Origin of the sequence: Nocardioides allogilvus (assembly GCF_003047285.1) — a bacterium.
Lineage (GTDB): Bacteria > Actinomycetota > Actinomycetes > Propionibacteriales > Nocardioidaceae > Nocardioides > Nocardioides allogilvus.
Genome location: NZ_PZYX01000019.1, coordinates 1 through 42,056 on the forward strand (window position 1 = coordinate 1; position 42,056 = coordinate 42,056).

34 protein-coding genes and 1 pseudogene are annotated in these 42,056 nt (G+C 65.4%); 7 read left to right on the top strand and 28 right to left on the bottom strand.

Translation table 11 applies throughout. The features are described 5' to 3' along the window. Nucleotides 1-70 precede the first annotated feature (70 nt). From C9J87_RS18705 to C9J87_RS18750, 10 genes are all read right to left on the bottom strand, one after another. On the bottom strand, nt 71-589 hold the full coding sequence (locus C9J87_RS18705; RefSeq protein WP_107706300.1) for an MOSC domain-containing protein: 519 nt from the start codon (nt 587-589) through the stop codon (nt 71-73). Nucleotides 590-667: 78 nt separating this feature from the next. Beyond that, complete coding sequence (locus C9J87_RS18710; protein WP_198016932.1) at nt 668-997, bottom strand: DMT family transporter; 330 nt, start codon at nt 995-997, stop codon at nt 668-670. Between the two features lie 508 nt (nt 998-1,505). Further along, nucleotides 1,506-2,687: a sugar ABC transporter substrate-binding protein gene (locus C9J87_RS18715; protein ID WP_107706301.1), complete on the bottom strand. Its 1,182-nt coding sequence runs from the start codon at nt 2,685-2,687 to the stop codon at nt 1,506-1,508. Between the two features lie 803 nt (nt 2,688-3,490). Next, nucleotides 3,491-3,985 (bottom strand): (2Fe-2S)-binding protein, encoded by a 495-nt coding sequence (locus tag C9J87_RS18720; protein ID WP_036489985.1) that lies wholly within the window; start codon nt 3,983-3,985, stop codon nt 3,491-3,493. Next, the gene (locus tag C9J87_RS18725; protein WP_198016931.1) at nt 3,982-4,869 is read right to left on the bottom strand and encodes an FAD binding domain-containing protein; all 888 of its coding nucleotides are present in this window, start codon (nt 4,867-4,869) and stop codon (nt 3,982-3,984) included. Before C9J87_RS18725 ends, C9J87_RS18720 begins: the two co-directional genes overlap by 4 nt. 177 nt (nt 4,870-5,046) lie before the next feature. Then, on the bottom strand, nt 5,047-6,297 hold the full coding sequence (locus tag C9J87_RS18730; protein ID WP_010831411.1) for a PucR family transcriptional regulator: 1,251 nt from the start codon (nt 6,295-6,297) through the stop codon (nt 5,047-5,049). A gap of 70 nt (nt 6,298-6,367) precedes the next feature. Then, entirely contained in the window at nt 6,368-7,111 is a 744-nt protein-coding gene (locus C9J87_RS18735; RefSeq protein WP_010831410.1) for a DsbA family oxidoreductase, read from the bottom strand. 2 nt (nt 7,112-7,113) lie between these two features. Then, entirely contained in the window at nt 7,114-8,190 is a 1,077-nt protein-coding gene (locus C9J87_RS18740) for an ABC transporter permease (RefSeq protein WP_036489983.1), read from the bottom strand. After that, nucleotides 8,187-9,791 carry a sugar ABC transporter ATP-binding protein gene (locus C9J87_RS18745; RefSeq protein ID WP_010831408.1) on the bottom strand — a complete coding sequence of 535 codons (1,605 nt, stop codon included), beginning with the start codon at nt 9,789-9,791 and terminating at the stop codon, nt 8,187-8,189. Before C9J87_RS18745 ends, C9J87_RS18740 begins: the two co-directional genes overlap by 4 nt. Nucleotides 9,792-9,965: 174 nt before the next feature. Next, nucleotides 9,966-12,338 carry a xanthine dehydrogenase family protein molybdopterin-binding subunit gene (locus C9J87_RS18750; RefSeq protein ID WP_036489981.1) on the bottom strand — a complete coding sequence of 791 codons (2,373 nt, stop codon included), beginning with the start codon at nt 12,336-12,338 and terminating at the stop codon, nt 9,966-9,968. A gap of 229 nt (nt 12,339-12,567) precedes the next feature. Between C9J87_RS18750 and C9J87_RS18755 the strand changes: the two genes are divergently transcribed. Both C9J87_RS18755 and C9J87_RS18760 read left to right on the top strand, forming a co-directional pair. Then, nucleotides 12,568-13,638, top strand: coding sequence for an alpha/beta hydrolase family protein (locus tag C9J87_RS18755; protein ID WP_010831406.1), 1,071 nt, complete (start codon nt 12,568-12,570; stop codon nt 13,636-13,638). A 93-nt stretch (nt 13,639-13,731) separates the two neighbouring features. Next, on the top strand, nt 13,732-14,082 hold the full coding sequence (locus C9J87_RS18760) for a cupin domain-containing protein (protein WP_010831405.1): 351 nt from the start codon (nt 13,732-13,734) through the stop codon (nt 14,080-14,082). Between the two features lie 615 nt (nt 14,083-14,697). Here the strand turns inward: C9J87_RS18760 and C9J87_RS18765 are convergent. The 12 genes from C9J87_RS18765 to C9J87_RS18815 form a co-directional block, all read right to left on the bottom strand. Beyond that, nucleotides 14,698-15,540, bottom strand: coding sequence for a carbon-nitrogen family hydrolase (locus C9J87_RS18765; protein WP_084622752.1), 843 nt, complete (start codon nt 15,538-15,540; stop codon nt 14,698-14,700). Beyond that, the gene (locus tag C9J87_RS18770) at nt 15,537-17,942 is read right to left on the bottom strand and encodes a xanthine dehydrogenase family protein molybdopterin-binding subunit (RefSeq protein ID WP_010831403.1); all 2,406 of its coding nucleotides are present in this window, start codon (nt 17,940-17,942) and stop codon (nt 15,537-15,539) included. The genes C9J87_RS18765 and C9J87_RS18770 overlap by 4 nt, the downstream gene beginning before the upstream one ends. Then, nucleotides 17,939-18,448, bottom strand: a complete 510-nt coding sequence (locus tag C9J87_RS18775) for a (2Fe-2S)-binding protein (protein ID WP_010831402.1) — start codon at nt 18,446-18,448, stop codon at nt 17,939-17,941. The genes C9J87_RS18770 and C9J87_RS18775 overlap by 4 nt, the downstream gene beginning before the upstream one ends. A gap of 1 nt (nt 18,449) precedes the next feature. Beyond that, entirely contained in the window at nt 18,450-19,301 is an 852-nt protein-coding gene (locus C9J87_RS18780) for an FAD binding domain-containing protein (RefSeq protein ID WP_010831401.1), read from the bottom strand. 34 nt (nt 19,302-19,335) lie between these two features. Then, nucleotides 19,336-20,085: an SRPBCC family protein gene (locus C9J87_RS18785; protein ID WP_198016930.1), complete on the bottom strand. Its 750-nt coding sequence runs from the start codon at nt 20,083-20,085 to the stop codon at nt 19,336-19,338. A 51-nt stretch (nt 20,086-20,136) separates the two neighbouring features. Beyond that, nucleotides 20,137-21,321, bottom strand: a complete 1,185-nt coding sequence (locus tag C9J87_RS18790; RefSeq protein WP_010831399.1) for an FAD binding domain-containing protein — start codon at nt 21,319-21,321, stop codon at nt 20,137-20,139. A 31-nt stretch (nt 21,322-21,352) separates the two neighbouring features. Continuing rightward, a complete protein-coding gene (locus C9J87_RS18795) occupies nt 21,353-22,279 on the bottom strand; it encodes a cyclase family protein (RefSeq protein ID WP_010831398.1) in 927 nt (308 codons plus the stop codon). Next, complete coding sequence (locus C9J87_RS18800; RefSeq protein ID WP_036489979.1) at nt 22,279-22,578, bottom strand: Dabb family protein; 300 nt, start codon at nt 22,576-22,578, stop codon at nt 22,279-22,281. The genes C9J87_RS18795 and C9J87_RS18800 overlap by 1 nt, the downstream gene beginning before the upstream one ends. Before the next feature lie 174 nt (nt 22,579-22,752). Then, the gene (locus C9J87_RS18805; RefSeq protein ID WP_010831396.1) at nt 22,753-23,979 is read right to left on the bottom strand and encodes a PucR family transcriptional regulator; all 1,227 of its coding nucleotides are present in this window, start codon (nt 23,977-23,979) and stop codon (nt 22,753-22,755) included. 129 nt (nt 23,980-24,108) lie between these two features. Then, nucleotides 24,109-25,284 carry a sugar ABC transporter substrate-binding protein gene (locus tag C9J87_RS18810; RefSeq protein WP_084622750.1) on the bottom strand — a complete coding sequence of 392 codons (1,176 nt, stop codon included), beginning with the start codon at nt 25,282-25,284 and terminating at the stop codon, nt 24,109-24,111. A gap of 511 nt (nt 25,285-25,795) precedes the next feature. Beyond that, nucleotides 25,796-25,960: a hypothetical protein gene (locus tag C9J87_RS19805; RefSeq protein WP_156887124.1), complete on the bottom strand. Its 165-nt coding sequence runs from the start codon at nt 25,958-25,960 to the stop codon at nt 25,796-25,798. A 231-nt stretch (nt 25,961-26,191) separates the two neighbouring features. Next, nucleotides 26,192-27,505 carry a flavin monoamine oxidase family protein gene (locus C9J87_RS18815; protein WP_010831394.1) on the bottom strand — a complete coding sequence of 438 codons (1,314 nt, stop codon included), beginning with the start codon at nt 27,503-27,505 and terminating at the stop codon, nt 26,192-26,194. Nucleotides 27,506-27,808: 303 nt separating this feature from the next. Here C9J87_RS18815 and C9J87_RS20605 point away from each other — a divergent pair, with 303 nt between their 5' ends. The 4 genes and pseudogenes from C9J87_RS20605 (at nt 27,809) to C9J87_RS18835 (ending at nt 33,085) form a co-directional block, all read left to right on the top strand. Beyond that, nucleotides 27,809-28,111: a luciferase domain-containing protein gene (locus C9J87_RS20605; protein ID WP_408635573.1), complete on the top strand. Its 303-nt coding sequence runs from the start codon at nt 27,809-27,811 to the stop codon at nt 28,109-28,111. A 131-nt stretch (nt 28,112-28,242) separates the two neighbouring features. After that, nucleotides 28,243-28,670, top strand: a pseudogene (locus tag C9J87_RS18825) (molybdenum cofactor biosynthesis protein MoaE). A gap of 217 nt (nt 28,671-28,887) precedes the next feature. Continuing rightward, complete coding sequence (locus C9J87_RS18830; RefSeq protein ID WP_198016929.1) at nt 28,888-31,005, top strand: oxidoreductase; 2,118 nt, start codon at nt 28,888-28,890, stop codon at nt 31,003-31,005. A 688-nt stretch (nt 31,006-31,693) separates the two neighbouring features. Beyond that, nucleotides 31,694-33,085, top strand: coding sequence for an NAD(P)/FAD-dependent oxidoreductase (locus C9J87_RS18835; RefSeq protein WP_010831390.1), 1,392 nt, complete (start codon nt 31,694-31,696; stop codon nt 33,083-33,085). 336 nt (nt 33,086-33,421) lie between these two features. On the opposite strand, the gene C9J87_RS19810 is transcribed toward C9J87_RS18835, so the two are convergent. The 3 genes from C9J87_RS19810 to gabT form a co-directional block, all read right to left on the bottom strand. Then, nucleotides 33,422-33,592 carry a hypothetical protein gene (locus C9J87_RS19810; protein ID WP_156887123.1) on the bottom strand — a complete coding sequence of 57 codons (171 nt, stop codon included), beginning with the start codon at nt 33,590-33,592 and terminating at the stop codon, nt 33,422-33,424. Next, nucleotides 33,589-35,058 (bottom strand): NAD-dependent succinate-semialdehyde dehydrogenase, encoded by a 1,470-nt coding sequence (locus tag C9J87_RS18840; protein ID WP_232211560.1) that lies wholly within the window; start codon nt 35,056-35,058, stop codon nt 33,589-33,591. Before C9J87_RS18840 ends, C9J87_RS19810 begins: the two co-directional genes overlap by 4 nt. A gap of 91 nt (nt 35,059-35,149) precedes the next feature. Beyond that, complete coding sequence (gabT, locus tag C9J87_RS18845; RefSeq protein WP_036491904.1) at nt 35,150-36,466, bottom strand: 4-aminobutyrate--2-oxoglutarate transaminase; 1,317 nt, start codon at nt 36,464-36,466, stop codon at nt 35,150-35,152. 117 nt (nt 36,467-36,583) lie between these two features. Here gabT and C9J87_RS18850 point away from each other — a divergent pair, with 117 nt between their 5' ends. After that, on the top strand, nt 36,584-37,480 hold the full coding sequence (locus C9J87_RS18850) for a LysR family transcriptional regulator (protein WP_010831387.1): 897 nt from the start codon (nt 36,584-36,586) through the stop codon (nt 37,478-37,480). A gap of 40 nt (nt 37,481-37,520) precedes the next feature. Here C9J87_RS18850 and C9J87_RS18855 read toward each other — a convergent pair whose 3' ends face one another. From C9J87_RS18855 to C9J87_RS18865, 3 genes are all read right to left on the bottom strand, one after another. Then, nucleotides 37,521-37,955, bottom strand: coding sequence for a GlcG/HbpS family heme-binding protein (locus C9J87_RS18855; protein ID WP_036489974.1), 435 nt, complete (start codon nt 37,953-37,955; stop codon nt 37,521-37,523). Between the two features lie 139 nt (nt 37,956-38,094). After that, a complete protein-coding gene (locus C9J87_RS18860; protein ID WP_107706302.1) occupies nt 38,095-40,260 on the bottom strand; it encodes an oxidoreductase in 2,166 nt (721 codons plus the stop codon). Between the two features lie 148 nt (nt 40,261-40,408). Next, nucleotides 40,409-41,758 carry an NAD(P)H-binding protein gene (locus tag C9J87_RS18865; RefSeq protein WP_084622748.1) on the bottom strand — a complete coding sequence of 450 codons (1,350 nt, stop codon included), beginning with the start codon at nt 41,756-41,758 and terminating at the stop codon, nt 40,409-40,411. Nucleotides 41,759-42,056 lie beyond the last annotated feature (298 nt).

The following is a 42,056-nucleotide window of genomic DNA, read 5'->3' on the forward strand; positions in this document are numbered from 1 at the left end:
GACTCGAAGGATCGCGCGGTGGCCGCGTCTGCGTTTGGCGTACACGCCGGTGACGAACTCAGCGACCGCGCTACACCACTATCGGGGACTCAACTCCGTCCACCTGTCGGCCGTCGAGCTCAAACCCCAGCGATCTCAACGAGGCTGACGAAACGATGGTGACAGGGTGGACGTCCCCACCTGCGCCGGGCTCAGCGCAGCGAACCAGTCGCAGGTTACGCCCGGCCAACTCGGAGAACCATGCGTCCCATGGCCCCGGAGTCCACCTACCATCGACCTTGCGCTCGTCGAATTGGAACGGGCGAACAGGACCTGCAGGGCGCACTTCGGCTTCGCAATGGACGACCGTTCGCCTACCGATTCGGAACGTGTTGGCGAGCGGGTCGTAGGTGGTCCAGTAGTCGAGAAAGATGGGGTCTTTAGGCACCGAGTACAGGCGTTCGTCGACGTCGACTAGGAAGAACTCGCGGTTACCGACGATCCCTGACGCTGTCACCTGGATGTGCTCGACTTCGCGGAGGGCGAATCCCTTCGTCGCAGTCGTGTACAGCTGTGCGACCGTTCCGACCCATTCGGGCTTCGTAACCACAGTGTCTCCCGATTCAACAGCGGGTATCGACTCGCCGTCGACGTGTCGTTCCCGGACCTGATCGCTATGCGCCGCCGATCAACCGTGGCGCGCACCCAGCTCGAGGGCAAGCACACCGGCGACTATGAGGGCCATGCCCAGAACCTGAGCACTCGTGAGGCGTTCACCCAAGAAGGTTGCGCCGATCGCAGCGATGGCGACAATGCCTGTCGCGGACCACAATGCGTACACGACAGCGACGTCCAAACCGCGCTGGAGCACCAAGGAGAGCAGGAAGAACGACAGCCCGTAACCGCCCAGAACGACAAGGCTTGGCAGGAGTCTGCTGAAGCCCTCGGATGCTCGCAACGACAGGGTGGCCATCACCTCCACAGCGATTGCCAGTCCTAGCAGCAGGTAGGTCACCATTTGTCTCCGCCTTGCGCCATGTCACTCCTGGGAACGGTCCGACGGTAGGGCGCATCCCTACCGGCGTCTGCGTGCCACGTGTCGGAAACCGTCAGCCGGTTTATCGCTTTCCGGCAACGACCCCGGCGGGTCGCTCATGGACTGTCGCCTGCTGCGCGGTGCCAGTCGCCGATACGGTCCAAGTCGGGGTCGTAGGAGAGCGGTGCCGAACCGTCACGCCTTGAATCGCCCGGGTTTGCGATCTCCGTCGATACCCAGCGGGGCAGCCCATCGCTGTTGGAAAGCAAAGGGCAGCGGCGGGGTCGCCGTCAATCGCGCCGGTCAGACGCTCGACGACACCGGGTCGACCGACGGTAACCATCAGATCCGAATGGTGAACCGAGCCATTGACGACCGGTAGCGCTCGCGAGAACTGTCCCCGGGCGCACACAAGGGTGCGAGACGCCAGCGAAGTAGTCAACTGTCCAGCGGGGGACGCCGCCGTGGGACGTCCCCCGCGCGAGCAATGTCAGGAAACGCCCCACATCGCCTTGTAGACGGGCTTGTAATCGATGTCGACCGACCATGCCTGGCCCTCGGACGGCAATCCGTTCTCGGCATCGAAGACTGCGATGCCGACCCCCGACGGGCCCTGGTCCTCGCCTGCCAACAGGCGGTTGATCATGTCGGCAGCAGCCCAGGTCTCATACCCCATGTCGTAGGCGAAGCCAGCGTCCTGGCCCTGACCCTTGCGGATGAGCTCCACGTTGGCCGGGAAGCCACTACCTGCGATGACAGCCAGCGAGTCATTGCGACCAGAGGCCATGACCGCTGCGGATCCACCCGTAGTCATCAGGTCGTCGTAGGAAAGTGCCATGCCGTTGGCGTTCGGGTTGCGCAGCAGCGCGGTCTCGATCTTCTCCTGGAGCGCGGGCCCGAAGTCAGCAATCTGCGCCTTGACCTCGGTGACCTTGCACGCCGGGCACTGTTCCTCCATGGCAGCCGCGAACCCCTCGTGGATGGCGTTGGTCACGACCAGCTCGGGCACGCTGACCTCGATCACATCGGCATCCTCGCCGAGCTGCGCCAGTAGCCACGTCGCCTGCGACTCCCCCATGGCCTTTGCCCAGTCAATGAACGTGCCTTGGCTGAAGGCGAGCGTGTCGGCGAAGTAGGACTCGGCCTGAGGATCCACATCCGTGCAGTCTGCGGCCTCTTGGGAGACCACGGGGATGCCCGCCTTCTTGGCTTCGGCCAGTGCGGTCTCGGCGAGGGGGCAGTCGATCGAGTAGAGCCAGATGACGTCTGCCTTCTGTGAGATGGCCTGCCGGATGCCCTCCTGGTATTCGGCCGGCTCGTACTTGCCGTCGTAGACCGTCAAGTCCCATTCGAGCAGTTCAGCCACCTCACGCGCGGCCTCGACCTGCTTGGTACCTGTGGGCGACTGCACGCCGGAGTTGACGATCGCAATTCGGGCTCCGCGCTGAGCGTCGGGACCCTCCGCGGGCGGCTCGGCGTAGCTCCCCTGTCCGTAGAACTCCGATTCCAGTGCTTCTGCAGCGTTCTGCGCGACGTCGTCGCCACCACCGCCACCGCCACCGGCTGCTGGCGTATCGGACTCGGTGCTGCATGCCGCTCCGGCGGCCAGTACGACGAGCGCCACTGAGGCGCCGGCGAGCCGGCGCACCGGCCTGTTGAATGTCGAACGCATCTTTCCTCTTTCGAGTGCATACAAGGCACGGGGTCAAAACCCGTCTGGAGGTGCGCGACCCCCACGCCGAGTGCGGGCCGTCGTCGCTGAAGAACTGCTGCGACCCATGAGTCGCCGTGATGGGCCTGGGCCCATCCCTAGGCGACTACCCGCGTCGCATACGTCCTGGTGCTCGGTGGCCACTGCGGAATCTGCGGGGACCTCCGCCACTGTGTCGTCGGGGCCTCGTGAGCCCGTTCGACGTTGTCAACCGTGAGTGGAAACATCTTGAGATTCAGGCGGACGCGACTGTTCCCTGAATCTGGCGAATCGGGCTTACCGCTGTGCGCCTTCCAACAAACGCAGCGTGGCGACCTGCGAACCTAGATCGCCTGTGCCTTCGAGTAGTCCATGGTCGGGGTCGGCGCGGGCTAGACAGGTCGATGGCGTGCCCAGGCGACGGCGCGGCTTCGTGCCCGCTGCTCGTTTTGTGCTCAAGCGACCGTGCCGTCTCACCGGCGAATGCCGACATGCTGCCGACGGATGCAGACCTCGAGTCGGGTCCCAGTGGTGAAGCGGTCGAGGGCTGGGACCGCTGCCTGCACACCGGCGTGGATGCGCCAGAGGACGTCCGCTTATCAAGCGCGTTCGATCATGCCGAACAGCCGGACGGCACCGGGGGCTGCGGCCACTCCGTGCCCGAGCAAAGGGCTCGGTCTGCGATCCCGCGTGTCGGGGGGACGTCAGATGGCGGGGAGGGTCACGCCACTTCTCACGCTGCGGGACGGCCGAGGCCGCATTCACGACCGGTCAGGTCTGACAGATCACGACTGAGATTCCGCATCGGGATCGGCCAGCTCGGCGGCCTCGTCGAGCGCCTGTCGGGCCGCCTCGACGATTTGCTGGTACCCAGTGCAGCGACACAGATTGCCCGAGATCGCCTCGCGAATCTCGTCGTCGCTCAGACGCCGCGCCTCGTTGTAGATCGGCAGGAGGGTCATCAGCATCCCGGGCGTGCAGAAGCCGCACTGGAGGCCGTGGCAAGCGGTGAATGCCTCTTGGAGTCCGTGCAACTTCTGATCACACGCGAGCCCTTCGACCGTGGTCAGTCGCCGGCTGTCGGATTGCACCGCAAGCATGGTGCAGGAGCGCACAGGCTCGCCATCCAGGAGCACGGTACAGCTGCCGCAAACGCCGTGCTCGCAGCCCACGTTGGTGCCCGTCAGCCCCAGCTCGTGCCGCAAGAAGTCCGACAGGAGCATCCGGGGCTCGACGTCACGCTCATAACCTTCACCGTTGACGGTCACACGAGTCTTCATGCGGATCTCCTATCGGTTCCGGCGTGGTCAAGCTCGAACGCTTGGCGTAGAGCGCGACGAAGAGATTCCGCGACGACGGCGCGCCGATACTCCTTCGTCCCATGAACATTGCTCTCAGGGGTCAGGTGTCGTTCTGCGCGGGCAACCGCGTCCGACACGGCCGACTCGTCGACTACACGGTCGAGCAAGGCCTCACCGAGCCCCTCAGCCGAGGTGGGACCAGGGCCGGCCGCGATCAGACCCGCGCGCACTCGCGTGCAGCGTCCCTGTTCGTCCACGCGGGCGCTGACCGCAGCCCCGCCGATGGCGTAGTCACCCTTACGCCGCGCGAACTCCGAGAACCCCCACCTGGTGGAATCGTCGTGCACGGGGAGCTCCACACCCGTCAGGAGCTCGCCGTGGTTGAGAGCAGTCTGGAAGTGGGAACCGAAGAAGTCCTGGCACGGGATGCGTCGCTCCCCATCGCGAGACCGGGCGACGATGGTGGCTTCAGTCGCGAGAAGCACCGCCGGGAACTCGGCCGCGCTGTCGCTGTGGGCGACGGCTCCACCGAACGTACCTCGGTTGCGGACCTGTGAGTGGGCGACCCAACCTGCAGCAGCTGAGAGCAGTGGAGCGTCCTGTTTCATGATGGGCAACTTCTGGATCTCTGCGTGTCGAGTGAGCGCCCCGATGTGCAACACGTCGCCGGCTCGACGGACGTCCCGCAGCTCGGAGAGTCGGGAGATGTCGACCAACACGGTCGGGCTGGCAAATCGCAGGCTGAGCAGCGGAATGAGGCTCTGCCCGCCCGCAATGAACTTTGCATCTTCGTCCGTGCTGACGAGATCGATGGCGTGGTCCACCGAGGTGGCGACCACGTACTCGAACGGCGGTGGCTTCACGGGCATCCCTCTCGTGGAACGTCGACTGGTCCCAACGCTGGTGCGCGTCCTGGTACGACGCCTTGTTCCGACTGTGCGAGCAGTCTGGTCACAGTGACGCAACATGCCCACTACGCAGTCGGGCAAAGGTTGGCGCCCTCTTGGTCGACACCTGACAAGAGCCGCCCGGCCAACGACCTACGGCGCTGCGGCCTCGGGATCTGGCCCTAGGCCCGCGTCCGCGTGCACCTCGAGATCGCGTAGGTCAGCACTGGACACCTGGCTCAGAACGTCAGCGAGGCGTAGTGCCACAGCCAACTCGTCCCGCCGAGCACCTATGGTCACCCCGAGCCGGGCTTCGATCGAACGGAGGCGATAGGCAACTGTGCGCTCGTGGACGTGGATGGCCTGTGCCGTGGAGGCCGCGTTCTGTCCGGACCGGAAGTAGGCCCGTAGCGTGGACTTCAGCAATTCTCCGCGCGGATCTTCCTCGTCATGGAGCGGGCCCAACTCACGCGCCACGAAGTCCTGGACGGCTTGGCGGTCCTTGAGCATCAGGGCCTCCAGCGCGACATCGCCGTAGTTGACCACACCCGCGCCCCGGAGCCTGCCGACTCTGTAAGCCTGCCACGCCTGCCGGTGACTCAACCGGAATCCCTCGACTCCATGTGCCACCTCGCCCAAGGCAAGGTGGGTTTCGCGCATCGCTCGTGCCGCCTCTGGCCGCTCCTCGAGGACACGCTTCAAGGTGGACGAACCCAGCCAGCCCAAGTACGTCCCGGACGTGCCGCTCACGGTCAGGTGCCTCGCGTCCAAGCTGACTGCCAGCGCGCGGATGTTGGCTTCGGGCGAGCGTCCCCACGCGACAACCGCCAGATGCTCTGCGCGGAGGCTGTAGCCGAGCTGTTGGACGTCGGCCGGCATGCCGCGCAGGATGTCGCTGACGACGGCTCGCCGCTTTCTGTCCTGACTCCTGAAGAAGTAGGCGTTGTGCTCGGCCTGGTACGCGGCAATGACGGCTTCCGTCACCTTGTTGTTCCAGCCGTATTGGTAGTCCGATGCCTGCCTGAGGACAGCCATGCGCCGCTCGTCCGAGTCGACCACGCGCAGGGTCTCCTCAAGAATGACGTCCCACAGAATCGATTGGCCCACCCGATAGGTGCGCAGCAACGAGTGCAGATCAATTCCAGCCTGGGCGGCTATGCGGGCTTCCTGAAGCGCAGCATCGGAGGGACGGTCGGGTGGCCGCCGCCCGCCAGCCAAGCCGTCGACGATGCTCGTGACGGCTGAGACGACGCTGGAGCGCTCGGCTTCGTTGTACACCGGGTCGTCCTTCTCGTAGATCTCAGGGACCTCTTGTGCGGACGTCCTCTCGATCGCCGAGACAAGTTCGGGGATACGCGCGCGGACCGCGTTCGCCACGACCTGCAGGTCGGTCTCGATCGTCATGAATCAATCCTAGGCGCGTCCTCGATTGGCGTCCCAGAGCAGTGAAACCCATCGAGCAGCGCGCACCGGCTCACGGTGCCACGACGGCATCGAGGGCCGCGTCCGCCCAAGATTCGTCGTACTGCTCGAAGCGGGGGAATCCCTCGCCCGGACGCGCCGTCCAGTGGTAACGCACCCCGGGATTGTGCTCCGCGTAGCGGTCCTTGACGAAGATGTGAGGACTGCCCTGCACCGGCAGCGCCGCCGCGGTGTGCCACTGGGAGAAGACCTCCCCGTAACCCCGCCCCTGCTCAAGAGCCGATTCGAGTGCGGGCAGGTAGAGCGAGGGACACCCCTCAGCAGCCGTAAGGATCTCGGAGTGCACACTGATCGGTCGGCCATGAATGTAGAACGCCTGACGCAGAGCATGGTCCAGCTCGTCACTGGCACGGAGGCCGCCAACACTGAGGGCCTTCGCAGCCTGGACGGAAGCCATGGCTGGCATCGTGGAAACCACGTACTGCCAGTCGGGGGCGGTCCAAGGCTGCCAACCGAGAGCCGGCACCAGTCCGGCGATGGCAGTTACCTCGACATCGATGATCCCCTTCGGCGTGCCGCGCTTGTTGAAGAGCTCGAGCGGGAATGCACGGTGGTCGATGAGAATGTCGATGTCTCGATGTAGCACCCGAGACCGCAAGGTGTGCAGGGCAAGGCTCGCCCAAGGACAGCCGATGTCCGACCAGACGGTGATGACGCCATCGGTGGTGTTGACCAGCGCTGGGTCCTGGAAGGGGTCCCCCAGGTGCTCGGCAGCGCGATCGGTTCCGGCCGTCACGATCAGGTGGTCCGTCGGCGGTACAGCACGGAGGCCAGAGCGACGCCGGCGATGAGAGCACCACCGTTCACATAATCGTTCACGTAGGGCTCGACGCCGGCCAGGCTCAGCCCGTTGTTGAGCACAGCGAGGAAGTAGACAGCGATGATGGTGCCCCACACGTTGAACCGCCCCGGCCGAACCGATGCAGCGCTGAGGAAGGCAGCTGCGAAGGCGGGCAAGAGGAACGTCACTCCAACGTTGGGAGACGCGCCACCCGCCCGCGAGACGTAGAGAAGCCCTCCCAGGGCGCACAGAAGCGCCCCGACGACGAATGTCGCCGCACGCAGCCCGTCGGTCCGCAGACCGACCAGCTTCGCCGCCTCCATGTTCGACCCGACCGCGTAGATCTGGCGGCCGAGGGAAGTGTGATTCAGGACGAAGTAGGTGATCGCTGCAATCACGAGGAGGGTGACGAAGATGACCGGAACGCCGGCGACAAGGCCCGTTCCGAAGTTTGTCATCGCCTGCGGGATGTCGCTCGCTGGGGCCAGGCCGCCAGTGCGTTGCAGGATGATGCCTGCCAGGATCGTCGACATCCCCAGGGTGGTGATGACGCCATTGACATGGAGGCGAGTGACGATCAATGCGTTTGCCCCGCCGACCACCAGACCGATCGCGAGAGCAAGCGCCACGGCCACCAGCACGCTACCGTTGGATGACACTGACGCGGCCACCATGATCGCCGACAGCCCGGCGATGTTGCCGACCGAGAGGTCGAACTCTTGGCAGAGCAGCGGGAGCAGCGCTCCCAGCGAGATGACTCCGATGACGGCCTGGCTGGCGAGCAGGATCCGCATGTTGGCCACCGTGGGGAACGTGGATGAAGTCTCCGACCAGAAGCAGAAGAACAGGGCAATCACACCCAGGAGAACCAAGAGAGCATAGGCCTCCAGGAAACCTGCGAAACGTGCCTTGCCTGTGCGGGATCGGACCGCCTTTCGCCTCTGCTCTGCCTCGGCGGCGTCGACAGGAGCAGGCGACGTCGCCGCGTCCGAGGCCGCGACGGGCCCGTTGGTGGTGTCTTGGGTGTGACTCATAGTGCCTTCTCCTGTGCGTACACGATGTCGTTGAGGATGTCCTCGGTCAGAGGCCCGCCGACGCTGTCGACGATCTCGCCGCCGCTGATGACCACGGCGCGTTGAGCCAGCGCTGCCAGCTCCCCGAAATCTGAGGAGACCACCAGGACGGCCGTACCGGCCGACGCTGCGGCGCGCACGAGTTCGTGGATCTCGTTGCGAGCGCCGATGTCGACGCCCTGCGTCGGCTCGTCGAGCAGCAAGACGTCTGGACGACGTTGCAGCCACCTCGCCAGGATGACCTTCTGCTGGTTTCCGCCCGAGAGGGCTGTCAACGGCGCAATGGTGCTGGGCGCGCGGACCCCGAACTCCTGGATCAGCCGGTTGGCCGCCTTGCGCTCCCGCGAGGGCCGGATCCATCCCGCCCGGGAATGTTCACTGAGCGATGTGATCGACAGGTTCTCAGCGATGCTGAGTTCCGGCAGTGCAGCTTCGCGCAGGCGGTTCTCGGGGACGAAGGCCACGCCTCGCTTCATCGCGGTCCGCATGTCGGATGACGGCACCGTGCCCGATCGCACCGTGACTTCGAAGTCATCCCGAGGAACGGCGCCGAAGATCTGCTTCAGCAGGCGCGAGCGACCCGAGCCGAGTAGGCCGGCGATGCCGACGATCTCGCCGGCTCGTAGCAGCAGCGATTCGCCCTCCAGACCGCTCGCCGTACGACGACTCAACGTGAGCGCCGTCTCTCGGAAACCCGCCGCATGGGAAAGGTGGACCCTGCTCGCAATCGCATCGTTGGCACGCCGCGAACCTCCGGCATGCGTCCCAGACGTCGATCCGGTGATGCCGGCCACGAGGGTGTCGTGGCTGATCTCGGTGCCGATGAGGCGTGAGGCGACGTTGCCGTTGCGGAGTACCGTCACCTCATCGGTGATGGCGGTGACCTCTTCGAGCCGGTGCGACACGTAGATGATCGTCTGACCGTCGGCGGCGTACCGTCGCAGCGCGGTGAGCAGCACGTCAACCTCGTGCTTCGGCAGGCTGGCCGTCGGCTCGTCCAGAACGAGCACGCCGCGCTCGTCGGTGTCGTCCTGGTCCTGCAGCGCCCTGGCGATCGCCACCATCATCTGAGCTGCAGGGGACAGTCGAACCAGATGAGTGTCGGCGGCTACGTCGATCTCGAACCGGTCGAGCACCTGCCTGGCCCGCGCCTTCTGAGCACTCCAGTTGATGGACCTGACGGCTGTCGACTCGAAGCCGCGCCCCAGCGCCAGGTTTTCGGCGACCGTGAGGTCCGGGAAGGTCGAGTTCTGCTGGTGGACGAAGTGCAGTCCGGATGCCTTTGCCCGCGCCGGCGTGTGAGACCGCGCATCGATCCAATCGCCCTTCAGCGCCAGCTTGCCCTCGTCTGGCGTGACGACGCCCGCCAGCATCTTGATCAACGTGGACTTTCCAGACCCGTTGCCGCCCATCAGACCGTGGATGGCACCGGTCGTCACCTCCAGGGACACTCCGTCGAGGGCGCGGGTGGCGCCGTAGGTCTTGCTGACGTCCTGCACGGCGAGCGCAACCTTCCTCGCCTGCTCGGCCCGGGTTGGCTCCGTCGCTGTCTGCTCGTTCATTGGTGCTCCTGGTGGTGGCTGCTCTGCGCACGGTCCGTGCTTGGTCCGGCCATCGGTGCCGTCCCGGCCTCCCGGACCGAGAAGACACGCAACTGTGGATCTTCGGGAGCGAGTGCGGCTATTCGATTCCGGACAATGCGAGAGCACCGTTTGACGTGTTCAGAGTGTCTTGACTCACATCGGCCCGGCTTCGTCGTTGCGCGCGATCGATTGCGACCTCCGCCAGAGCGTCTCGGGTGGGACTGGCACCTTGATCGTGCGAACCCCCTCGCCGAAGGCATCGTCGATGGCACCCGCTACGGCCGCGCCGACAGCAATGAGGCCCACCTCTCCCAAGCCCTTGGCGCCGAACGGGTTGTTCGGCGTAGGCGCGTCCTCGGTCATGAAGAAGTCGACATCGGGCACATCCAGCGAGGTCGGCAGGAGGTAGTCCATGAACGAGGTCGCCAACGGTTGACCGGATTCGTCGTAGAGGAACTCCTCATACAGCGCACCGCCGATGCCTTGCGCTGCCGCACCGATCACCTGGCCACGGGTGGTCATCGGGTTGATGGCTCGTCCAGCCTCCGTGCTGGTGAGGAAACGCCTCAATGTGTGACCCCCGGTAGCCGGGTCGATCTCGATCTGAACCAGGGTGACGCCGTAGGGATAGTTCATGTGCTCGTCCAGATAGACGGCCTGCGCGCCAAGACCCGGTTCGTCATTGGCCAATCTGGCGGACCACCCGTCCCATCGCTCGGCAATCTGCCCCAGGCTCAAGCCCTCCTGCTCGAGCCCGGACACCACGATGCGACCGTCGATCAGGATCAGGTCGTCGACATTTGCCTCCAGCATCTCACTGGCGAGCCTCTTGGCCTTGGCCAGCGTGTCGAGGGCAGCCTGTCGCGCCGCTCCCCCGGCCAGGACCGTCGAGCGACTCGACCAGGAACCGACCCCCTCTGGCACGAGCTCGGTGTCGCCATGGATGACGTCGATGAGCTCGGGATCGACCTGGAGCTCCTCGGCCACGATCTGCGCCAACACCGTCTCGATGCCCTGCCCGACAGATGATGCGCCTGTCCGAACTCGGATCCGTCCCGACGCATCCACGTCGATGGCGCTCGTCTCGTACAGCCCGAGGCCGGCCTTGTCCATCAGCATGCCGATGCCGTTGCCCACAAGGCGTCCCTGTGCTCGGAGCTCCGCAGCCTCCCGCTGCCACTCGTCGAAGCCTGCTGATTCGAGCGCCTTGTCCAAGTGGTCGACCACATCACCCGAGTCGAAGTGGTAGGGCTCGAAGCAGATGTCCATGCCCGGGACGAACGGGAGGTCGGCTTCGGTCAGCAGGTTGCGCCGCCGGATCTCCACCTGCGAGATGCCGATCTGTTCGGCCGCGAGGTCGAGGAGTCGTTCGCGAGCGAAGGTCCCTTCGTACCTGCCTGGCGCACGGTAGGCGGACAGCGGAGTCTTGTTCGACACCACGACGTGAAGGAGGCCGTCGTACGCCGGCACTCGGTAGGGGCCCGGGACCATCCCGACGGTGATGTCGCTGACGAGCGGCTCCGCCTGCCGGATGAACGCTCCGTGGTTGTGCCAGATCTCGTCCTTCAATGCCAGCAGAACCCCATTGGCGTCGAACGCGGCCGCCATCTCATGCACCTGCTCGCGAGCGTGCGCGTTCGCCACCATGTGCTCGAGCCGGTCCTCGGTCCACTTGACTGGACGCCCTAAGCGCATCGCCGCCCAGCCGACCATGATGTATTCGGGGAACACTCCGCCCTTGACGCCGAAGTTCCCTCCGATGTCGACGTGCTTCATCCGGAGATCCGCGAGCGGCAGTTCGAGGACCTGCGCGATGAGGCGCTGGCAGTCGTGCGTGTGGACCGGGCCCCACATGAACAGTTGCTTGCGTCCGCGGTCCGGCTCAGCGATGCAGCCTCTCGTCTCCATGGGGACCCCGGAGTGACGCCCGACCACGTATCGGCCCTCGACGACATGGGCTGCCTTCTTGAAGGCGCTGGCAACATCGCCGTACGCCTTGACGATCCGCACGGCCTCGTTGGACTGTCCCTCGAAGAGTGGTTCGGCCTCATCGGTGAGCGCGTACTGAGGGTCGAGCACCGGGGGAAGGAGGTCGTAGGTCACTTCCACCAGTCCAGCGGCGTCCTCGGCCAGGTAGGGCGTGTCAGCGATGACCGCGGCAACGGGCTGCCCGACGTATCGGACGCGGTCGGCTGCAAAGACCGGGTGCAGGTAGTCATCGATCTGTGGATAGACCTCGTGGTAGCCGATCTGTTCGAGCGGCACCTCAGCATCGATGTCGTCGGCGGTGATGACGAGCCGGACTCCTGGAGACCGTCGCGCGGCGGATGCATCCACGGAGACCACTCGCGCGTGCGCCTCCGATGAGCGCACCACGCTCATGTACAGCTGTCCATGGATGTCGACGTCGTCCACGAAACGTGCATCGCCCCGCAGGAGCCGCGCGTCTTCACGACGACGCACGGGCTGCCCCACGTATCGCTTGGCTGAAGGGCCGAGGCCGCCGGAAGCGCCGGGTCTACTCACTGCTCGTCCTCACTTCTGTGCGATGTACCGAGAGTCGAAGTGTCACCAGCCACCACGCGTTGCGCTGCTCGCAGGCGGGAGAAGCGCACCCGCACATTGGGCAGAACATGTACATGCGCGGGCCTCTTGCTAGGTGAGCAGCAAAGAGATGCCTAGGTTTCGCGGAACATGTAGACGGACGACGGGCGCGAAGTGGGGAAGATGCTGGCTCCCGACCTATGGAGAAGAGATGACGACCGAGACCCCGCATGTCCCGACGGCAGAAGAAGAGATGCTGAACTGGGGCCGCCTACTGATGGACGGTCTGCCGTTCGCTGACCTCCTGGCCGCCCAGCGTCGGGATGCTGCTACGTCGTGGTTCGACTTCTGGATGGCGAAGGCGGACGAGTACGAGGCCATGGGTGACACGGCCCTTGAGGACGGAAACGACCTCACGGCTGGCTACTGGTTCTGGGTCGGATCGATGGCTGCGCAGTACGCGCAATTTCTCTGGTTCGACGAGCGCCGTCCGAAGGGCCAGCTCCGCAAGGCAGGGCTCTACCACCGAGCCGCCCCCCTGCTCGACCCTCCGGCTGAACGGGTAGACCTCCCCATCGACGACACCGTCATCATCGGCTACCTGCGCCGGCCCAAGGGAGCCGACGGGCCAGTCCCGTGCGCGGTGCTGCTCGGCGGCCTCGAGAGCACCAAGGAGGAGAGCTACATGTTCGAGAATCTCCTGCTCGAGCGAGGCGTTGCCACGTTCACGTTCGACGGCCCGGGCCAGGGTGAGATGTTCGAAGACGTGGCGCTTGCCGGCGACTACCACCGCTACACCTCGCGAGTGGTCGACTACCTCGAGACCCTTGACCTGACAATCGACAGGGACCGGATTGGAGTACTCGGCCGCAGCCTGGGTGGACATTACGCGCTGCGTGCTGCCGCGATGGACGACCGCTTCCGCGCGTGCGTCACCTGGGGTGGTTTCGTCCAGATGGACGACTGGGACTTCGAGTACCCCATGACCAAGCTCAGCTGGCAGTACGTCACCAAGTCGCCCGATCTGGCCACTGCGCAGGTGCGGGTCCGGGACGCCATCGACGTGCGACCGGTGCTGGCCGGACTCAAGGTCCCCACCTACGTCTTGCATGGCGCCAAGGACGAGACGCCCATCACGGAGCTGGACGTCCTTCAGGAGTACGCGGTCAACGCTGACATCACGATCGATCTCGAGCCTGAGGGCGACCACTGCTGCCACAACCTTGGCCCTGCCCCGCGCCTCCGCATGGCGGACTGGCTGGCGAACCAGCTTCGCCCCTAGACCGGCTCCGCGCGGCGTACGCGACAGCAGCGCCGCGCGGGCCACACCACACCCATCACGGCAGCCACACGGCTGCAGAACGGTAGGAACGCTATGGATGAGATCAAGGCCGTCGAGTCAGGGACCGTCGAACTGGAGACGTGGCAGCCCGACGGGGTCACCATTCACGAAGGAGACCCCAAGGGGCGGGGATTCACCCTCTTCGAGAACTACGAGGGAGGGGCCCGGGCGACCGGGGTCTTCGAGTGTGAGCCGTCCAAGACCACCTACACGCTCGAGTTCAACGAGATCATCTACGTCCTGGAGGGCGAGGTCACGATCGAGCTCGAGAATGGCTCGCGCGTGGACCTCAAGGCGGGGATGCAGGCGTTCCTTCCTGCCGGACACGTCTCGACGTGGACCTTCCACACCAAGTTCCGGGAGGTCTGGGTACTCGCCGACTGACATCGCACATCTCAGGCTCGCTCTCCGCCCCGGTCGTCGCTGACGACCGGGGCGGAGGTCATCTCAGGTCTGGCCCGATTGATCTACGCGGTCAGCTGAGCGACGACGCCCGCTAAGTCGTACCGTGCACCCAGTAGCCGGCATCCCCCGCTCGGCTGCGTCGACAAGGCACGGTCTGGTGGAAGATCAACCTCGTGCACTACCGCCGGTGCCACATGCACGGCGTCAGCGGTTCATCCCCCGTCCCGAATTTGCCGCGGCCACTCTCTGGGTCACACGAAACGAGTACCACGAGGATGAGTCCTGCGGGACGCGCAGCTCGATGGGTCAGCTGAGTCCAGGTCGCGCCGATTGCTCTGTGATGAGCGGTGATGATCATCGCGTCCGGTAGCGCGTCCGATGTCGTCTAGCGCCGTCAGAGAAGATCGTTCTGGCACCTCGGCCGCGGCGCACATGTTGGCTGAGCCAATTGCGCGCGGCTCGGGAGTGGGACCCGACGAGGTCCGAGCACTGAAGAGCGCCTGCCGGCCCGCCGATACCGCTCGACGCAGGTCATGGCGGCCCGCCGTTGTCGAGCTACAGCCACCCTCGCCGTCCGGCGTGGTGCGAGAACGTCTAGATTCTGCGGTCGGCCAGGACAGGAAAGTCCGCTCTGACGGAAACGACGAGGTTTAGGTCGATGTCGGCCAACAGGGCGTCCTCACCGCTCCCAAGCTCGGCGACGACTTCACCCGTCGGGGCGACGATCTGGGAGTGACCTCCCATCTCCACTCCGCTGTGAGTGCCGGCGGTGTTGCACTGGAGCACCCAGGCTTGGTTCTCGAGCGCTCGAGCCCGACCAAGGAGCCGCCAGTGCTCCACCCTGGGCATCGGCCATGCCGCCGGAAGGAGGATCACGTCGGCGCCAAGGTCGCTCAGCCTACGGAAGAGCTCCGGGAACCGGAGGTCGTAGCAGGTCGCCAAACCGATCCGACTTGCTCCGGCGTCGTGCACCAGTTCGGTGACGGCGAGGTCTGTGCCGGCTTCCAACAGGCGAGGTTCACCGTCGCCGAAGCCGAAGCGGTGGATCTTCCGGTACGTCTTGTGGACGGTGCCCTCTGGAGAGAGGAGCACAGAGGTGTTCCAGAGCCCGCGCCCCTCGGCACCCGGATCGGCGCCCGCTTCCGCTCGCTCGATGATGGATCCCGCATGGAGCCAGACACCGACCTCGCGCGCAACCGAGGCCATCCGCGCGACGGTTGGCCCGTTCATGAGTTCGGCCGTCGCCTCCCACGATGTGGACGCGAAGCCGCCGTGCGCCCAGAGCTCCGGGAGCACCACCAGGTCCGCGGGTCCGAGTTCACGGATCCATCGGCTGACTCGCTCGACCCGATCGGACAGCGCTTCGTCGTCGCCATAGGAGACTTGGAGCAGAGCAACGCGCAGGCGATTCGTGTGCGCACCGTTCACGCCAGTCACGGACCTTCTGCCGAGCCGGTCGCCGCCTTCGCGCCAGACATGGCACCGAGGACCTTCTCAGGCGTCAGAGGCAGGTCGCGCAGCACCACACCAAATGGCGACAAAGCATCGTTGACAGCGTTCAAGACTGCAGCCGGAGCCGCAATCAGGCCCGACTCTCCCATCCCCTTGACCCCCGAGGCGGAGTGCGAGGAGGGCGTCTCGAGGTGGTGGATCTCGAACGGTGGCGCAACGTCCATGGTCGGCAGTCCGTAGTCGAGGAACGTGGTGGTGAGAATCTGGCCCGACTCGTCGTAGGAGAGCTCCTCGAACACCGATGCACCGATGCCTTGCAGGACTCCGCCGCGGATCTGTCCCTCGACGATGTTGGGATTGATGACCGTTCCACAGTCCTCGACCGAGAAGATCTTCTCGAAACGCACGAACCCAGTCTCGGCATCCAGCTCCACCAGGATTGCGTGACCGCCGTTGCTGAACATCGCCTGTGACGGATCGTAGGCCTGCGTGGCCTCGAGGGTCGGCTCGAAGTCCTCGGGCCAGGAGTCGAGGTCGAAGTAGATCGCGGTGGCCACGTCAGCGATCGACAACGAAGCATCTGCGACGCCCTTGACCGACGCGAGCCCGTCCACCAGCTCGATGTCATCTGTCGACGCCTCGAGCATGTGCGCGGCTACCTGCCGCACCTTCTCCCTGACGACGTCAGCTGCTCGTGCTACGGCGCCACCTGCAACGACCGCGCCGCGGCTCCCGATGGTGCCGGAGCCGTAGGCGTGAGAGGTCGACCGCGCCGTCTGGACGCTGACGTCCTCCACCTTGATACCCAGGGTGTCGGCTGCCATCTGTGCCATCGTCGTGGCGAGTCCCTGACCCTGGGCCGACAAACCGATCGTCACGTTGGCGGTCCCGTTGGGGTTCAACCGAACTGTGGCGGTGTCGTGGTAGACGTCGCCGAGGCCGTGCTCGAGGCTGGTCGCCGTGCTCTCACCGCTGCTCTCGACGAAGCAGCTGAGGCCCAACCCGATGTAGCGCCCCTGCTCGCGCAGCTCGGCCTGTCGACGCAGGAAGGCCGGGTAGTCGACCATCTCCTCAAGGGCGTCGATCGTCTGCAGCCAACTTCCCTCCTGGTAGACGATGCCCTGCGGGTTGGTCCACGGGAACTCGCGCACGACGTTGTGTCGACGGAAGTCGAAGGGCGACAATCCCAGCGCACGAGCGGCATCGTCCGCGAGGCACTCGCGGGCGAACGTCCCCGCCATGTAGCCCACGCCGCGGTAGGCGCCGACTGGCGTCTTGTTGGTGGCCGCGGCCTTGTAGGTGTACTCCGCAGCCGGTACGTCGTAGATGCCGGTGGGGGTCATCACCGCGGCGCACCACGGCTCCACGGCCATGGACCACGGTGGCAGGTGGTATGCCCCGCCGTCGCCGAGCGCGTGTGTGCGGACTCCGGTGATCTTGCCGTCGGCGTCGAGCGCATAGGCGATGTCGACGTACTGCTCGTGGGCGTGGGCGCCGGCGATGAGGTTCTCTCGACGGTCCTCGATCCACTTCACAGGCCTGCCGACTTCCCTCGCCAGGAGCGGCAACAACATCTCTTCGGGATAGACGTGCGCCTTCATGCCGAACCCACCACCGGTGTCGGGCGTGATGACTTCGACGTTCTGCTCCGGGAAACCGAGGTACGCGGTCAGCATGTACTTGAGGTAGTGCGGCATCTGGGTGTTCGACCACAGACGCAGCGCCTTCGACGACCATTCGTAGTCGGCGATCACGCCGCGGGTCTCCATGGGAGCCGCCGACACGCGGCAGGTGTAGAACCGCCCCGCTACGACCTGGTCGGCCTGGTCGAAGGCTTCTGACACGTTACCGAAGCTTGCGCCGCCGTTGAGGCCGATGTTGTCGGGCAGCTGCGGGTTCGCGACAGGGCCGCCCGCGGCCGCGGCGTCTGCGTTGGTGACGGCAGGCAGCTCCTCGAAGTCCCAGTCGATGAGTTCGCAGGCGTCCTCTGCCGCGTAGCGCGAGTCAGCCACGACTACGGCGACAGGCTCTCCGACGTAGAGGACCTCGTCCCCCGCGAGCAGCGGCATCGTGGTCGGGAAGCAGCCTTCGACCGCCATCTCACCGACGAGGCCCTCGCAGAAGGGGGCGACGTCCTTGCCGGACCAGGCCAGTGCCACACCCTCCGCGTCGCGGATTGCGGACAGGTCGAGGTTGGTGATCCGCGCATGTGCAACAGGACTTCGTACGAACGCCACGTGGAGCTGGCGTGGGACGTCGATGTCGGCAATGAACTCACCGCGGCCGGTGAGCAAGCGTGGGTCCTCGGATCGCAGTACTCGGGTCCCGACCGAGCGAGCCGCGACGACCGGCGTCTTCATGTGCTGATGGGTGTCGAGCTTCTTCACTGGTTCTCGCCCTCCGTGTCGGTCTGACCCTCGGCGGCTGCCTGTTCGATGGCAGAGACGATGGTCTGGTAGCCGGTGCATCGACACAGGGAACCCGACACCGTCTCCACGATGTCCTCTCGCGTGGGGGTGGGGTTCTCCTCGAGCAACGCGGTCGCCGTCATGAGGAAGCCGGCTGTGCAGAATCCGCACTGGAGCCCGTGCTGCTCGCGGAACGCGCGCTGGAGGGGGTTCAGCTCCTGGCCGTCGGCGAGGCTCTCGACGGTGCGGATCTGACGGCCTTCCGCCTGCACGGCGAGGGTGAGGCAGGCACGCGCCGGGAGGTCGTCCAGCAGCACCGTGCACGCACCGCACACACCGTGCTCACATCCGAGCTTGGTGCCTGGCAGTTGCGCATCCTCACGGAGGAAGTCGGCCAGCGTCCGGCGTGCCTCCACCGTTGCGCGGTAGCGGCGGCCGTTGATCGTCATGGAGACGTCCAGGCGCTCTTCGGGGGTGATGGACACGTCAGGCTCCGTTCGTGAGTTCGCGCACGGCACGCCGTACGAGTGAGGCGACCAGCTTCCGGCGATACTCGCTGTTGCCGTGGATGTCCGAGATCGGGTCGATCGACGCAGCTGCCGTCACGGCTGCCTCGTCCGCGACGGCCTCGGTCAGAGGGGCCTCGGCCAAGAGTCGCTCGACCTCCGCGAGCCTGCGGACCGAGCCAACCGCAGCGCCGACCGTGACCCTCGGGTCCAGAAGCACCCCATCTCGAGGGGTACCAGTGGCGGCGACGAGGGCGAGACCGTAGTCACCCTTCTTGACCGCAGCTTCCTGGAACGACCATGCAGTGCGCGTGGTGGGCACCGATACGTGGGTCAGGATCTCGTCCTCGGCGAGCGTCGAGGTGAAGGGCCCGACGAAGAAGTCGTCGGCCCCGATCGTCCTCCGCCCGCGGGGACCCACCGCGTGCATCGTTGCGCCCACGGCCAGCAGGATGGTCGGCCACTCACCGGATGGGTCGGCGTGTGCAGTACTTCCGCCGAACGTGCCGCGCGACCGGATTTGCGGATGAGCGATGTGGACCACTGCCGACGACAGGATCGGCAGACGCTCGGCAATCACAGAGGAACGCTCGATCTCTCGGTGCGTCACGCGCGCGCCGATCAGAACGGATGTGCCTTGGTCTTCGATGCCATCGAGGCCCGGCACGTGCTGCAGGTCGACCAGGATCGAGGGCGCGGCCAGCCGCATCGCAAGGAGCGGCATCAGGCTCTGACCACCCGACAGCACCTTTGCGTCCGGGTCGGACGCCAGGTGCTCGATCGCGTCGTCGAGCGTCCGCGGTGCGACATAACGAAACTTGGGTGGCTTCACGGCGTACTCCCTCAATCAGCGGTGAGTGATGACATCAACGATTGGCCGACCGCGCCCGTGCCGAGGCGTAGCCCGCGGCGAAGACACTGATCAGAGCTGCGACGACGCTGACGAGCGCCCCACCGGTCGGCAGGGCCTTGGCCCACGACATGCCGCCAGCCAGAGCGAGGACGTCGAGCACCTCGTCGTCGCGGTCGCTGACACGCCCTCCATGCACGTCCGATGCTTGCGGAGCGGCCAGCGGAGCCGGAGCCGTGGTCGGGGGTTGTGCGTCGGCGGCAGCAGACGGGGGTGTGGTCGGCGCGCCTTCCGCTGCAACCATCTCTTGCAGTCGCTGTGCGAACATGGTCATGAGTGCCCCGCTCACGTCTGCGAGCACTCCTCGTCCGAACTGAGCGACCTTCCCCGTGATGGCGAGCTCCGTCTCGACCACCACGCGCGTACCTCCGCCCTTCGGGTGGAGTGTCGCGCGCACGTTGGCCGTCGCGTCTCCCTGACCACGGGCGTCCTTGCCACGTGCATGGAGGACGGCGGTGTGCGCCTTCTCGTCGAGCTCCTTGAACTGTGCGACACCCTTGTACTCGGCGGTGATCGGACCGACCTTGATCTTGGCGCGGCCGTGGAAGTCGTCGCCTTCGACCGAGGTGATCGATGCGCCGGGAAGACACGGCGCCACCTTCTCCAGATCGGTGAGCAGGATCCACGTCTTCTCAGGCGGAAGCGCTACTTCGAACTCGTTGAGCAACTGCATCGGATTCTCCTTTTCGGCGGGCGCCGTATTCAATGATGCGTCAGTCGCAACGCGGGGTTACCTCGGGTGAGGCCATGCCCCGCGTCACGCGGGTCTGGGCAAGCCGAATCGGAATTCGGACGCCCCTGGGGGGAACTCTCCTCCATGCTGCAGAGCCGCGGCCATGGCCCGCACCTTGGTCAGGTACGCCTGACCCACGGCCAGCCGCTCGGGTTCCCACGCGGCCAAAGCCTCCCGGACGTCCCCAGAAGCCTGGACGAGTCGATCCGCAAGCGCCCACGCATCGGCAGCCGCTTTGGCAGCTCCGGCCGCGGCGTGCGGTCGTGGGGTGAAAGCCGCATCGCCGATGAGGACGACTCGGTCGAATGCCATCTGGGGGACATCGGCGTCGGCGACAATCGTGACGAACGGCTGCGGGGCCCCGGTGATGAGGTCGCGGAAGACCGGCGCCAATTGGCTGGCCGCGCGGCCGTGGAACTCCTTGAGGCTGGACGTCGGCAAGGCCGGGAAGTGTACGGAGACGGGGCGCCGACTACCGTCGTTCGCCGTCATGAGGTCGTCGAGAGCTGCGCCGGCCTCGACGTTCCAGTACCACTGGAAGTTGAGGCGGGTGTCGCCTGTGACCTCACCGTCCGAGGAGACCTGACGGATGGGGTACGCGATGATGTGGCCGTCGGAGAGCAGTCCGTAGGTGAAGGCGTCCTGGAAGAAGTCCCACGTCTCCTCCGAGACATCACGTTGGTCCACCATCCCCCGCCAGGTGACGTAGCCGGCATAGTCAGGCTTCCGGGCGAGCAGTTGTGATCTCGCCACAGAGCCGCCTCCGTCCGCGCAGACGATGAGGTCGGCGGAGACCTCGGTGCCGTCGGCAAAGGTGGCCGAAGAGCTGTCCGTTCCCGGCGTCACCCCGACGAGCTCCTTGCCGAGGTGGTAGCGCTGCGTCCCGAAGGCCTCGAGCAGCTTCTGGTAGACGGCGTTGTAGGCCGTGAAGCGCCATCCCGCCTCGACCCGCCCGACGCTTCGTCCGGAAGCAGCATCGAAGTAGCGCATCTGGTGGCTCGGGACGCTGATGTCTTCCAGAGTGGTCGGGGTGCGCTCCAGCAGGTAGCGGACCAGCTCGGGCTGGACCACGATGCCCGTGCCGAAGCCTGAGAGCAGAGTGTTGCTCCGCTCGTAGACATCCACGTCGCAACCGGCATCGCGGAGCACATTCGCCGCCGTCAGGCCAGCAATCGAGCCGCCGACAACGGCGACCTTCGGCATGCTCATCCCTTACCTCCTTGTCCGTCCCGTATCGCGATCAGTTGTCACGCAGTGGCAGCGCGATGGGGCGGAGAGGTGCCCCGCTTGCGCCGCGCAGACGAATGGGGGCTGCGATCAGACAGAACTCGTTGACGCCGTCTCGCGACAGGTCCTCCAGGTTGACCAGCTCGATCATCGGGACGCCGGCCTCGGCAAGGAAGTGACAGTGCCCGGGCAACCAGTTGTCCTCGTGCTGGGACGGTCCGACCTCGACGCATTCCTGATCTGCAGCGATTGCCGAGATTCCCTGACTCGTGAGCCACTTGGCGGCCTCGAGGCTGAGTCCCGGAGGGTTGCCGAGGACCTTGGACCCGTCGGGCCAGTACCCCATGCGTCCGGTCCGGACCATCGCGACGTCGCCCGGCTGCAGGGTGACGCCCGCATCAGCGAGCACCTTCTGGCAGTCCTCGACGGTGATGGCGTACGAGTCCGGCAGACAATCGACCTGGTGGCTCTTGGCAACATCGATCAACACACCACGGGTGATGATGGGCGGGATGACCTCCGCCCCGCCCTTGGTCCATCCGCGACTGCCGAGATTGTCCTCGACCGAGAACCCGTTGTAGATGTGCCCGTCAACGCCGAAGTGGCTCAGGGAATCGATGTGCGTCCCCGTGTGGGTGTACATGAAGACGACATCACCGGAGTAGCAGACGTGCCGGTTGCCGGCCTCCCCTGCCCCGTTCAGGTTGTCGACGACTGTCCCGGCCGGGGTGTGACTCATGAACAGCTGGTAGCTGGGGTCGCCTGCGGCTTGGAAGCTCGGCATGCCCACGAAGTAGTCGATGCTGAGGTCGTAGCTCCTGGTGCCGTCGACCCGCGCCAGAATGGCGGCGGAGCCTTCAGGGCTGAGGTGGTTGAGAGCTCCGAGCTGATCATCCGGTCCCCAAGGACTGGACGCGACCTTGATGCCTGCCTGCGCCATCAGCCGTCCTCACGCACGAAGTCCACGACGGCGCGCTCGGCCAGCTTGGGCTTGAGCTTGGCCACGACCTCGAGGTGGAACTCGTCGACCGAGTACTTCTGCAGGTCATCCCAGGACTCGAAGTCGTTGATCAGCACGCCACTGAAGGGCTGGCCATTGTCGCCCGGGTCGCCCTCGTGAGCGCCGAGCTCCCAGTACTGGATGTAGGGGTACGGCTCGCGAAGGGTGTTCAGCAACTCGATGACGTCGTCGTTGCTGTGGCCCTCGGCCACACGCCAGGAAAAGACGTGGCGAATCATGGGGAACTCCTTTGCTAACGCTTGGGTGCGCGACTGCGCTGCGTCAGTCTGGAAGCCGACCATTCCGATCGCCTCTGCATGCTCCGACAAGATGGAGGGCGTCTTTGTGGGATTGCTGACGTGCTTGCCGTCAGCGCCAGGGACGAAGTCCACTCGGGGACTCCTGGTCGTCGCTCAGATCCCTGTTTCGCCTTGGCTGTTCTCTCCGAGGATGGAGAGTTGACGCTCACTGGCGTCGTGGAGCACATCGGCGAGGCGCAGGGCGACGGCGAGCTCGTCGCGGCGGTTGTTGATCGGGAATCCGAGCCGCTCCTCGATCGACTTGAGGCGGTACGCAACCGTCCTCTCGTGCACGCGGATGCGTACCGCGGTGGCTGCCGCGTTCTGCCCCGTGTCGAAGTAGGCCTTCAACGTCTCGCGCAGGAGCTGGGTGCGCGGATCGTCGTCGCCGATCGGCCCCAACTCACTCATCATGAAGTCGCGAGCGGCCGGCGCGTCGCGAAGTACGACGCTCTCCAGAGCGACATCGCGGTAGCGCGTGACGGGTTCAGACCGAAGGCGCCCGACTCGGCACGCCTGCCATGCTTGCCGGTGTGCGCGGCGGAAGCCCTCGATCCCATTCAGGGGCCCGCCGACTGCGACGAAGGTTGCGGCCGGCGGGTGGAACGTCGCGAACTGCTGCTCGAAGGACTCGCAGAGTCGGCTACTGCCCAACCAAGCCAGCGACGTCCCGCCGGTGCCCTCGACCACGAGGAGGGATGCATCGAACAGCGCCGCCAAGGACTTCAGGGCGACCCTGGGCGCACTCCCCCACACCACTACGGCCAGGTGATCGACCTTGAGGTTGTAACCCAGTTGCTCGGTGTCGGTCGGCACTCCGTTCAGGAGGTCCGTGACGACCGCGCGACGCTGCCGGTCCCTGCTGTGGAAGAAGTACGCGGACTTTTCCTGCTCGTAGGTCGCCACCACGTCGTGCGTGATGCGGTCGTTCCAAGCGAAGTGGTACTCGGCGGCCTGCTTCAGTACTGCGATCTGGCGGGGGCCCGCGGGGACGATGCGTACAGCCGTTTCGAGGATCCAGTTCCACAGGACCACTTGACCGATCCGGCGGGTCAGGAGCAGATCGGTCAGCTCGACGCCAGCCTGAGCAGCGACCCTTGCCTCTTCCAAGGCTCCCTCGGAGGCACCTTCGGGGAGCTGCCGGGCGTTGCGGAGTCCGTGGATGATGCTCGTGAGCGCGCCCGTGATGCTGGGGAGCTCGGTTTCGAGCAACATGGGGTCGTTGCGGCGGTAGTAGTTGGGAGCACCGGAGCGGCAGCGCTCCCTGACTTCCTCACTGATCGCGGGGATCTTCAGGATGAGTTCATCCGCGACCGCCCGCAGGTCGTGCTCGATCGACATAAGTGGATTGTAGGGCTCTGATTCACACGTCCGAGCGGCGTTGTGACCCTCGACTGGCATCAGTCTGGGCAGGCCGTCCGAGGGGGAGGGCGCAGGCGTGAGCCCTGGCCCTCCCCCTTGGTTGGTGGATCAGGAGACGCCCCACACCTCCTTGAAGACGGGCTCGTAGTCGATGCCGGTCGACCAGGCCTCACCCTCGGGCGGGAGGTCGTTGTCGTGGTCGAACATCGAGACGCCCACGCCTGACGGAACGCTCTCTTCGCCCGCGAAGTAACGGTTGATCATGTCTGCGGCCGACCACGCCTCGTAGCGTCCGTCGTAGGTCCATCCGGCGTCCTGGCCCTTGTTCTCTCGGACGAGTTCGATGTTCGCGGCGTATCCGCTACCGGAGACCACCTCGATCGAGTCGTTGCGTCCAGACGCCATCACTGCCGCGGCTCCCCCGGACGTGAGGAGGTCGTCGTAGGACAGGGCCATTCCGTTGGCCTCGGGATTGCGGAGAAGCGCGGTCGAGATCTTCTCCTCGAGGGCGGGGCCGAAGTCGGCGAGCCGAATGTTGAGTGTCGTGACCTTGCACTCGGGGCACTGCTCCTCCATCGCCTTCTGGAACCCGTCGTGCACTGCCTTGGTGATGACGAGCTCAGTGTTGCTGACTTCGATGATGTTGGCCTTCGACCCGAGCTTGGAGAGGAGCCACGTCGCTTCCGAAGCGCCCAGGGCTTCGCCCCAGGCGATGAAGTCACCTTCGACGAACTCCAGGCTCCGCTCGTAGTAGGAGGGCTGGCTGGGATCGACGTCGCTGCAATCGGCGGCCTCTTGGGAGAAGACCGGGATGCCGGCCTTCTTGGCCTCTTCGAGGGCGGTCTTCACGAGCGGGCAGTCGATCGAGTAGAGCCAGATGGCGTCTGCGTTCTGGGAGATGGCCTGACGGATTCCCTCCTGGTACTCGGAGGGCTCGTACTTGCCGTCGTAAACCGAGAAGTCCCAGCCGAGGAGCTCTGCAGCGGCCTTGGCGCCGTTGGCCATGGCAGTGCCGGTCGGCGACTGGACGCCGGAACTCACCAGCGCGACCCTGTAGCCAGCCTGAGCCTTGGGTCCTGATGACGCGGGCTCGGTGAAGGTGCCGTCGCCGTAGAGCTTCTCGATGGCCTCTGTTGCGCGCTGCGCCACGGCGTCGTCGCTGGACGCGCTGGTGGCCGCCTGGCCGCCGGATTCGGTGCTGCAACTGCTCGCAGCTGCCATCACCGCCAGCACCAGGACAGCGCCCGTCACGCGGCGGATCCGTGAGCCATGTGTCAGATACATGTCGTTTCCTCTTTCGAACGGTGTGCGGGATCAGGTGCGAGCACCTGTCGGATGTCAGCGGCGAGACGAAACGCCGGTGGTGCCGCTGGTACTGCAGGTCCGAGAGACAGATCGATGAAGGGTGAGGCAGGTTTGCCGAACTTCGTCGAGCAACGCCGGGGGTCTAGGTGCGCCGGTTCGACCGCAGGGCGGGAGAGAGGAGAGCGTCCCGAGGTGGTTCTGCACCTCGCTGCTGGACCACCGGTGGCGCCGGCCGATGCTGTTCATGGCCCCTCCTTGTGAGAGTGAGGGACATCTTGAGGCCCAGCCGCAGCGGCACGCGTTGCCGAGATTCGACGAACTTGCCGTGATGCCTGTCACCTTCCTGCAATTGGTGCTGGCGCCGTCGCGAAAGATGGTGCAAACGAGTGACGACCGCGCCCGGCGGGCGCGGTCGTCACGATCGTGTGTGCCGGAACTGTCGTCAGTCGCCGTCGGTCAGAACACGGGATCCCCGCGTCAGGAAGTCCCCTCACACGTCCTTCAACGCCAACTTGTACTCGCTGTCAGTATTCCCAGTCGTCTCCTGGGCGAGCTGACCGTTGTCGGGGTCGAGACGGGACGCCGGCTGCCGATGCGGGGTCTGCTCCGCCCTTGAACGGTTCACCAGGTCGTGCGACCAGGTCTCGTGGTCCATGGCGTACGCCGAGCCTGAGCCGTGGCTTGGTTGTTGTGCACGAGGTCGGCGTCGGGACCCCGGTCCCTGTGACGACCTGCAGGGGTAGTTGCGCCGTGCGCCCATCACCTCAGCAGGACCGCCGCGACTGAACAGCTGTGTGCACAACGACAGCGGGCTTGGCACGGGGTCGGGGTGCCGATGCGGCCGCCGGAGGGGGCTCCGAGCGCTCAGTGGCCACCCAGCCGAGCGTCAGCCGAGGATCTCTGACCGCACGCGGTCGGCAGTCTCCAGTGCGCCCTCGATGTAGCCGGGGAACAGCAGGGACACATCCGACCCTGCGAAGTGCACGCGACCGTGCGGCTCGCCGAGCGACTTGTGGGCGCGGGTCGCCTGTCCGATACGCGGGGACACCCAGGGCGCGCGGACGAACGGGTCCGCGCACCAGTCGTGATAGTCAGTTCCGACGACGACCGCGTCTGGCAAGTAGTGGTGGACCGCAGCTTCGATGGCCCCACTGTCGGCGGGGTCGAAGGAGTCCCGGTCGGTGAAGCCGACGAGGATGCGACCGCCGTCGGAGGCGGGTAGGTAGTCGTACAGAGTCGGGAAGACACCGTCGCCAGTGCAGGAGATACCTTCCGGGACACCCCGCACGTGGATGAGGAGCTTGAGACCCCTACCTCCATGCCCTTCCGCGACGACCTCGGCCCGCGGCCCCGACAAGGGAGGCTCGAATCGGAGCTCTCGCATGCAGTTCAAGGGTGCCGCGACGACGACATGTTCGGCCCTCAGCGCACGCTCCGTGCCGTAGGTGACATCCACCCAGTCGGTCTGCTGGCGGATCGAGTGCACTGCCTCGCCCAGCCGCAGGTCTGACACCTCATTGGCCATCGCAGTCGTGAGCGTGCCAGTACCGCTGGCCATCACCTCGTCCAAGGACAAGAGCACACCGAGCACGGAGTAGTCATGCGATGCGATCAGTTGGAGAACCCACAGAGCTGACGCGTCCTCGACCCTCTGCCCCATCATGTTCCAGATCCACGATCGCAGGAGCTGGCTGGTGACCGGCGGCGGGTTCAGTGCGGTCAGGTAGTCGTGCGCCGAGATGTCAAGATCCTCGAGGTTCTGGTTTTCGAGGCCGGCGTGGGGGTCGATGCGGCGCGCGTCCCTGATGAGGCAGAAGAGGATCCTCTCGGCCTCGAGGAACTCTTCCGGCGGGATCGGGAAGGCAGCGTTGTGATCTCCTGGCGCCAGCCGGTTCCGGAAGACCTTGAACGGCGCGGCGGGTTGGGTGTCGATCTTGTAGCGGTCGACCTCCGCTGCTAGGCGGGTGTGGTGGTGGCGGTGAAAGTAGGCTCCGCCGACTTCCACGGTCGTCCCGGGGTCGGTCATCGACTCTCGGCTGTACGCGCGGCCTCCGACTCGGCCGGCTGCTTCGAGCAGCACGACCGAGCGGCCATCTGCGCTCAGATCGCGTGCCGCTCGAAGCCCGGCGAATCCGGCTCCGACGACTGCGATCTCGACGCTCTCGACCATGCTCATCCCTTTCGCTCGCTTGATGGTCATCTTCGCGAACCGGCCCGACCTGCTCGGTTACCCGGATCTGACGAAAGGCAGGTGATCCCTATCACCTTCCGGTAACAACTCTGCGCAGCCGCGATCCGTAAGGTCGACGGGACCCCAGTCGAAAGGACGTGCATGACCCACCCGCCTGCCGACCCCGCTCGCCCGTTCACCACGCTGCCACGCCGTGCGGGTCCCGCCCCCGATGTGGTCGGTCCGGCCCCGCACGCTCAACGCTCACAGATTGCTCCCGTCATGATTCAGGAGGAGCTGTGGTCCCGCATGCGAGCGCTCCCCTACACCTACATGGCCCCCACCCTGGTATCGGTCTCGCATGCACGCGCTCTTCACCTCGCGGAAGGGATCGGGTCGGCGCCGCCCGAGAGGTTTCAGCGTGGGCGGGAGTTCGCGCACCTGCATCCTCACCATGACGGGAGCCTGCACCTCTCGGTTCCCGATTCGGTGATGGAGCAGGTAGTGGACGCCAGATGGGGTGTCCCGCATCCGGTGCAGGATGCCCTTCTCGTGTTCGGTCCCCGCGATCGGGATGAACTGGAAATCGTGTGGTTCCTGGTCCAGGAGAGTTTCGGGTGGGTATCAGCGACTTGAACCGGACAGCGACGGAGCGATTCGTAGCGGCGCAGCAGTTCCGCGATGGCGGACTCGTCTCATCGTCAGCCTTCCTGCGTGCCGGGGCGCTGCATGGGGGTCTCACAGGGAACCGGCTGGTCTTCCCACGCATGACCCATTCTGCTGTCCGTCTTGTCGATATACGCGACAAGCCGCTGAGCGTGGACGAGGTTCTTGGCTCGCTGGACGACGCCGCGTCGGGCGGGGTCGTACTGTTCGTGGGTCGTGTGCGCGACCATGATGGCGGTCGCTCGGTTCACGGGCTCGAGTACTCGGCTCATCCGAGTGCGCTGGAGCTGTTGGGGCGTGTGTGCGCGGCGTTGCGGAGAAGCTCGACGTTCATGGGGTTGCAGCTGTTCACCGGGTGGGCAGCCTGGCGATCGGAGACATCGCAGTGGTGGTTGCGACGACTTCTGCTCATCGTGGCTCCGCCTTTGCGGCTTCGCGCATGCTCATCGACACGCTCAAGGCAGAGGTTCCGATCTGGAAGAATCAACAGTTCGGCGACGGCACCCAGGAGTGGGTCGGCGCACCGTAGTCCTCAGGACTTCACGAGTTCGAAGGTCCCAGACCGCGATTGCACCAATCCGTCGAGGTCTCGACGATGCTTGCCGATCGCCACAAGGCGGGCCACAGCCCTCCCACTAACGTCATGACGTGGACGGGAGCCGGCTAGTCCCTAGGACACCCTCCGACTATCGAGGCGCTCGTCCGTCTCCCGTGCAACCGAAGCACCCCACGAGAGGTTGATGTGCGTGCCCCCGGCTGATCATCACAAGATCCTGTTCGAACCGATCACAATCGGCCCCAAGACACTTCGAAACCGCTTCTTCAACGTTCCTCACGGCACCGCCTACGGGGTACTTCGACCGTCCACGTGGGCCTCGTACCGCAGCATTCGGGCAGAAGGCGGCTGGGCCGCCGTGTCGACGGAATTCTCCAGTGTCGGGCCGAGCAGCGACGAGTTCCCGCTGCACTCCAGCGACATCTGGGACGACGAAGACGGACGACGGCACAAGCTCATGGTGGACGCCGTCCATGCCCATGGCGCTCTCGCGAGCATCGAACTCCACCATGGCGGCACTCACGCCATGCGTAGGTTGTCACGAGAGCCTGCGTTGTCGGCGTCCGGCCTGGCGGGTGAGCTGCCTCCACCCGCAGGGCCTCTCGGCACTCCGAAAGTGATGACCTTCGAGGACATCGAGCGAGTGACGCAGTCCTTCGTAGACGCGGCTGTTCGAGCACGCGACGTGGGCTACGACATCGTGGATGTGCTCGCAGGCTATGGGTATCTCTTCGCGCAGTTCCTGTCCCCGTTCCACAACCATCGCACCGACAAGTACGGCGGGTCGTTGGAGAACAGGGCCAGGTTCTGGATCGAGACTCTCGGCCGCGTCCGCGACGCCGTAGGAGCCGACTGCGCCGTCGCGAGTCGTATGTCGGTCCAGACGCAGGGTCCGTGGGGTCACACGTTGGACGACAGCGTGGCGTTGGTCCGAATGGCTGATCCACTGGTCGACTTCTGGGATCTCAACGTCGGATCCGTGCTGGATTGGGGGAGCGATATCAGCCCGTCGCGGGTCGTCCCGGAAGGGCACAACATGGAGCTCTTCGCCCGCATGCGAAATGCCACCCAGAAGCCCGTCGTCGGGGTGTCACGATGGACGAGTCCTGACTTGATGGCCCAGGCAGTGCGTTCCGGGTTCATCGACATCGTCGGGTCGGCCCGCCAGTCGATCGCGGATCCATTCTTTCCTCAGAAGGTCTACGAGGGCCGTGTCGAAGACATCCGGGAGTGCATGGGCATCAACCACTGCATCAGCAGTCTCGATCGGGGCAACATGGGATGCGCTCAGAATGCCACCGCAGGCGAGGAGTACAGGCGCGACTGGCATCCGGAACGATTCGAACCGCTCGAACGCCCCGATGTGAGCGTCTTGGTGGTCGGCGCAGGCCCGGCAGGTCTGGAAGCTGCAATCGGCCTGGCGAAGCGAGGAGCCGAGATGGTGCACCTCGCGGACTCGGCCGACCAGATCGGTGGCCACCTCCGTCCAGTGGTCCACCTACCGGGACTTCGAGAGTGGGGACGCTTCATCGATCACCGGATGATCCAGATCGCCAAGCTCCCGAACTTGCAGTTCATTTCCTCGACCACCCTGAGCGCCGATGACGTCCTCGACTACGGGGCCTCCCACGTGATCATCGCGACAGGTGCCCGATGGTTGGAAACGGGGATCGCGCCAAGCACACACGCGCCACTACCCGGACTGTCCGACTTCGCTTGGGTGTTCACACCTGAACGGTTGCTCGTCCGGGGCGACAGGCCAGCCGCAGGATGTAGCGTGGCCGTCTACGACGCCGAGGGCGGCTACATGGGGTCGAGTCTCGCTCAGCTCCTCGCCGACGAAGGCTACGAGGTCTCTATCGTGACGCCGCATGCTCAAGTCGCAGCCGAGGGAGATCTGACGCTGGATGGACCTGCGGTTCGTGCGTCCCTCCATGCCAGCGGTGTGGTCATGTATCGAGACGTGTGTCTGACCGAGGTGGGCGACGGCGTACTGCAAGGGGCAGGTGAATTCGAGGCGCCCTTCTCGCTCGAGACAGATGCCCTCGTGCTGGTGACGATGCGGGCACCGGTCGACGACGTGTACAGCCGACTCGTGAGTGACCGCGGCGCACTGGACGGATCAGGGATCGAAGCCGTTTACCGCATCGGCGATGCGCTGTCTCCGCGCCCGCTGGCCGACGCGATGTTCGACGGTCATCGCCTGGCTCGTGAGTTCGAGTCACCAGACCCATCTGTGCCGCTTCCCTACAAGCGCGAGTTGTTACAGCTCGTGGACTGGCGCGACCGTCGTGCCTCACACTCCTGAAGCGACGCCTCGGTGCCGAAGCACAGTCGTCGGATTCGCCGTTCCCGAGGAGATCACTCGCAGCAGCCATGATTCCGGCAGATCGCCGAAAAAGTTCCCAGATCACATGCAGCCCATCCAGCGCGCGTCCTCCTACAGTTCGACGGGCCATGACGGATCAGGTACGGCGATGGCGACCCGCCTCGTGGTGTCCCCTCTGGCACGTCGCGGGAATGACCGCCAACTTTGGAGGACAGTCGGTGATTGCGTGAACAGGTGGTTCGTCGTCGCTGAGTCGAGCCGACGCGAGGATGAGATGCGAGAAGTCGTCATGGTGCCGACGTCGAGGATCCACGCCAAAGAGATGGGCACGTTGACCACGGCGTGTGGCATCAGGTGCGAGTCGTGGCCCAAGTGGTGGGACCAGTCCTTCCCCCTCGATCCCGAGCAGGACAGCTGTCCACGTTGTCGAGAAATTGCCTCGCGCCGATAGCCGGGGCCCGACATGACCCGCTTCCTGCCCTACGTGAGCGCGGCGGGACGCAAAGTCCGAGTCAGCTCGTACGTGAGTTCAGTGGAGGCCGACGAGTTTGGTCGACCGTCTAGTGGTGTTGGTGTATCGCCCACAACGAGACTGAGGCACGGGCGATTGGCCAGTGCGCGAGCGCCCCGAGCTCGCCACAACAACCAGCGGAAGACCAGTACACCAATGACTCCCACGCACCGTTCGAAGCCCTCTGCGATCAGCTTCTGGCACGAAGACGCACAGCTGGGCAGCACCCCCGTCAGCGAACTGCCGGGTGACACAGACCTGGATGTCGCCATCGTGGGTGCTGGCTACACGGGGTTGTGGACGGCGTACTACCTGGCCAAGGCTGACCCCACGCTCCGGATTGGCATCGTCGAACAGGAGTTCGTCGGCTTTGGCGCATCTGGTCGCAACGGCGGTTGGTGCTCCGCAATCTTCCCTGCCAGCTTTCGCAAGATTGCGTCCAAGAGCAGCCACTCTGACGCAGTACAAATGCAGCGAGCGATGTTCTCGACCGTGCGCGAGATCGGCGCAGTCGTCGCCTCAGAAGCGATCGATTGTGACTTCGAGCAGGGCGGCTACGTTTCGACGGCGCGCAACGCTGCTCAATGGGCGCGAGCTGAACGCGAGGTGCAATCCTGGCGAGACTGGGGTTTCGCCGCCGACGACATGCAACTCCTGACCCGCGAAGAGGCCGGTCGGCGAGTCGCAGCCTCCGACCTCTTCGGGGCCACTTACACGCCCCACTGCGCTGTCCTCCACCCCGCCAAGCTCGCCGGCGGGCTGGCCCGCGTGGTCCGGGGCCTCGGCGTGAAGATCTACGAGAACACGACCGTCGAGGAGATCGGCGAGCGGAGTCTGACGACGTCGCACGGTGTGGTGCACGCTGATGTCATCGTCAGAGCCACCGAGGGATACACCGCCAACCTGCCCGGTGCCAAGCGCGACCTGGTGCCGATGTACTCGTTGATGGTTGCGACCGCTCCGTTGAGCGACGAACAGTGGGATGAGATTGGACTCAAACAACGCGAGACCTTCAGCGACAAGCGTCACTTGCGAATCTATGGTCAGCGCACGGCCGACGGGCGGTTGGCATTCGGCGGGCGTGGGGCTCCCTACCACTTTGGCTCCCGGATCAAGCCCGAGTACGACAACGACGAACGAGTTCACGCGACGTTGCGCAGCATCCTGACCGAGATCTTCCCGGTCATCGACGGCGTCGAGTTCACCCATGCGTGGGGCGGCAACCTCGGCATCCCCCGCGACTGGTACCCCTCGGTTGGCTACGACCGACGGACCGGGCTGGCGCACGCCGGTGGTTACGTCGGAGACGGGGTAGCGACGGCGCACCTCGCGGGACGAACTCTGGCTGCCGAGATCACGGACCTGGACGACGACCTTCGCGCACTTCCGTGGGCAGGTCGTCAGTCGCCCAAGTGGGAGCCGGAGCCGCTTCGCTGGCTGGGTGTCAACGCGGGGACCATGGCGTTCTCGATCGCGGACCAGACGGAGTCGACGTCCGGCAAGCCGTCCCGCCTCGCGTCCTCGTTCTGGCGCCTGTTGGGACACTGACGACCCGATAGTCGTCATCACGGGACCAAGCGGCAAAGCAGCGTCCGCGGTTCGAGGAGGACGTCGCCGCGCAAGAGCTTCGTCCCTTGCCTTCGCGTGCAGACGACGTCGTCGGGCGCAAACGCCTTAATGCAGCCGGGCCGGAATGAGCGTCCACCCACTCGCCGAAGCCAGTACCTGATCGGTGGCCGATCGGCGGGAGTCCGACGGTGGCTGGGCGTCGCCGTACACAGCACGGAACTCGAACTGTGCGCAGGACTCTCTCTCGTTCACCAACGTGGCGGTGATCTTGACGCGTCGCACCGCGACCAGTGCGGCGGAGAACTCAAGCTGGCCTTACCCGACGGCCAGCGTCGGGTCGTCGTAGGCCAGCTGCTCACATACGTGGCGGCGGCGGCGTTCGAAGGCTTCAAGTACACCGGCTTCGCTGATCGAGCTACCTGGCGGGGCGTCGAGGATCTCCTCGCTGCTCAGCGCATTCACACGGTCGGTGAGCGCGCTGGTCATGCCGGGCTCCAGTCGACGCTGAGGTACTGCGTCTCCTGGTACTCCGCGAGGCCTTCGCGAGCACCTTCACGACCGAGTCCGCTCTGCTTCATCCCTCCGAAAGGGGCGGACGGGTCGGAGACGAGGCCACGGTTCACCGCGACCATTCCGGCGTCAAAGCGCTCGCCGACCTGCATGGCCCACTTGAGGTCACGCGAGTAGACGTACGCGGCCAGGCCCATCTCGGTTCCGTTGACCATGTCGATGAGTTCGGACTCGTCGTTCCAGGTCACCACGGGGGCCACGGGTGCAAAGATCTCGGTCTGGACAGCGGCCGAGTCAGGAGCGACGTCGCCCAAGACGGTGGGTGCGAAGAAGTAGCCGCTCAGGTTGTCCGGTACTTCGGCCTGTGCCGCGATGCGAGCGCCACGGTTGAGGGCGTCGTCGACGAGTCTTCGAACGTTCTCAACTGCGCGAGCGCTGATCAAGGGGCCGATCTCCGTACGGGCATCAGTGCCGGGGCCGACGTGGAGTGCTGTGACACGGGCTGCCAGCATCGCGGTGAAGTCGGAGGCCTGTGAGGCGTGGACGTATATCCGGTTGGCTGCGGTGCACGCCTGTCCCCCACCGCGGAACTTCGCGATCATCGCTCCGTCCACGGCCGCCTCGAGGTCCGCGTCCGCTGCAACGACGAAGGGTGCGTTGCCCCCCAATTCCATCGAGGCATTGACGATTCGGTCCGAGGCCTGACGCAGCAGGTGCCGTCCGACGCCGGTGGATCCGGTGAAGGACACCTTCCGCACCTTCGGCGACTCCATCCAGGCCGTCACCACCCCAGCCGGGTCGGTAGTTGGTACGACGTTCACAACGCCGTCGGGGAGTCCCGAAGCCTGGAGTGCGCGGGCCACCGCAAGTGCGGTCAGGGGCGTCTCGGCGGCGGGCTTGAGAACGACCGTGCAACCAGCTGCCAGTGCCGGCGCAAGCTTGCGCGTGGCCATGGCCGCCGGAAAGTTCCACGGCGTGATGAGCGCCGCGACGCCAACTGGACGGTGGGTGACGACGGTGCGGACCCCACCGCTGGGCGCCTCGCCGTACTGCCCCCCGGTTCGGACGGCTTCTTCCGCGAACCAGCGGAAGAACTCGGCCGCGTAGCCCACCTCGGCGTGAGCGTCAGCTTCCGACTTCCCGTTCTCGGCACAGATGAGCGCGGCGAACTCGTCGGCATCCCGCCGCATCGCTTCGAAGGTGCGGTACAGGATTTCGGAGCGGCTCCGCGGGCTGGCGTTGCGCCAGTCAGCGGCAGCCGTCGCGGCAGCGGAGACGGCCGCGAGGGCTTGCGTCCTGTCGCCGTCTGCGACGCGGGCAACGACCGACTTGTCTGCAGGATTGTCGACGTCGAACGAACAACTTCCCCTCACCCACTGTCCGCCGATGAGGATCCCTGACTCGGGGTCGAGTCGGGCCAGGATGGGGTCAAGCTTGCTCACGGGTGGAGGCCTCTCTGCTGGTGCGCTTGGGCGACGGTTGCGACGGCGGGCGGTTCGGAACCTAGGATCCCGTCAGCGGCGGTGATGGCCATCACGACACGACCTCGGCGAAGGCTGTCTCGATGACGTCGAATGCCTCGTGGAGCTCTGCGTCGCTGATAGCGAGCGGGGGAAGGAAGCGAAGGACGTTCCCGTACGTCCCACAGGTCAGCACGATGACGCCTTGCTGGTGTGCGTACACAGCCACCTGCTTGGCGATGCCTGCGTCAGGTTCAGTCGTCCCGGGGAGGACAAGCTCAGCTGCGATCATCGCTCCCCGGCCGCGGACGTCGCCGATGCGGTTGTCTCGAGTACGCAGCTTGTCGAGCCGATCGAGGATCAGACGCTCGACCTGGGCGGCGCGCTCCAGCAGGTCGTCCTCGACGATGGTGTCGATGACAGCCAGCGCCGCAGCGCACGCCAGCGGGTTGCCTCCGTAGGTGCCGCCGAGTCCTCCAGCGTGCACGGCGTTCATCATCTCTGCTCGTCCCGTGACGGCGGAAAGGGGCAGTCCGCCGGCGATGCCCTTCGCACTCACGACGAGGTCCGGCACGACCCCGTCGTGCTCGCATGCGAACATCTTGCCGGTGCGGGCGAAGCCGCTCTGCACCTCGTCCGCAACGAACACCACGCCTTCGCGCCGGCACCAGTCCGCGAGACCGGCGAGAAATCCGGGAGCAGGGACGATGAACCCGCCCTCGCCCTGGATGGGCTCGATGACAACGGCTGCGAGGTTGCCCGCGCCGACCTGCTTCTCGATGACATCGATCGCGCGCTGCGCTGCTGCCGGTCCGTCGACGCCTGAGTCACGGAAGGGGTACGACAGAGGCGCGCGATACACCTCGGACGCGAAGGGGCCGAAGCCGTGCTTGTAGGGCATGGACTTGGCGGTCATGGCCATCGTCAAGTTGGTGCGGCCGTGGTACGCGTGGTCGAAGGCGACCACGGCTTGACGGCCGGTGTGGGCGCGGGCGATCTTGACGGCGTTCTCGACTGCTTCCGCGCCTGAATTGAAAAGGACAGTCCGCTTGTCGTGGTCGCCGGGGGTGAGCTGGTTGAGGCGCTCGGCGACCTCGACGTACGGCTCGTAGGGGGTGACCATGAAGCAGGTGTGAGTGAAATCCTCGACCTGACGACGAACGGCGTCGACGACGCGTGGTGCGCTCGAGCCCACGGTCGTGACGGCGATGCCAGAGCCCAAGTCGATCAAGACATTGCCGTCGACGTCCTCGACCGTTCCGCCCTGCGCGCGAACGACGTAGACCGGCATGGTCGTTCCGACTCCGTCCGCCACGGCGCTTGCCTTGCGCTCCGCAAGCTCGATCGAGCGCGGGCCGGGCAGGACGGTGAGAAGGCGGCGGGCAATCATCGCGGCAGGTGCGTGGGTGGTCACCGAATCAGCGTGCGGCAGTATCGGCCATGTCGTCCAATGCCATTTTGGCTGCACGGGTATGCGTGCGGCGCATATGCGTGAGAGGCTTGCGCCGTGGAGTTGCGACTGCTCGAAACCTTCCGCGCCGTCGCGCGTCTCGGCACCATTTCGGCGGCAGCGACCGAGCTGCTAACTTCGCAGCCTGCCCTGTCGCGCCAGATTCAACAGCTCGAGCGTGACCTGGGCCTCGCTCTCTTCACGCGCGCAGGCCGTCGGCTGGAACTCACCGCGGCGGGACGGCGCTTCCTGGCAGCCGCCGACTCCGTGGTTGCCGCCGTGGACGGTGCCACGTCACTTGCTTCCTCCCTCGCCGCCGGTCAGCTGACGCGCGTACGCATGGCGGCCCCCACCACGACGTTGTCGGACGTGCTGGCTCCATTCCTGGCCGAGCTGTCCCCTGACGATCCGCTCATCACCGTCGAAGAAAGCACCTATTCGCAGGCCCTTGCTGCCGTCGGCACGCGCGTCGACATGGCGATACTGACTGCACCACCACCCCGGGAGCTCGCCAGCCTGCTCGTGGCAGAACTTCCCGTGTGGGCCTACGTCTGTGCCGATCATCGGTTGGCCGACCGCGCCCAAGTGGCCCTCGAGGACCTTGCCGCGGAACGCTTGATCCTGCTTGACCAGAGTGCTCGGCCCCGGCGACTGCTCGATGACGCCATGATTGCCGCAGGCCTCGCCCAACACGAACCCATCGAATGCGCCCACCCGCAAGTCGCGCAGGCGCTCGCAGCCGCTCGGCGCGGAGTCGCAGTGCTGTCGGACGACCCGCGATTCGATCTCGTACCAGTGGCGATCCAAACACCCGGTGGTCGCCTGACCATCAACCTGCACGCAGCCTGGGACCATCAGCACCACGCGGCGGCCGAGCTTCGAACTCTCGCCGACCGGCTCCGGTCGTTCTGCGCCGGGCGCTATGCCAATGTCAACAACGGAGCTGTGGGCTGAAGCCCGCTCTTGGGTACCGGCGCGAAGACGTTCCGTCGCGTCATGCCCGCGCGCCGCGGGGTTTGAGGCCCGCTGCGGCGATGGCTTCCATCGCCACGGCTTCGTCGTTGTCGGACGTGTCGCCCGAGACTCCGACGGCTCCGACGAGCTGACCGCTGGAGTCGTCCACCAGGACGCCACCCGGCACGGGGATGACCCTGCCCTCCAGTGCCGCGGTCGCCGATGCGACGAACTGCGGCTGCAGTTCGCCTCGCTCCATGATCGCGCGCGAGTTCATGCCCAGCGCCAGAGCACCGTAAGCCTTGCCCCTGGCGATCTCGAATCGACCGATGGGCGAGAAGTCCGATCTCTCCGCCACCACGACGTGCCCTCCACTGTCGAGCACGACGACCGTGAGCGGGCGCAGGTGCAGGCGGTCTGCCGCCCCGTGGACGAATCGTGCGATCCGCCGGCCGGTCTCTAGCGACAAGGTCATCTCGAGTCCTTCATGTTCTGCAGTCGAATCACCCGCGACCATGCCCAGCCAGGACCGCCTCGTGCCCATGCGCAGCCGAATGAGGCGGCGGTGATCGTGAATGGTGCATGGAGACATCCAGCGGAGTCGTGCTCGAGCGTCATCGGTGCGTCGTCTTGGACACCGGCGTGAGCGGCAGCACGTGCCGCAGGACGCCGTCGTAATCCTCTTCGCGCCAACCCAGGATGCGCTGCTCGCGGATGAACGGGAGCGGGGTTGCCGGGTCGGACGTGTCGATCTCACGGCCGAGCCTGTGACCGTCGAACACCGCCTCGGCGATGACGCGCGGCTCGACGCAGTCGCCGATGCGTAGCACCTGCGTGATCCCGGCACCGCTCAGACGTTCCTGGTCGGCTGTCAGCTGCTCGTAGAGGTCATTTCGGGACCGACGCTGTGTCACTAGCACGACAGAGTCGACGGTCCAGCTCACCTCGGTGGCTGCGTGGTAGACGTTGTGTCCGGTGACCTTCCCCGGCTCGATCCTGCTGAGCGAGTGACTGGTGACGAGCTGCACTCCGAGATCGAGCAACGCATGCATCACGTGCCCACCTTCGTCAGTGTGGAACAGGTAGGACCCCACTTGGTCGGCGGGGGTCACGAGGGTGACCTCCTTCCCCTCGATCGCAAGCTTCTGCGCGAGACTCGATCCCATGAAGTAGCCCTCACAGTCGTAGACCAGAACTCGATCACCGTCGACAGCCCGCTTCTCGAGCATGACGTCTTCTGGCGTGAACACCATGGACGGATGCATGTCGGCACCGGGGACGGGAAGGTGGGTCATCGGGCTGGTCCCCGTACGGTCCCAGTTCGCGCCCGTAGCAATGACGACCGTCGAAGCCCCGTAGTCCAGGACGTCTTCGACGTCGAAGTGCTTTCCGGTGAGCACGGTGACGTTCGACATCTTCGTCAACTGCGCTTCGCGGTACTCGACCACTCGTCGCCAGGTTCGCATCCCGGGCAGTTGTGACACCCAATTGACGTGGCCGCCGATCTCCGACTCGGCTTCCGCGAGATGGACTGCTTCGAAACCCCGCTCGCCGAGTACGCGTGCACATTCCATGCCGGCAGGTCCGGCGCCGATGATGAGGACGGGGTCGCCGGCACTCTCGGACGGGTTGAACTTCTCGGGATGCCAGCCGCGGCGGTACTCCTCACCGACTGTTGCGTTCTGGGTGCAGACGATACGGCCGCCGCCGTTGTTGAAGCGCGAGACGCACATGTTGCAGCCGATGCATTCGCGGATGTCTTCTGCTCGACCCTCGCGGATCTTGTTGGGAATGAACGGGTCGGAGATAGCTGGGCGCGCCGCACCGATGATGTCGATCACCCCGTCGCCTACCGCTCGGGCCATCAATTCGGGATCTGTGAACCGTCCGACGGCCGCGATGGGCTTCTTGGCGTAAGGCCGGACTTGCTCGATGTAGTCCCGCTGCCAGAACGGTTCGAAGAATCGTGAGGAGCTGACGTCGTCCTCCAAGTGTCCGACTTGCATGTCCCAGAGGTCGACGATGTCGTCGAGCATCTCGACTACGCCCACCCCGTCGTCGCTGACCTTGAACGCCCTGTCCGTGGTGTCATTGAAGGAGTCCAGACAGAACCCGGCCACGATGGCGCAGTCGTCGCCGACCGCTTCGCGCACCTGCTCCAGCGTCTCTCTCCAGAACCGTGTCCTGTTTTCGAGTGAGCCGCCGTACTCGTCGGTGCGATGGTTCCAGTAGCGCCACAGGAACTGGAGCGGGAGGGAGAACCCCTCTCGTGCGGCAACCTGGATCAGGTCGAATCCGACGTCTCGAGCGCGAACAGCTGCATCGACGTACGACTTCTGTATGCGACGGATGTCTGACTTGTCCATCGCGTAGCAGGAGTGGCCTGACATGGCACTCGCGACCTGAGATGGTCCACCGGCGGGCAGCCGCGTCACGTAACCGGTGTGGTCGGCACCCATGTACACCAGCTGGACACCGGCCAGGGCGTCGAACTCATGGACGCGTTCGACCATGAGACGCAGGTTGGCTTCGTCTCGTTCATCCAGAAGCCGCGCTTGGACCCACGGCGAGTCGTCGCTTTCGGCGTCGACCGCGCAATACTCGGTGTTGACGGCTGCCCATCCGCCCTCTGCCCGCATCCCGCGCAGGTATGCCTGTGCGCCCGGGTACTCGACGCCCAGGCCGGAACAGTGCGGAGCTACGTAGAACCGGTTGCGGAAGGTCTTCGGCCCAACGCGGATCGGTTCGAACAGTGGTGCATGGCGGGGGTCCATCGTCATCTCGCCAACTTACGATCAGTGGGCGGCCGCACCTTTCACGGAGACGGCTAAGTCAGGGCCTGCAATGTCGGTCATCTGACAATGGCTTTTCGACCGCGCCGAGGAGTCGTCCCGGGTCGTAGACGACTCGCTCGGGCAGCGCAGATGTTCATGTAGAGACGCGTTGGACAGCCTTCTCGAATGCTGTGGGATCGAAGTACGCGTGCTCCGAACTCACTTTCCCGTCCACGATGGTGTCGACCAACGTGGCGTACCAATGGACCGGTACCCCTTCCGCCGGGGCACCGGGGCCCACGTATTGAGCTCGGCACGACAGCTCACCGACCACATGTGACTCGGTCGCCACGACTGTCACCAGTTCCGTGTCTACCTGTCCGCGGGCGAACAGAGCGTTGTAGTCGGACACGTGGCGCCTGAATGCGGCTTTGCCCAGAACTGGGGCGTCAGGAAACGGCATGTCCGTGTAGACCATGTCGTCTGCGAAGCAGTCGAGCAGCGCGTCGAAGTCACTGCTGGCCCACGCGGCAACTAGCCGCCTGAAGAGGGCCTCGTTGTCGGTGGCGACGTCTACTCGTGTGTTGATGCCGCTGTTGTCCGCGTCGAGGTCACCAGTACGTCGAAGGTCTCGTGCATGGTCGGCCAGGAAGGAGTCGATGTGGCGAGGCGGGTGCCCGACAATTCGTTCGACGTCGCCCGTGACGTTCGCGGTGTGTCCTTCGATGATGCTCTCGACGATCCGGGTCAGGTACGCGATGGTGTCCTCGTCGAACCCGTCACGGCGCATACGACTCTCGGCTTCGGCCACGGTTTCCTCGACGCCTAGCACGGGTGTGCCCGCGGCGGCGGTGATGCGTTCGGCGAGTTCCTTCAACGTGAGCGCTTCCGGGCCGGTCAGGTTGAGTGCCTGGCCGATCGAGCCGCCGCCGATCAGCAGTTCGACGGCTACCTCGGCGATGTCGCGAACATGGATCCAGGCGGTCGCCGAACCGCCGGTGGTCATCACAATGATGCCGTCGTCGCGGACCATCGGTCCGAAGAAGTCGTCGTCGATGATGTCCTGCATGAACCAGCTCGGACGGAGAATCGTCCACTGGAGATTCGTGGCCTCCACCGCCAGCTCGACCCGGCGCTCCGTTACGTCGTCAGAGCGGGTGTGAGTAGCGCATTCGGAGAGCAGGACGAGCCGTCGCACGCCTGCGTCTTCCATCGCTCGCAGGAACTCAGTCACGATCTCGACGACGTCGTCGGACTCAGGCTTCACGAGGTACACGGCATCGACACCGACGAGAGCCGGCTCCCAGGTCGAGCCGTCGTGCCAGTCGAACCTAGTCGGGACACCATGCCCACCAGAGAGCTCGTCCGGATTGCGTGAGGCTGCCTTGACTGAGACTCCGCGCGAGACGAGCCCCGACGCGACGTATCGTCCCGTCTTGCCGCGTGCGCCGATGACCAGAATTTGACTCATGATGGGCCCTTTCGTCGTGCCTGCGATGTTCATGCGCGACACGATTCGTGCGATCGGTAGTGGTCAGTCGTCATGGTCGTCGGTATCAGGTACCGGCGGACCGGGCGGCCCCGGCGGCTTGGGCGGAGGCTCAAGCTGCTCGTCATCACCTTGGGTACTCGCGTCTTCGACCTGAGACATCGTTCCTCCTAGGGGTGGGGGAACGACAGTGCCTTGACTGGCGTGCGCAACCTTTGAGTTGAGTCCCCGATAGTGGTGTAGCGCGGTCGCTGAGTTCGTCACCGGCGTGTACGCCAAACGCAGACGCGGCCACCGCGCGATCCTTCGAGTC

Coding starts and splice junctions, on each gene's coding strand:
- C9J87_RS18710 (WP_198016932.1), bottom strand. CDS start 997: ATGGTGACCTACCTGCTGCTAGGACTGGCAATCGCTGTGGAGGTGATG.
- C9J87_RS18715 (WP_107706301.1), bottom strand. CDS start 2,687: ATGCGTTCGACATTCAACAGGCCGGTGCGCCGGCTCGCCGGCGCCTCA.
- C9J87_RS18720 (WP_036489985.1), bottom strand. CDS start 3,985: ATGAAGACTCGTGTGACCGTCAACGGTGAAGGTTATGAGCGTGACGTC.
- C9J87_RS18730 (WP_010831411.1), bottom strand. CDS start 6,297: ATGACGATCGAGACCGACCTGCAGGTCGTGGCGAACGCGGTCCGCGCG.
- C9J87_RS18740 (WP_036489983.1), bottom strand. CDS start 8,190: ATGAGTCACACCCAAGACACCACCAACGGGCCCGTCGCGGCCTCGGAC.
- C9J87_RS18745 (WP_010831408.1), bottom strand. CDS start 9,791: ATGAACGAGCAGACAGCGACGGAGCCAACCCGGGCCGAGCAGGCGAGG.
- C9J87_RS18755 (WP_010831406.1), top strand. CDS start 12,568: ATGACGACCGAGACCCCGCATGTCCCGACGGCAGAAGAAGAGATGCTG.
- C9J87_RS18760 (WP_010831405.1), top strand. CDS start 13,732: ATGGATGAGATCAAGGCCGTCGAGTCAGGGACCGTCGAACTGGAGACG.
- C9J87_RS18790 (WP_010831399.1), bottom strand. CDS start 21,321: ATGAGCATGCCGAAGGTCGCCGTTGTCGGCGGCTCGATTGCTGGCCTG.
- C9J87_RS18795 (WP_010831398.1), bottom strand. CDS start 22,279: ATGGCGCAGGCAGGCATCAAGGTCGCGTCCAGTCCTTGGGGACCGGAT.
- C9J87_RS18800 (WP_036489979.1), bottom strand. CDS start 22,578: ATGATTCGCCACGTCTTTTCCTGGCGTGTGGCCGAGGGCCACAGCAAC.
- C9J87_RS18805 (WP_010831396.1), bottom strand. CDS start 23,979: ATGTCGATCGAGCACGACCTGCGGGCGGTCGCGGATGAACTCATCCTG.
- C9J87_RS18810 (WP_084622750.1), bottom strand. CDS start 25,284: ATGTATCTGACACATGGCTCACGGATCCGCCGCGTGACGGGCGCTGTC.
- C9J87_RS19805 (WP_156887124.1), bottom strand. CDS start 25,960: ATGGACCACGAGACCTGGTCGCACGACCTGGTGAACCGTTCAAGGGCG.
- C9J87_RS18815 (WP_010831394.1), bottom strand. CDS start 27,505: ATGACCATCAAGCGAGCGAAAGGGATGAGCATGGTCGAGAGCGTCGAG.
- C9J87_RS20605 (WP_408635573.1), top strand. CDS start 27,809: ATGGCCCCCACCCTGGTATCGGTCTCGCATGCACGCGCTCTTCACCTC.
- C9J87_RS18835 (WP_010831390.1), top strand. CDS start 31,694: ATGACTCCCACGCACCGTTCGAAGCCCTCTGCGATCAGCTTCTGGCAC.
- C9J87_RS19810 (WP_156887123.1), bottom strand. CDS start 33,592: ATGACCAGCGCGCTCACCGACCGTGTGAATGCGCTGAGCAGCGAGGAG.
- gabT (WP_036491904.1), bottom strand. CDS start 36,466: ATGATTGCCCGCCGCCTTCTCACCGTCCTGCCCGGCCCGCGCTCGATC.
- C9J87_RS18855 (WP_036489974.1), bottom strand. CDS start 37,955: ATGACCTTGTCGCTAGAGACCGGCCGGCGGATCGCACGATTCGTCCAC.
- C9J87_RS18860 (WP_107706302.1), bottom strand. CDS start 40,260: ATGACGATGGACCCCCGCCATGCACCACTGTTCGAACCGATCCGCGTT.
- C9J87_RS18865 (WP_084622748.1), bottom strand. CDS start 41,758: ATGAACATCGCAGGCACGACGAAAGGGCCCATCATGAGTCAAATTCTG.